Raw genomic sequence first — 42,347 nt, 5'->3', positions numbered from 1 at the left:
TCTCCGCAAGGACGGCGGCGTCGATGATCTTCGGTCGGTCCAGTTTACGGCCGCCATGCACGACGCGGTGGCCCGCGCCGACCAGCCGGTCGCCGCCCAGATGCTCCTGCACCCATTGCAACAGATGGGCGAAAACTTGGTCGTGGGAGGCCTTGATTCCGTCGCCCCATTCATGTCCGCCGACCTTCTTCCCGTCGGCGTCCTTCGCCTCGAACTTCACGGCGCCGCCGATACCGTCGATCTTGCCGTGCAGCACTTGCACCGGGTCGGCCCGGCGCTCGAACACCGCGAACTTCACGCTGGAGGACCCGGCGTTCACCGTCAGCATTGCGTCGGTCATGCGCGTGGGGTCCACTTCCAATCCGCCACATCCGGCAAATCGCGACCATGCGTCGTGACGTAGGCGGTGTGTTCCAACAACCGGTCGCGCAAATGCTGAACCGTATGCCCGGCGCTGTCGCGAATCCGCGGCACACGGTCTATCGCGTCGATCGCCAAATGAAACCGGTCCAGATGGTTCAGCACCGTCATGTCGAACGGTGTCGTGGTGGTGCCTTCCTCCTGGTAGCCGTGGACGTGGAAATTATCATGGTTACGGCGCTTGTAGGTCAGCCGGTGGATCGCCCAGGGATAGCCGTGGAAGGCAAAGATCACCGGCTTGTCGGTCGTGAAGATCGCGTCGAACGCCGGGTCGGTCAGGCCGTGCGGGTGAGCGGTGCGCGATTCTAGCGCCATCAAGTCCACCACGTTTACGACGCGGATTTTTAGGTCTGGCACCAGCTCGGACAGGATGTCCACCGCGGCGAGCGTTTCCAGCGTTGGGACGTCGCCGGCGCACGCCATCACTACATCCGGCGCCACGCCCGCGTCGTTGCTAGCCCAGCGCCAGATACCCAGGCCTTGCGTGCAGTGACGAATGGCCGAGTCCATGTCCAGCCATTGATGGTCGGGCTGCTTGCCCGCGACGATGACGTTCACGTAGTCCCGGCTTTGCAGGCAATGGTCCATGACCGATAGCAGCGTGTTGGCATCCGGCGGCAAATACACGCGAACCACCTCCGCCTTTTTGCTCATCACGTGGTCGATGAAGCCAGGGTCCTGGTGGCTGAAGCCGTTATGGTCCTGTCGCCAAACATGGCTGGTCAGCAGATAATTCAGCGAGGCGATCGGTCGCCGCCATGGGATCTTGCGCGTCACCTTCAGCCATTTGGCGTGCTGGTTGAACATCGAATCGATGATGTGAATGAACGCTTCGTAGCACGAGAACACGCCGTGCCGTCCAGTCAGCAAATAGCCCTCCAACCAGCCCTGACACAGATGCTCGCTCAACACCTCCATTACCCGGCCGTTGGGGGACACGTGATCGTCCTCCGGCCATATCTCGGCCACGCTGGTGCGGTCAGTCGCTTCGAACAGCGCGGTCAGCCGGTTGGAATCGGTTTCGTCCGGGCCCATGACGCGGAAATTCGCCGCCTCCGCATTCAGCCGGATCACGTCGCGCAGATACTCGCCAACGATTTTGGTGGCGCTGGCCGTGACGCCGCCATGTTGCGGCAGGTCGACGGCGTATTGGCGGAAATCCGGCAGGGTCAGGCCCTGCAGCAAACTGCCCCCATTGGCATGCGGGTTGGCGCTCATTCGCCGCTCACCCGCAGGCGCTAGGGCCGCGATGGCGGGCAGCAGGCTGCCATCGGGCTGGAACAGCTCCGCCGGACGGTAGCTGCGCATCCAACCCTCCAGCATTTGGATGTGCTCGGGCTTTTCGCCGAACCCGGTCATCGGCACCTGATGGGCGCGGAACGTGCCTTCCACCTTCACGCCATCGACCAGCTTCGGGCCGGTCCAGCCCTTGGGCGAGCGCAACACGATCATCGGCCAGCGCGGCCGGCGGGTAAAACCGTGGGACCGGGCGCCGGCCTGGATGGCGCCGATCTGATCCAGCACATGGTCCAGCGTAGCGGCCATGGTTTGGTGCATCACCGCCGGGTCGTCGCCGGACACGAAATGCGGCTCCCAGCCATATCCCTGCAGCAGTTGTGTCAGCTCGGCCTCGTCGATGCGCGCCAGCACCGTGGGGCCAGCGATCTTGTAGCCGTTCAGGTGCAGGATCGGCAGCACCGCGCCATCACGGGCCGGATTCAGAAACTTGTTGGAATGCCAGCTGGCCGCCAAGGCGCCGGTCTCCGCCTCGCCATCACCGATAACGCAGCAGGTGAGCAGCCCGGGATTGTCGAACACCGCGCCATGCGCGTGCAGCAGCGAGTAACCGAGTTCCCCGCCCTCGTGGATCGAGCCCGGAGTTTCCGGTGCCACGTGGCTAGGGATGCCGCCGGGGAATGAGAACTGGGTGAACAATCGCTTCAGCCCTGCCTCGTCACGCCCGATATGCGGATAGACCTCCGAATAGGTGCCCTCCAAGTAGGTATTCGCCACCACGCCGGGGCCGCCATGGCCGGGGCCGGCGATGAAGATCGCGTCCAACTCGCGTGCGACAATGGCGCGGTTCATATGCGCATAAATGAAATTGAGGCCCGGCGTGGTGCCCCAATGCCCCAACAAGCGCGGCTTGATGTCGGCCAGTTCCAAGGGACGGCGCAGCAGCGGGTTGTCCATCAGGTAGATCTGCCCGACTGACAGGTAGTTCGCCGCCCGCCACCATGCGTCCACCAGGGTTAGATCGAGTTGGTCGGGCATCGGCAGGTCTCCCTCCGGGGGCGGCTCGCATGCAGCGTCCCGCACCACAACGCATTGCCGGGCAGATTGATCACCGCCGCGTGGGGAGAAAGTTCCATGACAGGGTCGCAGCTTGGCGGATCGGGCCATGCTTCTGGATCCCGAAGATAGTGCGCTATGACGAACTGAGAGGAGCCGCCAATGCCAAAAATCCTGCTGACCCACACGCCCGAGATGCGTGAGAAATACTATGGCGACCGCGCGCTGCAGGCTCTGCGCAGCATGGCGGAACTGCTGTTGCACGACGGGGTAGAGCCGCTGTCGGCCGATGCGCTGATCGCTGCGGCGAAGGGCGCGGATTTGGTCATCGCCGATCGGCTGACGGAAGCGCCGGCTAAAATCTTTGCCAGCGTTCCGACGTTGCACGCTTTCCTGCGATGTGCGGTCGATATCCGCAACATCGATGTGGCGGCTGCCTCCTCCGCCGGGGTGTTGGTGACGCGTGCCCGGCCAGGTTTCGTGGCCTCTACTGTGGAGCTTGCGCTGGGTCTGATGATCGATCTGGCGCGTGGCATTTCACGCAGCGCCGGGGCATATCATGCGGGTCTGGCGCCAGGCGTGCAGATGGGCCGGCAATTGGCGGGCAGCGCGATCGGCATCATCGGCTATGGCAGCATTGGCCGCGCGCTGGCGCCGGTCGCCGCCGCGTTGGGCATGACGGTGCTGGTGGCCGACCCGTTCGTCACGGTGGACAATCCGAACATCATCCAAATGCCAATGGCTGCTTTGCTGACGCAATCCGATTTCGTCGTCTGCCTCGCAATCGCAACGGCGGAGACGGAGAACCTGATGAACGCGACCGCATTCGGCAAGATGAAACGCACGGCTTACTTCATCAACATTTCCCGCGGGAACTTGGTGGACGAGACGGCCCTGGCGGACGCGTTGGCGGTCCAGCGGATCGCCGGCGCCGCCCTCGATGTCGGGCGTGCGCCAGACCAGATGCCAAGCCTGGCGCTGGCCGGGATGCCCAACGTAATCGCGACTCCGCATATCGGCGGTCTGACTCCGCCCGCAATCGAAAGCCAGGCGATGGATACGGTGGGCCAGGTAGCCGCCCTGCTGCGTGGTGAAATCCCAGAGGGGGCGGTAAATGCCGACCGCTGGACGCGCCGGTTTTGACGCCTAAGACGCATCTTCCTCGATTGCGGCCTGGGTCACCCGCTGGGCGCCGCCATTGAGGTGGCTGGCGACGCCGTGCCCCAACGCCACTGCCCCCAGGCACAGCAGGACTGAAACCGCCACGTTGGCCAAGGCGCGGCCGGGCGCGCCGGCCCGCAGCAAATCCAAGGTTTGCAGGCTAAACGAGGAAAAGGTGGTGAAGCCGCCGCAAACCCCGACCATGAAGAACAGTCGCCCGGGATCCGAGACCGGATAGCGGCCACTTCCCAAGGTTAGTGTTCCAAATAGCCCGATTGCAAAAGACCCAGCGACATTGATGAGGATAGTGCCCCACGGAAACCCCCGGCCGAGCGGCAGGGTCCAGACTCCGACCCAGTAACGACCGACGCTGCCAAGCGCGCCGCCGAAGGCGATCAGGAGCGTTTCAACCATCGATCGGCCCCCCGCGCGTCAGACCAACCCCGTCTACGGCTCGTCACGAAACCATTTGTCGTTTCGGCCGACCCACAGATCGCGAATGTTGTGCTGCAGGAGCCGGCGGATGTCTTGCCAGAAATATGCGGTGAACGCGCCGATCCATACCACGGCCGTCACGCACGCCAGCAATACATGCGTCTTTGTCACACCCTTCTAGCCACGGAACCGCTTCATGAACGCCGACCAGCGATGCCGGCGCAACTCGCTGCGGGCGCGGCCATCATTGGCCATGTAGTTCAATTGGATAGCGTGGCGCTTACCCACGAACGTCCGATGACCATGCCAGGTCGTGGGACCGTTCGGGAACACCAGGAGGGTGCCGTTTACCGGAGGAACCTCAATAGCATAGTCCTCCAGATCGGTTGGGCTGCGAAGCAGGCGCAAGCATCCTTCCCGCTTGGCCCAGGCCTCGGTCTCCGGGTTCAGGTATAGGAGCACCGTGACCCGCTTGGCGGTTGAGTCGGTGTGAATGCGGCCGTCTTTGTCGCGGGTGCGACCACGCATGGTCAGCATCACAGGGGCATCGTGTAGATCCAGGTCGAACTTGGCTGCGATCGCGTTGCGGAACTCTGGCCCCTCCATTTGCTGGATGAGCGAGGCGGCTGCCGCGCCGAGTTGCAGCGACCTTGGCGGATACGATCCACCACTAGCCATCTCGGGCAGCCCGGATTGAATATTCGCCAAAAAAGCCGGCGGCACGAAGTGCGGCACGACCACATGCCGGAACGGCTCGGTCGCCACTGACGTCGCCATCAGCGCACCGTAGTCGAGCGTATTGTCGTTAATCGGCATGGCGTCCATGCGCCTGTCTAGATCGGCAGACCATGTCAATTCAAGCGTCGTCCGCGTCGGATGAGCAGTTGCGCCTCAGGTCCGCTGGTCGTGGGCAGGGCGAACCACGGTCGTGGTAGACAGGTATTGCGCGCATTGCATCCGCCCCGTGCAGCAATCCGCGGGATTGGCCAACTTTGCTGCCACCCGAGCCATGCCCGGCCCCATGGCGATGCATGTCTGCCCCGTTGCCGGCTCGGCCTTGGCATGAGCGGACAGAGCGACCAGGACGAATGTGGCGGCGACGATCGTGAAACGCATAGTTACTACCTCAGGCTGGGAGACTACACGAACAACAACGACTAACGCCCTAAAAAGGTTAACACCCTCGCGATTCATTGAACTTAGATCAGCGTCGGGCTATTCGCGGCGCACAATGAATGCCTTAACCCAATCGACCGGCCCCCTCTCCGCCTACCGAGCCAAACTGGCGACTGGGGAGTTGTCGACCGACCCGGCCCAAGCCTCCGCGGCCGAGCGGCTACAGGATTTGTGGGCGAAGTTACGGGGCTATGATCCGCCGTCGCAGCCTGAACGCGCCGGCTTCATGAACCGGCTGCTGCGCCGCCGGGCCGTTGATGAGGCACCAACCGGGCCGAGCGGTCTCTACCTTGTCGGCGAGGTCGGGCGCGGGAAATCCATGTTGATGGATTTGTTTTTCGCCGAAGCCGAGGTTGCACGGAAGCAGCGCATCCATTTCCACGCCTTCATGCAGGACGTGCATGCCAGGGTGTTCGCTTGGAAGCAGGCCAACCCTGGCGGGACCGACCCGGTCCCCCCACTGGCAGACGACATAGCTGGACGCGCCGCGCTGCTGTGTTTCGACGAGTTCCAGGTCAACGATATCGCCGATGCAATGATCCTTGGCCGGCTGTTCAGCGCTCTGTTCGAACGCGCCGTCGTGGTGGTCGCGACCTCCAACACCACGCCGGACGATTTGTTTCGGGGTAAGCCTGGGCGAGACGCCTTCCTGCCGTTTATCGCGTTAATCAAGCGCCACCTGGATGTGCTGGTGTTGGACGGCGGGCGCGATTTCCGGCGGGCCCGGATGCGGGGAATGACGACCTGGCATGTGCCGGCAAATGGGCGGGCGGACGCCGCCTTGGATGCCGCATTCGCCACCCTCTCCGGCGGCGCCACACCAAGGGCACAACGGCTAACGGTGAACGGCCGAACCCTGCGCGTGCCCCTGTCGGCAGACGGTGTCGCGCGGTTCGACTTCGCGGCACTATGCGGGCAACCGCTGGGCCCAGGCGACTACCTGGCGATAGCAACGCATTTCCCGACACTGGTCCTGGATGGAATTCCCCGACTTGGCCCGGAGAATTACGACCACGCACGCCGATTCATCACCCTGGTGGACGCCCTTTACGATCATCGCGTCAAATTGATCGCTTCGGCGGACGCCTATCCCGATCAATTATATGAGCGCGGTGAAGGGGCAAAGGCGTTCGAGCGGACGGCCTCCCGCCTGGAGGAGATGCAATCCGAGGATTGGACCGCCCTTCAGCATTTGACCTGATTGCCGCAGCGCAGCATTTTGCCGTCGCTGCGGCTTGCCCCACTCAGGTGATTGGAGTAGGCACGGCTGCCTTCCGGACGGCCGGCCGCCCTGGCGGGTAATCCCACGCGTCTCCGGAAGGGTTTCCATGGCTCGTAACAAGATCGCGCTTATCGGCGCTGGCAATATCGGTGGCACGCTCGCCCATCTGATAGGCCTCAAAGAACTCGGCGACGTCGCCATGTTCGACGTTTTCGGCGGTGTCGCCGCGGGCAAGGCCCTCGACATCATGCAATCCGCTCCAGTCGATGGCTTTGACAGCCACATGACGGGCAGCAGCGACTACAGCTCGATCGCTGGATCGGACGTGGTCATCGTGACCGCGGGCTTCCCCCGCCAGCCCGGCATGTCCCGCGACGATCTGGTCGCGAAGAATGCCGGCGTGATCGCCCAGGTCGCAGAGGGCATCAAGACCCACTGCCCCGGCGCTTTCGTCATCGTCATCACCAACCCGCTCGACGCGATGGTGTATGTGATGCAGCAGAAGTCCGGGTTGCCCGCCAACATGGTGGTCGGCATGGCCGGCGTGCTGGATAGCTCCCGCTTCCGCCTGTTTCTGGCGCATGAGTTCAATGTCTCGGTCGAGGACGTGACCGCCTTCGTGCTCGGCGGCCATGGCGACACCATGGTGCCGCTCACCCGCTACTCCACCGTCGCCGGCATCCCGGTGCCCGACCTGGTCAAGATGGGTTGGACCACGCAGGACAAGATCGACGCGATCGTCGCCCGCACTGCCAATGGCGGCGGCGAGATCGTCAAACTGCTGGAAAAAGGCAGCGCCTTCTACGCCCCGGCCGCCTCAGCCATCGCAATGGCCGAGAGCTTCCTTCGCGACAAGAAGCGCGTAATGCCAGCCGCAGCGATGCTGAACGGCGAATATGGCGTTAGCGGCTTGTATGTCGGTGTCCCCGTGGTGATCGGCGCCGGCGGCGTTGAGCGGATCGTCGAGATCGAGCTGAATCCGTCCGAAAAGGCAGCGTTCGAAAAGAGCTGCGCTTCCGTGCAGGAACTGATCGACGCCTCCAAGAAACTGGTGGGCTGATCACATGAACATCCACGAATACCAGGGTAAAGAACTGCTGAAGGGGTACGGCGTGGCTGTGCTCGAAGGGCACGTCGCCTGGACTCCGGAAGAGGCCGAGGCCGCAGCCGCCAAGCTGCCCGGTCCGATCTACGTCGTGAAAAGCCAGATCCATGCTGGTGGCCGCGGCGCCGGACGGTTTGAAGGCGCACCGGAGGGCAAGGGTGGCGTTCGCCTGGCCAAGTCCCCCGCGGAGGCGAAGGAAGCCGCGGCTGCCATGCTGGGCCACACGCTGATCACCAAGCAAACCGGCCCCGCCGGCCGCAAGGTGCGCCGCGTGTATGTCGAGGCCGGCTGCGACATCAAGCGGGAGCTATATCTCTCCCTACTGGTGGACCGCGCGACCTCCCGCATCACCATTATGGCGTCCACCGAGGGCGGCATGGAGATCGAGGAGGTGGCCGAACACCACCCCGAAAAGATCCTGCGCGTCGCCATCGACCCGGCGTCCGGCATCTCCGGCTTCCACACCCGCCGGCTGGCCTTCAGCCTTGGGCTGGAAGGCAAGCAGATCGGCACGTTCGGCAAGTTCGTGATGGCCATGTACAAGGCATTCACCGCCCTGGACTGCGAAACGGTGGAGATCAACCCGCTGGTGGTAACCGGCGCGGGCGACATCGTGGCGCTGGATGCCAAAGTAAGCTTCGACGACAACGCCCTGTTCCGCCACCCGGAACTCGAGAAGCTGCGGGACGAGGCGGAAGAGGACCCGAAGGAGTTGGAGGCCGCCAAGCACAGCCTCAACTACGTGGCGCTCGATGGCGTCATCGGCTGCATGGTGAACGGCGCCGGCCTGGCGATGGCCACAATGGACATCATCAAGCTGTATGGTTCCTCCCCGGCAAACTTCCTGGACGTCGGCGGTGGCGCCACGAAGGAGCGGGTGACTGCGGCCTTCAAGATCATCCTGTCGGACCCGAACGTCGAAGGCATTCTGGTCAACATTTTCGGTGGCATCATGCGCTGCGACGTGATCGCCGAGGGCGTGGTGGCGGCGGCGCGCGAGGTTTCGCTTGGCGTGCCATTGGTCGTCCGGCTGGAGGGCACGAACGTGGCGTTGGGCAAGGAGATCATGGCCAAGTCCGGTCTGCCGATCATCCCCGCCGATAACCTGGCCGATGCCGCCGCGAAAGTGGTGCAGGCCGTGAAGGAAGCCGCATAATGGCCGTCCTCGTCGACCACAACACGAAGGTCATGACCCAGGGCTTCACCGGCGCCCAGGGCACCTTCCACTCCGAGCAGGCAATCGCTTACGGCACGAAGGTCGTGGGCGGTGTTACGCCGGGCAAGGGGGGCACGCTGCACCTGGACCTGCCGGTGTTCGACACCGTCTACGAGTGCGTGACCAAGACCGGCGCCAACGCCACCGCGATCTACGTCCCCCCGCCCTTCGCGGCCGACGCGATTCTGGAGGCGATCGATGCCGAAATCCCCCTGATCGTGTGCATCACCGAGGGTATTCCGGTGCAGGACATGATCAAGGTGAAGCGCGCGCTCTCCGCGTCCAAAAGCCGGCTGATCGGGCCGAACTGCCCAGGCGTGATCACGCCCGACGCCTGCAAGATCGGCATCATGCCGGGCCACATCCATCGGCGCGGCAAGGTTGGCATCGTCAGCCGCTCCGGCACGTTGACGTATGAGGCGGTGGCGCAGACCACGGCGGCGGGTCTCGGTCAGAGCAGCTGCGTCGGCATCGGCGGTGACCCGGTCAAGGGCACCGACTTCATCGAGGTGCTGGAGATGTTCCTCGCCGACGGTGAGACCGAGAGCATCATCATGATCGGTGAAATCGGCGGCGCCAGCGAGATCGACGCGGCCGAGTTCCTAGCGCGCGAAAAGAGCAAGAAGCCGGTCGTCGGTTTCATCGCCGGGTCCACGGCGCCTCCGGGCCGCCGTATGGGCCATGCTGGCGCTGTCATCAGCGGGGGTCGCGATACGGCCGCTGCGAAATTCGAGGCCATGCGTATCGCCGGCATCCATGTCGCGGACAGCCCGTCCGCACTGGGCAGCACGATGGTTAAGGCTTTGCAGGGCTGAGTAAGCTATGCGGCAGCGGCAATCCTGATGATTGTCGCTGCCGCACGGTGACCACGGGGCCCATATTGGTCTATGGGCACTGCCGAAAAGGGAAATTGATATTATGGCTGGGGTCGACATCCTCGCGACGGCGTTTAGTGGCTCGAATGCAGCCTTCATCGCCGACCTATACGCACGTTGGGTCGAACGGCCCGACAGCGTCGACAGCAGCTTCGCCGAACTCTTCGCTGCCCTGAATGACGAGGCCCGTTCGGTGCTCACCGACGCCTCCGGCGCCTCCTGGGCGCCCCGCAAATTTGACGTCGGCGAGCCTGAGCCCGTCGCCAAGCCCGCCGGCAAGTCCGGCAAGGGCGATGCCAAGGCCCCGGCAGCAGCAGCGCCGGGCATGTCGCCCGAGCAGGTTCGCACTGCCACGCTGGACAGCCTGCGCGCCCTGATGATGGTGCGCGTCTACCGCGTCCGCGGCCATCTGGAAGCGCAGCTCGATCCGTTGGGTCTGACAGTGCCGAAGTCGCATCCGGAACTGGACCCGGCGACCTACGGCTTCACCGAGGCGGACATGGACCGCCCGATTTTCATCGACAACGTGCTGGGGCGCGAAACCGCGACCGCGCGTGAGATCCTGGCCGTATTGCGCGCCACGTATTGCGGCCCGATTGGCGTCGAATACATGCATATCCAGGACCCTGAGCAGAAGGCCTGGCTGCAGAAGCGGATCGAAGGGGCGCCCTGGGCATCCGGCTTCGACACTGCCGCCAAGAAGACCATCCTGCGCCAACTGACCGAGGCCGAAGGCTTCGAGGCGTTCTGCCAAAAACGCTATGTCGGCACCAAGCGGTTCGGCCTGGAGGGTGGCGAGGTCACGATCCCCGCCCTTCATGCGATGATCGAACAAGGCGCCAAGGACGGCGTCACCGAAGTCGCCATCGGCATGCCGCATCGCGGCCGGTTGAACACGCTGGTGAACGTGGTGAAGAAGCCTTTCACCGCCCTGTTCAGCGAATTCGGCGGCGCTAGCCCAAAGCCGGACGACGTTCAGGGCTCGGGCGACGTTAAGTATCATCTCGGCACGAGCACCGACATCGAGGCCGCCGGGCACTCCGTTCATATCTCGCTGCAGCCGAACCCCTCGCACCTCGAGGCAGTTGACCCCGTCGTGGTTGGCAAAGTTCGTGCCCGGCAGGACGCGGCTGGCGATACCAAGACCCGCCGCACTGTCATGGGCATCCTGATGCATGGCGATGCTGCCTTCGCCGGCCAGGGCCTGGTCTACGAAACGCTGGCGATGAGCCAACTAATTGGCTACCGCACCGGTGGCACCATCCACCTGGTGGTGAACAATCAGATCGGTTTCACCACCGTCCCATTGCACGCCTATTCCGGCCTGTATTGCACCGACGTGGCCAAGTCGGTGCAGGCGCCGATCCTGCACGTGAATGGCGACAACCCCGAAGCGGTGATCTTCTGCTCCAAGCTGGCCGCCGAATTCCGCCATGAGTTCGCGGTGGACGTGGTGCTGGACGTCGTGTGCTACCGCCGCCACGGCCATAACGAGACAGACGAACCGGCCTTCACGCAGCCGATCATGTATCGCGCCATCCGCGACATGAAGACGACCCGCACCCTGTATGCCGCCAAGCTCGCCGCCGAGGGCTCCGTCCCCGAGGGCGAGGCGAAGGCGATGTGGGATGAATTCACCGCGACGCTGGAAGAGAGCTACAACGCCGCCAAGAGCTACAAGCCCAACAAGGCCGACTGGCTGGAAGGGCACTGGGCCGGGCTGAAGCAGGCTGACCAGGAAGACGAGCGGTCCGAGGATGCCACGGCGCTGACCGACGAGGCGGCCAAGCAGATCGGCGCCGCCATCAGCAGCGTGCCGTCTGATTTCGACGCAAACCCGAAGATCGTCCGGCAGCTCGAGGCCAAGCGGCAGGCGTTCGAGAAGGGCGAGGGTATCGACTGGGCTACTGGCGAGGCGATGGCGTTTGGCGGCTTGCTGCTGGATGGCAACCGGGTGCGGCTGTCCGGCGAGGACTGCCAGCGCGGCACGTTCAGCCAGCGCCATGCGGTCCTGATCGACCAAACCAATGCCAACGAATACACCCCGCTCAACAATATCAAGGACGGCCAGGCGAAGATCGAGATCTTCAACTCCCTACTGTCCGAGCAGGGCGTGCTAGGCTTCGAGTATGGCTATACCCTGGCCGACCCGACCACGCTTGTGCTGTGGGAGGCACAGTTCGGTGACTTCGCCAACGGCGCCCAGGTCATCATCGACCAGTTCCTGGCAAGTGGTGAGACGAAGTGGCTGCGCATGTCGGGGCTGACCCTGCTGCTGCCGCATGGCTATGAGGGCCAGGGGCCGGAGCACTCCTCCGCCCGGCTGGAGCGCTATTTACAGCTCTGCGCCGAGCGAAATATGACGGTGGCGAACCTCACCACCCCGGCCAACTACTTCCACGCGCTGCGCCGCCAGCTGAAGCGGAATTTCCGCAAGCCGCTGGTGATCATGACGCCAAAGAGCCTGCTGCGGCACAAGCTGGCGGTTTCACCCCTGGCGGATTTCACCGGCAACAGCCACTTCCAGCACATGATCCCCGAAATCGACGCGATCGGGCCTGTGGATAAGGTCAAGCGCGTCGTGATCTGCACCGGCAAGGTCTATTACGACCTGCTGCAGGAGCGTCGGGACAAGAATCTGCAGGACGTGGCCATCGTGCGGATGGAGCAGATCTATCCGTTCCCGATGAAGTCTCTGGCAGCGACGCTAAGGACCTATCCGAACGCGGAAATCATCTGGTGTCAGGAGGAGCCCGAGAACATGGGCGCCTGGAACTTCGTGGACCGCAAGATCGAACGGACGCTGGGGACTGTCGGGCATAGCTGCGCCCGTCCCGGCTATGTCGGCCGTGATGCCGCGGCCAGCCCGGCGACCGGGTTGGCGAAGGTGCATGCAGCGCAGCAGGCGGCCTTGGTCGCCCGCGCCCTCGCGCTGGATTAAGACGAGACAAGCAAGGAATAGTTATGGCCGCCGACATCAAGGTGCCCACATTGGGCGAGAGCGTCACCACTGCGACGGTGGCGCGCTGGCTCAAGAAGGCCGGCGAACGAGTTGCCGCCGACGAAGCGTTGGTCGAGTTGGAGACCGACAAGGTTACGGTGGAGGTGAATGCCCCCACCGCTGGCACGCTCGGCGCGCTAGTCGCCGAAGAGGGGGCCGAGGTTGAAGTCGGCGCCCTGCTGGGCACGATCGAGGAAGGTGCGGGCGCTGCGGCCCCCGCTCCGGCGCCGAGCACACCGGCCTCCTCCTCCTCGCCGGCCAAGCCGCCGCCGCCGGCGCCTGGCCCGGTATCTCGCCCGGCGACGCCGCCGGCTGATGTCGCCGCCCATGCACCGATGCCGTCCGCGGCCAAGCGGATGGAAGAGAACAACGTCACCGCCGCACACGTGGGTGCCGGGTCTGGTAAAGATGGCCGGATCACCAAGGGCGACGTGCTGGCGTTCATGAGCCGCCCCGCCGCTGCCCCGGCAGCCGCCCCCGCCGCCGCGCGCGGTCCGGGTGCTGAGGCTGGCCGCGAGGAACGGGTGAAGATGACGCGGCTGCGCCGCACCATTGCCTCCCGCCTGAAGGAAGCCCAGAACACCGCCGCAATGCTGACCACCTTTAACGAGGTGGACATGTCCGCAGCGATGGCCCTGCGCACAGAGTATCGCGATGCCTTCGAGAAGAAGCATAACGGTACCCGCCTGGGCTTCATGGGCTTCTTCGTGAAGGCCTGCGTCGCGGCGCTGAAGGAGTTTCCGGCCGTTAACGCCGAGATCGACGGCGATGAGATCGTCTACAAGAAGTATGTCCACATGGGCATCGCCGTGGGCGGCGCGAACGGTCTGGTCGTTCCCGTCATTCGCGACGCGGACGAGATGAGCGTTGCTCAAATCGAGCGCGCGATCGGCGATTTCGGCCGCCGCGCTCGCGACGGCGCGCTGAAGCTGGACGAGTTGTCCGGCGGCAGCTTCTCGATCACCAATGGTGGCGTCTACGGCTCGCTGATGAGCACGCCGATCCTGAACCCGCCGCAATCGGCCATCCTGGGAATGCACAAGATCCAGGAGCGTCCGATGGCGATCGGCGGCAAGGTCGAGATTCGGCCAATGATGTATCTGGCGATGAGCTACGACCACCGGATTGTGGACGGCAAGGAAGCGGTGAGCTTCCTGGTTCGCGTGAAGGAAGGCGTCGAGGATCCGCGCCGCCTGTTGCTCGGCCTCTAAGACAAAACCGGCCTTCGCCCCCAAGATCGGGGGTTGAGGCCGGTTTCGGCCTACACCATCTAGCATTCCCATTTCGCACTGCGCGACCCTCACCCAGCCCCTCTTCTTGCGAGGGCGTCGTCTCTTTCGAGGGTTCGCGAAGGAGACATCATGAGCGAGTCGTTCGACGTCATCATCATCGGGTCTGGCCCCGGCGGCTATGTTTGCGCCATCCGCGCGGCCCAGCTCGGGCTGAAGACTGCCTGCGTGGAAAAGCGCGCGACGTTGGGGGGCACCTGCCTGAACGTCGGCTGTATTCCGTCCAAGGCGATGCTGCAATCCTCCGAAAATTTCGAGGAAGTCAGCCATCATTTCGCCGACCACGGCATCGTCGTGGACAGCATCAAGCTCGACCTGGCCCGTATGCAGGCGCGCAAGGGCGAAGTGGTCAACGCCAACACCAAGGGCGTCGAGTTCCTGTTCAAGAAGAATAAGGTGACCTGGCTAAAAGGCGAGGGCCGCATCCTAGGGGCCGGCAAGGTCGCCGTGGACGGGACGGAATACGAGGCCAAGTCCATCATCATCGCCACTGGCAGCGAGAGCGTGCCCCTGCCCGGCGTCGAAGTTGATGAGAAGGTCATCGTCACCTCCACCGGCGGGCTTGAGCTGCAGAGCGTGCCGAAGCACATGGTCGTCATCGGCGGCGGCGTAATCGGCCTAGAACTGGGCAGCGTATGGCATCGCTTGGGCGCTGACGTGACCGTCGTGGAATACCTCGATCACCTGGTCCCCGGCACCGACAAAGAAGTCGGCAAGGCGTTCGAGCGTGTGCTGACCAAGCAGGGCTTCAAGTTCAAGCTCAAGACCAAGGTCACCGGTGCCACCAAGACGGAGACCGGCGTGAAACTGACGCTGGAACCTGCAGCCGGTGGCGAGACGGAGACGCTGGACGCCGATATCGTGCTGGTCGCGATCGGCCGCCGTGCGTTCTACGAAGGCCTGGGCCTGCAGGAAGCCGGGATTGAGTTGGACGACCGCAAGCGGATCAAGGTCGACGGCCACTATGCCACCAACGTGCCCGGCATCTACGCCATCGGCGACGTGATCGCCGGGCCAATGCTGGCGCACAAGGCGGAGGACGAGGGCGTTGCGATTGCCGAGATGCTGGCTGGCCAGGCTGGCCACGTGAACTACAACGTCATCCCCGGCGTGGTGTACACCTGGCCGGAGGTCGCGTCGGTGGGCGCCACCGAGGAGACGTTGAAGGCCGAGGGCCGTGAGTATTCCGTTGGCAAGTTCCCCTTCACCGCCAATGGCCGCGCCCGCGCGATGGCAGCGACCGATGGCTTCGTGAAGATCCTGGCCGACAAGAAGACGGACGAGGTGCTCGGCGCCCACATCATCGGCCCAGATGCCGGCACGCTGATCGCCGAAATTGCCACCGCGATGGAGTTCGGCGCCAGCAGCGAGGACATCGCCCGCACCTGCCACGCCCACCCCACGCTGAGTGAGGCGGTGAAGGAAGCCGCTCTCGCCGTTGAGGGTCGCGCGCTCCACATCTAACGCCGGCTGGATGGCCTGCCAACGGTGGCGGGCCGTCCACCGCCTCACGACCCCAGCGACCGCGCCAGCGTCCAGGCGCCATACAGCGTGAGCCCCGCCGCAGCGAACCTGTTCACCGCCGTCAACATGGCCGGCGTCAACCGCGTCCGCAGCAGCGCCACGAAGAAGCTGAGGCAGATCCACCAAATCGCCGCCGCCGCAAACATCCCAGCCAGCAGAGTCGCAACACCGCTCCAAGCGGGGGCCGCGCCCGCGACGATGGGCGACAGCAGCGCCACCATCCGCAGGGGTGAGATCGGGTTGGTCGCATTGAACGCGACGGCCGAAGCATAGGCCGCCAACGGTGTCAGCGCCGCCTCACATGCTACCGCCTGGCGTTGCTGCCGCATCATCCGCAGCGCGGACCACAGCAGGAACAGCCCGCCCGCGACGCCAAGCGCCCGGCCGAACTCCGCCAACACGGGCGCCACGGTGCCGAGCCCCAGCAGGATCAGCGCGCCATATGCGACATTCACCGTAACCGCGCCGAGCCCGGTGCTCACGCCCACCCGCATTCCGGCGACGAGGGTCCGTTGAATGCACAGCAAGCCCATTGGCCCGATTGGAACCGCGATAGAGAACCCGACCACGAGGCCTGCAGCCAGGGAGACATGATCCGTCGTCATGGTAAAACGCCGTCCTTCGATGTGACCTCACGAATAGGACTACTAACCTAATATGAGAACAAATCAAGAACTCGTTTACGATGGTATCACACCACGTCGAACAGCCGGTCGGCCACGGCCTCGCGCACCTCGGCGTCGTGGAAGATACCCAGGATGGCCGTGCCGTTCGCCTTGGCTTCCCGGATCACCTCGATCACCACGTCCCGGTTGGCAGCGTCCAAAGAGGCGGTCGGCTCGTCCAGCAACAGGATCGGATGTTGTCCGGCGAAACCGCGCGCCAAGTTCACCCGCTGCTGCTCGCCGCCGGAGAACGTGGCGGGCGGCAGGTTGTGCAGCCGCGCCGGCAGGTTGAACCGGGCGAGCAGCGCCCGAGCCTCCTCCACGTCGCCGCCGCGGGCGATAACCGCCTCCGCCACGATGCCGAGCGCGGGGACCCGCGGAACGACGCGCAGGAATTGGCTCACATAGCCCAGCGTACGTCGCCGCACTTCCAGAATGGTGCGAGGATCGGCGGCGGCCATGTCGACCATCTCGCCATCATGCCGCACCAGGATGCGCCCGGCGCTCGCGCGATAATTCGCGTAGATGCTGCGCATCAGCGTGGACTTCCCAGCGCCCGACGGCCCATGCAGCGCCACGCATTCGCCGGCATGCAGGCTCAGCCCCACACCGCTCAGAACCGGCAGTTCTACGCCGCCCTGGAGATGCAGGGTGAAGCGTTTGCTCAGACCTTCGGTCTGCAACACGCACGCGCTCATGCTTGCAATACCGAGCTGACGAGCAACTGCGTGTAGGGGTGTTGCGGGTCGTCAAGCACCTGGTCGGTCAAGCCTGCCTCCACCACCTGGCCGCGCTGCATCACCATGATCCGCCCGGCCAGTAGCCGCGCCACCGCAATATCATGGGTCACCAGCACCACGGCGATGCCCAGCCTGGCGACCAGCCCGCGTATCAGGTCCAGCAGCCGCGCCTGCACCGACACATCCAGGCCACCGGTCGGCTCGTCCATGAACACCAGCCGTGGGTGCGTCACCAATGTGCGGGCGATCTGCAAGCGTTGCAGCATGCCGCCGGAGAAGGTGCGCGGCAGGTCGTCGATACGTGCCGGGTCGATCTCCACCTGCTGCAGCCAATCCAGGGCCGTGGCGCGGATATCGCCGTAGTGGCGAATGCCGGACGCCATCAGCCGCTCCCCAACATTGCCGCCGGCGGTGACACCCATGCGCAACGCAGTGCGCGGGTCCTGCCGAACGAACCCCCAGTCCGACCGGTGCAGCGCGCGCAATTGTGGGGCGGGCATGGCGTGCAGATCGTGGTCGACACCCGCCGGGTCGGTGTAGGTGACGATGCCGCGATCGGGCTGCATCGCACCGGATAGCACGTTCAGCAACGTCGTCTTGCCGGAGCCGGATTCGCCGACGATCGCCAGCACTTCGCCGGGCCAGAGATCACCATCCACGCCGTCCAACGCCGCGATGGCGCCGAAGCGGAGGCCGAGGCCGCGGGCGGCCAACAACCTGCCGGTCATTCCGCGGCCTCCTGTCGGCGATCCCGGCTTTGCTCGCACCAATCCGTGTCGGAACAGACGAACATCCGGCCGCCGCGGTCGTCGGTCACCACTTCATCGAGGTAGGTGTTGTCCGACCCACATAACGCGCACACATGCGGCGCCCGGGTCAGGCGGAACGGGTGGTCGTCGAAATCCAGCGAGCGGACGGCGGTATACGGCGGAATGGCGTAGATCCGTTTCTCCCGCCCGGCGCCGAACAATTGCAACGCCGGCATCATGTTCAGCTTCGGATTGTCGAAGGCCGGGATCGGACTTGGCGACATCAGGTAGCGCGCGTTCACCATCACCGGGTAGCTATAGGCGATGGAGACGTGGCCGAAGCGGGCAATGTCCTCATACAACTTCACGTGCATCAGCCCGTATTCGGCCAGCCCGTGCATCCGCCGGGTCTCGGCACGGCTGGATTCCAACGTGTAGAGCGGCTCCGGCTGCGGCACTTGATAGACCAGGATCTGCCCTTCACTCAGCGTCTGCTCAGGCACGCGATGCCTTGTCTGGATGATCGTCGCCTCGCCGGTATGGGTTGTGGTCTGCACCCCGGCGGTACGGGCGAAGAAGGCCCGGATCGATACCGCGTTGGTGGTGTCGTCGGCGCCCTGGTCGATCACCTTCAACACGTCCGAGGCGCCCAAGACGGAAGCGGTCACCTGGATGCCCCCCGTGCCCCAGCCATAGGGTAGCGGCATTTCGCGGCTGCCGAACGGAACCTGATGGCCGGGGATCGCCACGCCTTTCAGAATGGCCCGGCGGATCATCCGTTTCGTTTGTTCGTCCAGATAGGCGAAATTATAGCCGTTCATTCTGCAGCCTCCGCCCGGGCGGCATCCGCACGCATGCGGCGCACCGTCTCCAATTCGCTTTGGAAGTCGACGTAGTGTGGCAGCTTCAGGTGCTCGACGAAGCCGTTCGCCTCGACGTTGTCGCAATGGTACATCACGAATTCCACGTCCTGCGCAGGGGCGGTGCAATCCTCGCCCAACTCCTCCGCCCGCATGGCCCGGTCCACCAGGGACATCGCCATCGCCTTGCGCTCACAATGGCCGAAGCCCAGACCGTAGCCCCGGGTGAATTGCGGCGGCTCGGATTTCGATCCGGCGAATTGCGTCACCATCTGGCATTCGGTGACGGTGATGTCGCCGATATCGATGGCGAAGCCCAGTTCCGGCGGCTCGATCTCCACCGCCACTGTGCCAACGCGGATTTCGCCGACGAAGGGGTGTGTGCTGCCATAGCCGCGCTGGGTGGAGTAGCCGAGCGCCAACAAGAATCCCTCATCGCCCCGGGCTAGCGCCTGCAACCGAGTGGACCGCGCGGCAGGAAACGCCAGCGGCTCCCGCGTCAGGTCGGCGGCGCGGCTGGGGGCGCCATCACCCTCGATCAGCCCCTCGGCCTGCAGGATGGCGCTGACCGGGGCCAGTCGCTCGGCCGGGAAATCCATCGCCGGGGCGGCTTGGGTCGCGCCACCATTGGCAGCCAGCGCAAAATCCAACAGGCGGTGCGTGTAGTCGTAGGTCGGGCCCAGCACCTGGCCGCCGGGCAGATCCTTGTAGATGGCGGAGATACGCCGGGCGACTTCCATTCGTGCCGTTTCCACGGGCAGGCTGCTGGCGAAGCGCGGCAGGGTGGTGCGATAGGCGCGCAGCAGGAACGCGGCCTCCACCAAATCCCCCTGCGCCTGCTTGATCGCGAGCGAGGCTAGGCTGCGGTCGTAGATCGAGCCCTCCGCCATCACCCGGTCCACCGCGCGGCCCAATTGCTGTTCGATCTGGTCCGTGCCCAGTTCCGGCACCGCCTGGTCGCCCCGGCGCTGTTCGGCCAGCCAGGCGTGGGCGTGGGCGATGGCCTGCTCGCCACCTTTGACGGCTACATATGCCATATCAGGCTGCCTCGATCGTGATGCTGCGGGGAAGTGCGGCAAGTTGCGATCCGGCGCACAGCACCAGATCTATCCCGCGCGGATAGGCAGCGTGGTTGGCTCGCCATTGATCCACAAAGTCCGCCGGCAGCGCGCCCAACCGCACCGTCTCCGGCACGCGCAGCCCGGGCCCACTCAGCCGCAGTCGCGGCCCGGCGTCGAAGCTGGGGATCTGCACGATCAACGTCGCGCTGGCTTCCGGCCCCTCATGCGTGCCCCAGTTGAAGGGTGCGAGCGAGGACAGGCCCAGGCAGACGGCGAACTGCGCCTCCCCCGGCTCTACCAGCATGGCGCCGCAGTGAAAGCGCAGCCAATCGGCGGCATCGGCGGCGGCGGGTTCGAGCCAGATCGGGGTCTCCGCATCCGCCAGCGTCAGCAATACGGCGGCAGTGGCAGGCGCCAGCGGGCTCGGCGCGGCCAGGTCGACGCCTGCGAACAGCACGCGACCGGGGTGGGACATCGCATCTAACACGGCGCGGAAGCAAGATTGCGCATCCGCGACAGGCTGGGCGAAGCCAGGAAGATCGACGCTCATCCGCGCATCGTCGCCATGGTGAAGAACTGCACGCGGGTCGCGCCTGCCTTGGCCGCAACCTCCGCTCGGCGTGACTCTTGACGGGCAGCCAGGGGGGCAACCACGGCGTCGCGCACATCCTGGCGCGCCGGGTCCTGCAACACACCATCCAGCAAGGCTGCCAGTTCCGCCTGGCGCAGGTCGCGGCCGGCAACGTAGGCGTGCCCGGTGTGGCCAGTCTGGGTGCGGACGCTGCAGCGGGCGACCGTCATCTCGCCGACGTGGAACGGGGCACCGCCGCCCCCAGTGCGGCCGCGGGTCATGACCAACCCGGCCTCCGGTCCGCGCAGCACGGTGTAATCCGGCATCGGCGCGCATTGCGGCAGCAGCCCGTCAATCTCCGCCGCACTCGCCCGGGCCAGCACGGCCATCCAACGCTGGCGCTCCGTGCGGTCGTCCTGTTCATCCGCCATCTGCCTCATCCTCGCTGTGGCAGCACCGGCTCTAACAGACAGACGTCTAGACCTCTAGCCATTTGTCCTGGAATCCGCCAAACTGTCACACAGGCGCGGAGAGGGAGTTGGATGCAGATCAACCGGGACAGCCCGGTGCCCATGTGGCACCAGATCGAGCTTGCCCTGGCGCAAGATATCCGCACCGGCGCCCTGTCCGCCGGTGCCCGCGTGCCGGCGGAGGCGGAAGTCGCGGCGCGGTTCGGCGTCCACCGCCACACTGCCCGGCGTGCCCTGGCGACCTTGGCCGAGAAGGGCGCTGTCAAAATCCGCCGCGGCCTTGGCACCTTTGTTGAGGATACAGTGATCGACTACCCGATCTCGGCCCGCACCCGGTTTACTGCGAATTTGCAGCAGCAAAACCGCCTCGCCAGCCACGAATTGCTGGATGCGGCGGACCAGCCGGCTCCGGGTTTTGTCGCCGATGCGCTGGAACTGCCTGCGGATGCCGTGGTGACGGCACTAAACACGCTTGGCCGGGCGGATGGCGTGCCCATCAGCGTGGGCACGAACTACTTCCCCGCCGCACGGTTTCCGGGGCTGGCCGACACCTATCGGGAATTACGCTCCATCACCGCGGTGCTGGAGCGGTTCGGCCTCGCCGACTACCTGCGCAAATCCACCCGCATCGTCGCCGCGCTCCCGACCGAGCGGGAGGCAAGCCTGCTGCGCCAGCCAAAGCGCGATCCGATCCTGTCGGTGGATAGCGTGGACGTGGACCCGGCCGGCTTGCCCATCTCGTTCAGCCGCGTGCGCTTCGCCGGAGAGCGGGTGCAGTTGCTGGTCGGCTAAGCTGGCGAACCCGGCCAATCCGTGATCCCCTACCTCCCGCCCTGCAGGAGATCACGATGCCGCTCAACTGGACCACCGTCAGCGAAGTCATCACGCGCGCGGAAGTGGGCGGTGTCACAATCGGAGTGGCGGCTCTTGCGCCGGCTGGCGAGCCGTTCGCCTATCATGGCAGTCGCCGCTTCGTTGCCGCCAGTACGGTGAAGATCGCCATCATGGTCGAGCTGTTTCGCCGGATCGATGCCGGCCGCATCACGTTGGAGCAGCGTCACATATTGCGCGAGGACGAGAAGGCCGGCGGCAGCGGGGTCGTCAGCAACCTCCACACCGGCATTGAGATGACAATTCGCGATCTGGTGTATTTGATGATGAGCGTCAGCGACAATTCGTCGACCAACATCCTGATCGACGCACTCGGCATCGAGGCTATCAACGCAACCATGTGCGATATCGGCATGCAGCATTCCACGCTGGGCCGGAAGATGCGCGGCCGACATCTGGTGGCAAGCGAGGCGGAGAATTGGGCGGTCCCCGAGGATTACGTAACGGTGATCAAGTCGATCCTGGATGGACATGCCGCGTCCTCCGAATCCTGCGCTCAGATGGTCGCCCTGCTGGAGAAGCAGCAGAACGATCGCCGGATTGCCCGCCATCTGCCGCAGACGAACCGGCCGCGCTGGGGCACGAAGACCGGCAGCCTGCCCGGCGTGGTCAACGACGTGGGCTTCATCATGACGGGTCGCGGCCCCCTGATCCTCGCGGTGTTCTGCGAAGGACTGACGGATGGTCCGACGGGTGAGCAGATCGTCGGCGACATCGCGAAGGCGGCGCTGGATCTCGTGTCCTAGGCGTCCCGCCCATTGAATTTGGGCGGTCGCTTCTCCATGAAAGCAGCCACACCTTCTGCAAAATCCGGTCCGCGTCCGGCTTGGCGCTGCATGTCCCGCTCCAGATCGAGTTGCTGATCCAACGTGTTGGTGCCGGAGGTGGCGAACATCCGCTTCATGGTCGCCAAGGCCGCAGTCGGCTGAGTGGCCAACTGGGCCGCGAGGGCCTGGGCCTGCGCCACCAGGGTTTCGTCCTCCGTCACCTGCCAGATCATGCCCCAGGCCAGCGCCTGCTCCGCCGTCACCGGGCCGCCCAGCATCGCCATGCCGCGGGCGCGGGCGTCGCCGGCCAGGCGTGGCAGCAGCCAGGTGCCCCCGGCATCCGGCACCAGGCCGATCTTGATGAACGCTTGAATAAAGCGCGCCGTGCGCCCCGCCAACACGATGTCGCAGGCCAGCGCCACATTGGCCCCGGCCCCGGCGGCGACGCCATTCACCGCACAGACGACGGGCATTCGCAGACCGCGGATCTTGCGGATAAGTGGGTTGAACGTCGTCTCCAACACCGTGCCCAGATCTTGTCCCTGCGTAGACGCTAGGTCCGCTCCAGCGCTGAAGCCGCGGCCGGCGCCCGTCAGCACCAGCGCGCGACACGCCGGGTCGGCGTCGGCGTCTAGCAAGGCGGCGGTAAGGGCGGCGTGCAGCGCGTCGTCAAACGCATTCAGCTTGTCCGGCCGGTTCAGCGATAATGTGCGAAAGCCAGCCCCATGTTCCACCAGAACCAAGTCGGACATCGGATTTCCCCCGTTCTATCGGGCAGGATCACGCCGCCTTTCCGGGTTCGTCAATCGCGTCGCCCAGCCGGCGGCTGAGAAAGGCGGTCACCGCCACCTCCTCTGCCGTAAGCCCAGATGTGCCCTCGTCCAGAACGGCGTCGGCGCGCTGCTTCAATCCCTCCAGCAGGCTGCCATCCAGGTAGCCGCCAAAGATCGCCGGGTGGATGTAGCATTTCCGGCAAACGGTGGGCGTATTGCCCAATAGGCCGGCCACCGCCTCCACCGCCTGCACTACGTTCTTCTTGTTCTTCGCCTCGCTGTCGAATCGCTCCAGCTCCCGCAGTGCCATGGCGGCAAGATTGGTCGCAGCCCAGGTGCGGAAATCCTTGGCGGTCACGTCTTCACCGCTGATTTCGTGCAGATAGGCGTTCACGTCGTCGGAGCCGATGGCGTGACGCTCGCCATCCTCGCCAATGAACTGGAACAGCATCTGCCCCGGCAGGTCGCGACAGCGCTTCACGATGGTTGCCAAGCGACGGTCCTGCAGGTCCAGATGGTGCTCGATCCCGTGCTTGCCGCGGAAGTCGAACTTGATCCGGCTGCCCTCCACCCGGCTGTGCCGGGTGCGCAAAGTGGTGAGGCCGAAGCTTTTATTGTCCCGCGCATATTCCTCGTTACCGACGCGAGCGAGCGTCTTTTCCAACAGCCGTACCACGGCGGCCAATACCCGGCGGCGGCTGAGGCCCTGCGAGGCGAGGTCCTGGTCCACCCGGGCCCGGATCTTCGGGAGCACCCGGCCGAATTTCAGCATCCGATCGTATTTGGCCTCGTCCCGCACCGCCCGCCATTGCGGGTGATACCGGTATTGCTTGCGCCCGCGGGCATCGCGACCGGTGGCCTGCAAATGCCCCTTCGGGTCCTGGCAGATCCAAACGTCCTGATAGGCCGGCGGCACAGCCAATTTTCGAATTCGGGCGATCTCCGCCTCATCCGTGATCCGCGCGCCGCTGGGCAGGTGGTATTCGACCCCATCCTTCCCGTCGACCCGCCGGATGCCCGGTTTGCGGTCAGTGACGTAGTGCAGCTTGGCATCCTTGGCGGCCTGCTTGGCCTCGTCGATATCGGGTTGGGTCGTGGCGGCCTCCGCGGAAAAAGCGTAGGCAACGAACCGCGCTGATGCGACCGAGTTTCCCAGGAGATCCGATGCACGCCAAGCTTCGTGATACCGAGTTGTTCTTCGACATTGAGGGAACCGGTTTGGTGCCCGATGGCGACGTCATGCGGCAGCGCCCGGTGGCGATGGTGATTCATGGCGGACCGGGTGGCGATCACACTGGGTTCAAGCCGGGCATGTCGCCGCTGACCGACACGTTGCAGCTAGTGTATTTCGACCATCGCGGCCAGGGGGGCTCCGCCGCCAGCGATCCGGCTCGCTACACGCTGGACGAGAATGTCGAGGATATGGAGGCGCTGCGCCAGCACCTGGGCCTCGGCCCCATCGTCAGCATCGGCACCAGCTATGGCGGCATGGTCGCAATGGCGCATGCGGCGCGCTACCCGGCGGCCGTGGCCAGGCTGATCCTGATCGTTACGGCGGCGCATGGCGGCTTCGTGCCCCTGGCCGAGCAATTCGTGCGCGAGCATGGCAATGCCGAGCAACAGCGCGTCTGCCAAATACTGTGGGACGGGACGTTCCAAACCCCCGCGCAGATGATGGAATACTACACCGCCATGGGGCCGCTGTACAGCCATCACTACAATCCGGCAGCCGGCCAAGCATCGCGCAGCCGGGCGACCTACTCCCCAGAGCCGCTGAATCGCGCCTTCGGGCCGGGCGGCGTGCTGCGCGAGTTCGATCTGCGCCCCGAATTGCCACGCATCACCGCCCCGACGCTGATCCTGGCCGGGAAATATGACTGGATCTGCCCACCAAGTTTCTCCGAGGAGATCCACCGGCTGATCCACGGCTCGCACTACCGGCTGTTCCTGGACAGCAGCCACTCCATCCGCGGTGACGAGCCGGAGGCGCTGAACGCCGCGATCCGCGACTTCGCTAGGGCATAGACACCCGGGTCCGCAGGGCCGCCACACGCAGTAACCCGGGCCAACGGCGCGTTGCAGACACCACCAGGGTGCGGATGGCAGGCGAGCGCGTCAGCCGATACGCCCGCTGCGCCAACCGCACCGGCGGTCCGGCGTCGCGCCGCATGGCACGATGATACGTAGCCGGGTCGTCACCTTGCAGAACCGCAGTGGCGGCAAGCCGGGCGCTGTGCAGCGCGATCGCCATGCCGTCGCCGCAGAAAGATGGGATGACTGCCGCCTGATCCCCCAGCCGATATACGCCGGGCTGGTCCGGACCCTGATGCACGAAGCCATACGGCACGCGAAAGATCGTCAGTGGCCGCACCCAGGCGGCGCAAGCACCGTCCAGGCGGCGGGCAAGGTGAGAATCCTCCCGCTGCAAGGCGGCCAGCAGGGTCGGCCAGTCCACATCGTAGCGGCCACGGTCGACGAGCAGGCACAGATTGGCCGTGTCGCCTTCCACCATCTGCAGCCCGGCATAACCCCCATCAAACAGGATCACCTCCACAAACCCAGTCAGCGCGGCGCGCTGAGCCCGCGTCAGGCGCAAATGCAGTTTGAACCCGATCAACTCCTCCGGTGCGCGGCCGGGGATGCGGGCCAAGCCGCGCACGTCGTGCTTGCCGGTGGCCAGCAACAGGATTGGCGCAGACAGTGAGGCATGGTCGGTTTGAACCATGCCCGGCGCCGCGTTGCGCACGCGAACACCGCGCCGCACGTCTGCCCCTAACGCGACCGCCCGGGCCAACAACGCCTCGTCTAGCCTGAAGCGGGACAAGCCGGCCGCCTGGAACGGCAGACGGCTCTCCGCCACCCGGCCGCGATGCACCAGCCGCATTGCCCCGATCGGAGCACCGCCCAGCGAACCGACGTCGACGCCGAGCGTCGCCAGATCGGCCACCGCCTCGCCGCTGATGAATTCGCCACAGATCTTGTGCGCCGGGCCGGTCTCCCGCTCCAGCAGCGTCACAGCACGCCCCGCTTGCGCCAACCGGCAGGCAGCAGAGGCGCCCGCGACGCCGCCCCCAGCGATGACGATCGGTGTCAGCGCAGCCGGCCGACGCACAGGCGAAAGGGGAACACCCAGCGCACCTCGCCCGGCACGCCGGCCTCGGCCAACAGACGCTGCCACTCCGCCCGGCGGAACGCACGGGCGATGGAGACTGGACCGTCATGCTGCACAAATCGGTGCCAGCGCATCACCCAGGAGAGCAGGCGAAACCCGTGATAAGGCACGGCGTGGCGGTGTAGATCGTTAATGAACCAGCCGTATCGCGCGTGCCGCTCCATCCATTGCAAAAACGCCACGACCTGTGCGTCGGTCAGATGATGCGTGAACAGCGAACTGACGATGTAATCGGGCGCTGGGTTCGGCACCGTGGCCAGCACATCCCCACTCGCCAGATCCAACACCAAGCCTGGTGAGGCAGCCCGCGCGGTGGATGCCGCATCCGGGTTCATATCTACCCCGTGCAGTTGCACTACTCGCCCCCGCCGCTGCGCCCATCGGGCAATGGTGCGCAGCATGTCACCATGCCCGTGCGCCACATCGTAAACCGACACCACATCGTTTGCGGGTCGCTGCCGCATCGCACGGTCCAGCCAGGCCAAGGTTGGCCGGCGGGCCAACGTAACGGTGTTCACCGCCGCCAGGTCGTGCAGGCAGGCAGCGTAATCGGCCGTATCCCGGCAATCCGTGTCCATCAGTTCGGCCGCGTCGCTGCGGACCGCGAAGTTCATGCCCGGCGAAACCGGAACGTCTCGGCCGCGAGCCCGGGGCCGAACGCCATCGCCATTCCCGTCTGCGGCCCGGTCGTGGCGCGCATCATCCGGTCCAGCACAAAGATGATGGTGGCGGAGGACATGTTGCCGAAATCGCGCAACACCCCGCGCGACCAATCCAGCGCGCCACGGCCCAGCCGCAGTCCCTGTTCCACACCATCCAGCACGGTTCGGCCGCCGGCATGAATGGCCCAGAGGTCGATGTCCTGCACCGATTGGCCACGCAGCAAGCCGTCTGCGTCATTCCGCTCCAACTCGCCGCGCAGGGCGGTCGCAATGCGGCCCGGCACCTTGCCGGACAACGCCATGTCGAAACCCTGGTCGCCGATGCGCCACGTAATGAGGTCCGCCGAATCCGGCAGCGCGACCGAGCGGAAGTCGACCATCCCGATCCCTTCCGGCTCCGCCGTCACCAGCGCGGCACTGGCGCCGTCACCGAACAGCATGAAGGACAGCACCGTCTCCAGATCGTCGATTTCCTGCAGATGCAACGTGCATAGTTCCAGATTGACCACCAGCACCCGGGCCGAGGGCTCCGACCGGACGATGTGGAAGGCCTGGCGCAGCGCCGTCACGCCGGCATAACAGCCCATGAACCCGACCAGCGTCCGCTCGATCCCGGGCGACATACCCAGCCGCTGCGCCAGCACTTGGTCCAGCCCGGGCGCAGTGAAGCCGGTGCAGGACGCCACCACGATATGGGTGAAGCTGCGAGGATCCTCACCCAGCGCCGTCACCGCGTCTGCCGCCAAGTCCGTGGCATGCCGCTCGTAGCGCGCCATCCGGGCGCCTGTGGTGGGAAAGCAGCCGCGATTGAAAAATCCCTCCACGTCCAACCGATCCGCACCGGGGATGCCGGGTTGCAGGACCGAAAAACGGTTGGTGATGCCAGACCGCTCCGCCATGCGATCGAACAAAGTCACCGTCTTTTCGTCGCGTAGCAGGCTGCGGGCGAAGGTGGCGAAGGCGCCATGCACCTCGTGCGGCGGCACCGCAGTGCCGATGCGGTTGATGTGCGGAACGACGGTCATGCTTCACCCCAGCGCCGCGCGATCAGCACGGCGTTCAATCCACCGAAGGCGAACGCGTTGGACATGGCGTATTCCACGTCCGCTCGCCGCGCCTCGTTCGGCACGCAATCCAGGTCGCAGTCCGGGTCCGCGGTCGTGAACCCGGCCGTGGGCGGAAGCCACCCGTCCCGCAACGCCATGGCGGTGGCGATCAGTTCCAGCGCGCCACCCGCAGTCATGCAATGGCCGATCATCGATTTGGTGGACGATACCGGCACCGCATCCAATCCGGCCCCGAACACGAGACGGAGCGCCGCTGTCTCCGTCCGGTCGTTCAGCCGAGTGCCGGTCCCATGGGCGTTGACGTAGCCAATTTGCGCCGCGCTACATCCGGCGTCATTCAGCGCCGCCTTCATCGTCGATGCAGCACCTTCTGCATCAGGCGCAGTAACATCGACGCCATCCGCGCCCATGCCGAACCCGGCAAGTTCCATCAGCGGCGTGGCGCCGCGTGACAAGGCATGCTCCAGCGCCTCCAGCACCAGAACCCCCGCACCCTCCCCAATCACCAGACCAGTTCGGTCAAGGGAAAACGGGCGACAGGCATCGGGGCTCAGCACGCGCAGCGCCTCCCATCCTTTCATGAAGCCCGGCACGATGGAGGCGTCGCAGCCGCCGCTGACGGCAACATCCACCATGCCCCAGCGAATCATCTGCATCGCCTGGCCGATGGCGTGATTGGCGGAGGCACAGGCGCTGGACACGGCGAACACCGGGCCACGAATGCCGAACTCCATCGAAATGTGGCTCGCCGGTCCGTTCGGCATGATACGCGGCACGCTGAAAGGATGCACCCGCGGCGCGCCCTGCCCGTAGAACCGGAGATAAGCGTCGTCCAACGTATGCTGCCCACTGCCGCTGCCCAGCACGACCGCCGCCAATGGGCATCCGCCGGGCGCCAACCCAGCCTGCGCCATCGCCTCCCGCGCGGCGATCATCCCCAGTTGAGCGACTCGATCCAGCAGCGGGAGGCGCTTGGCGGTAAAATGCGCCGCCGGGTCCAAGCCGCGAACTTCAGCGGCGATCCGGGTGGACAGCCGGTCGGTCGGGATGTTGACGATCGGCCCTATGCCAACCTCGCCGGCCAGGAGTGCCGCGGTAAAATGTGGAACATCAAGGCCGGTGGCGCATACCGCCCCCATGCCGGTAACCACGACCCGGCGCAGCTGTCGCGTCAAACGGCGGGTCCGTGATCAATCGTGTGCAGCACATGCGTCACCAACTCGCCGACCGTAGCGAACTCCTGCCCACTCTTCTCCGCGATGACCGGGATCTCCACGTCGAACCGGCTCTCGAGAGCAAAAATCGCCTGCACCATGTCCAGTGAGGCGATGTCCAACCCAGCGATTGTCGCCCCTGGCACCAGGCGAGCCCGCTCGACCCCGGTTTCCTTGGCAACCATGTTCAGAATTTCGGGCACACGTGGATCGTCGATGGCCCAACTCGCCATGTCGCCTGTCGTCACGCATCGCCTCCCAAGGTGGTTCTAAGATGGGCCGCCACCCCATAGAGACAAGCGCAGTGTATTTCCATGCTGGGGGAACCCAGCCGTCGCCAATTGGTTGATTGCGGTGCACGGTATGTGGAGCATCAAACCATGGACGAGAACGAGATCGAAGGTGCAGCCAAGGACATTGGCGGCAACATCAAGAGCGCGGTTGGCGACCTGACCGGCGACACCAAGACGCAGGCCTCTGGCGCGATCGACCAGATGGTTGGCACGGCCCAGCGCACCTACGGCAAGATCAAGGACCAGGCCGGCGGCGCTGGCAGCGCGATGGTCGATCAGTTGGACGAAGCCAGCGCATTCCTTGGCGACACCGTTGCCGAGCGCCCGTTGACCTCCCTTCTGGTAGCCGGCGCTATTGGCTACGCACTGGCGATGCTCATCCGCCGCTGACGCATGCGCGGCCGGCTTGTCTGAGGTCGGGCCGGTCGCACTTGCAACTCTCCTGGGGCAATGGCTCACTGCGCCCGCCTTTCCCCAGGAGCCGTGATTGATGTCTATGAACGACGACGAAGCCGACTCGCCCGTCGCGGACGATACCAGCGCCCGGCCAGGTCCTCGTACCCTTGCTATCGATATCGGCGGCACTCGGCTCAAGGCCGGCATCCTCGATTCCGATGGGACGATGATCGCGGGCCCGCAGCGCACCGACACTCCCAACCCCCGCGGTCCGGCAGACGTCTTGGCGTGCCTGATAGACCTGGCCCGCCCGCTGGGCGCGTTTCAGCGTATTTCGGTCGGCTTTCCCGGCGTCGTGCGCAATGGCCGGATCATCACCGCCCCCAACCTCGGCACCGAGGCCTGGCACGGCTTCCCGCTCGCTGCGGATCTGACCCAACGGCTGAATGCGCCCACGCGCGTCCTAAACGATGCGAGCGTGCAGGGCCTTGGGACTATTGCCGGTGTCGGCCTGGAATGCGTTATCACGCTCGGCACCGGCTTCGGATTTGCCCTGTTCGACGAGGGCATGCTGTGTCCGCATTTGGAAGTCGGCCAGCACCCGGTCGCCAAGGACAAGACCTACGATCAGTATTTGGGCAACGCCGCACTCCGCAAAGCCGGGCGCAAAAAATGGAATAAGCGGCTGCACAAGGCGATTGGCATCCTGGACACATTGGTTACCTACGACACGCTGCTGATCGGCGGCGGCAATGCTCAGGTAATCGATTTCGATCTACCGCCAAACGCCCGCATCGTGCCGAACGCCGCTGGCATCACCGGCGGCGTGAGGCTATGGGCGCCGAAGATGGATGCCGCTTTCGCCGAGCGTCAGGTCGCCACCCGCCCTGCGCCAGAGGGCATCATACCGGCGCAGGAACTGCCTTAGCGATGCCTAGATACGTCTCGACCACGCGGGGGTCGGCTGCCAATTCGGCGCTGGCCCCCTGCAGAGTGACACGGCCCGTCTCCAGCACGTAGCCGTAGTTGGCGATCTGCAGCGCGGCCCGCGCGTTCTGCTCCACCAGCAGGATCGCCACGGATCGAGCCCGCAGATCGGCGATAATCGTGAAGATCTCGCGAACAATCAGTGGCGCCAAGCCCAGACTCGGCTCATCGAGCATAAGCAGGTCGGGGCGGCTCATCAAGGCGCGGCCCATGGCCAGCATCTGTCGCTCTCCTCCCGAGAGCGTACCGGCAAGCTGCTTCCGGCGTTCGCGCAGGCGGGGGAACAGGGCATAAACCTCATCCAGTTGCCGCCGCCGGGCAAGCGCCGGTTCATGGCGGAACCGGAAGCCACCGAGGCGCAAATTATCTTCCACCGGCAGCGACCCAAATAATTCACGCTTTTCCGGCACCAGCGACATGCCCGCTCGCACGCGTGCCTCCACGGGCAGGCGGCCAATGTCTTTCCCAGCGAGTTGCAGGCTGCCGCGCCCCTCATGCACGCCCATGATGGCGTTTAACAGCGTGGTCTTGCCGGCGCCGTTTGGGCCGATGACGGTGATGATCTGGCCGCGCCCGACCTGGATCGACACGTCGTGCAGCACGGCCGCGCCGCCGTAGCCGACATGCAGCCCGGTTGCCGCCAGGATCATGCGACGCTGCCCAGATAGGCCTCGATAACCGCCGGGTTATGGCCGATCACAGCCGGCAGCCCCTCCGCCAGCTTGGCGCCAAAATTCATCACCACCAATCGGTCGGTCAGGTTCATCACGAAGTCCATGTCGTGCTCCACTAGCAGCACGGTGACGCCCTGGTCGCGCAGCGTGCGCAGCAGGGCTGCCAGTTCGACCTTCTCGGCATGGCGGAGGCCAGCGGCGGGCTCGTCCAACAGCAGCAATACAGGGTCTAGACACAGGGCGCGGGCGATCTCCACAACGCGCTGCTGGCCTAGCGCCAGGCTGCGGGCTGGCAATGCCTCCAGCCCGGCCAATCCCACGCGGGCCAGTTGCCGATGCGCCTCGGCGAAGAGCCGCGCCTCCTCCACACGGTCCAGCCGCAGCATCGCGCGGATCGGCCCGGCGCGACCGCGCAGATGTGCGCCTAGAGCGACGTTCTCCAACACGGACATGCCGCCGACCAGCTTCACATGCTGGAACGACCGCGCGATGCCCAGCCGGGCGACCGCCGGGCCAGCCCGGTGCGACAACGATGCGCCGAGGAAATGCACCGCCCCGCTGGTAGGCGTGGCGACGCTGGTCAGCAGGTCAAACGTCGTGCTCTTGCCGGCGCCATTTGGGCCAATCAGCCCCACGATCTCCCCGGCGTGCAGTTCGAGCGACAGATCCGACACTGCGACCAGGCCGCCAAACACCTTGCGCAGCCCTTCCGCCTGCAACACCAGCGCGCCGGGTTGCGGCAAGGTGCGGTTGGGCAACGGCTCACCGCCACCGGGATGGGCTGCGGCGTGGCGGCTGAACCGGTCGACGATCAGCGGCCATAGGCCGGCAGGCGCGGTTTGCAGCACCAACACCAGCAGGAAGCCGAACACGATCGTCTCGTAATTGCCTTGGCTGCCAAATAGCAGCGGCAGAAGATCCTGCAGCCGGTCATTTACCACTGTCAGCACCAGCGCCCCCAGCACGGCGCCCGGCAACCTCTCTAGGCCGCCAACCACCGCCAGCAGCAGATACTCGATCCCCTGATTCAACCCGAACGGCGTGGGGCTCACCGAGCGCTGCATATGCGCGTAAAGCCAACCCGCCAGCCCAGCCAGCACGGCCGCGTAGGCAAAGGCCAGCATCCGCATCCCCGCAAGCCCTACTCCAAAGGACGAAGCCGCCGCCGCGCCGCCATGCAGGGCACGGATGGCGCGGCCAATCCGGCTGTCCAGCAGATTGCGCGTCAGCAGGAACACGATACCGACCGCGATCCACACCACCGGGTAGTAAGACCGGCTGTCCAGCAGCGCCGTGCTGCCGATGCGCAGCGGCGGAATGCCGGAGATTCCGTCGTTGCGCCCCAGCACATCCAGATTGCCGAACACGTAGAAGAACGCCACGCTCCACGCGATCGTGCCCAGTGCCAGGTAATGCCCGGACAGCCGCAGCGTGACTGCGCCGATCACCAGCGACGCAAGCCCGGCCGCCGCCATCGCGACCGGCAGCGTTAGCCAGGGCGACCACCCGGCTTGGGTTGTCAGCAACGCGGTGGCGTAGGCGCCGAAGCCCATGAACGTCGCCTGCCCGAACGAGGTAATGCCGCCCATGCCCGTCAGCACCACGATGCCGATCGCGATAATGGCGGAAATTCCCGCGTAATCCGCCAGCGTCAGCCAGAAGGACGGCACAGCCTGCACCAGCGGCACGCAAAGCCATAGCAACAGCAATATCGGGCCGATGCCGCGCCTCACTCCTCATCCTCCGCCACCGGACTGCGCAAAGAGCGCACCAGCAGCACGGGCAGGATGACGGTGAACACGATGACTTCCTTGAACGCGCTGGCCCAGAAGGTCGAAAAACTCTCGACCACGCCGACCAGCACGGCGGCCAACGCAGCGAGCGGGTAGCTGACCATGCCGCCGACGATGGCGGCGACGAAACCCTTCAGCCCGATCAGAAAGCCGCTATCGTAGTAAACGGTGGTCAGCGGCGCGACCAGGATGCCTCCCATCGCCCCGATCACCCCCGCCAGCCCGAAGGCGATGCGGCCGGAGAGCGCGGTGGAGATCCCCACCAGTCGCGCGCCAAGTCGGTTTACCGCCGTGGCATGCAGCGCCTTGCCGAACAGCGTGAAGCCGAAGAACAGATACAGCGCCAGCATCGTCGTCGCCGTGCTGGCAACCACCCAGATCGATTGGCCCTGGATCGTTTGACTACCGATGGATAGCACCGCATCGGAAAACGCCGTTGCGCGAAACCCCTCCGGCCCGAACAGCACCAGCCCAACGCCCATGAGCGCCAGATGTGTGCCCACCGCTGCGATCAGCAACGTCAGGACGGAGGCCTCGGCCAGCGGTTTGAAGGCGATGTCGTATAGATACGGCGCCATCGGGGCCACGATCAGAACCGTCAGCACCGCCTCCCCCGCCACGCCGATCGCTCGGCCAGCGAGCAACAGCGTCACGCCGATGACCACGGCAGGCAGCAGCAGCGTTCCCGCCAGCAACCGCAGCACCGCGCCTCGGCTCGCGTGATGCCGCATCGACCACAGCCCAGCCAGGCAGGCGGCGACCCCCAACAGGCCCAGCATCCAGATGCTGCCGGGCACTTTGCCCGCATCGAGCGCCGCATATGTCAGCGCGCCATACGCCACGAACTCGCCCTGCGGGATCAGGATCACCCGGGTGACCGAGAACACCAGCACCAGCGACAGCGCCAATAATGCATAGACGGCGCCGTTGACGACGCCGTCCTGCAACAGAATGAGAGCGATGTCCGCGTCCATGATCGCGGACGGCTAAGCTATCAGGGCAATAATTTCCAGCCGCCGTCCTTGATCTCCACCATCACTCGGGCACGAGTGTCGAAGCCGTTATGGTTGGTGGGGCTCATATCCATTACGCCCTGGGTCACCACCAGCTCATGCGCACCCTCGATCGCGTCGCGCAGAGCGCTGCGAAATTCGGGCGTACCGGGCTTGGCGGATTTCAGCGCGATTGGCAGGGCGTATTGCAGGATCAGCCCGGCGTCGTAGGCATGCGCGCCGAAGGTTGACACGCTGCCGGCGCCATTCGCGGCCTCGTAATCGTGGATGAAAGCCAGCCCGACCTTCTTGCTGGGCGCGCTGTCCGGCAGTTGGCTGGCAACCAGCACCGGTCCGGCAGGCAGGATCGTACCCTCCACATCCTTGCCGCCGACACGAATGAAATCGAGGTTGGCAACGCCGTGCGTCTGGTAGATCGCGCCCTTATAGCCACGCTCGTGCAGGGTCTTCTGCGGCAGCGCGGCCGGGGTGCCGGCGCCGGCGATCAGCACGGCATCGGGCTTGGACGACATCACCTTCAGCACCTGCCCGGTGACGCTGGTGTCGGTGCGGGCAAACCGCTCGACGTTGGTAACCTTGATCGACTTGGCCGCCATCGCCCGCTGGGTTTCTTCCAACCACCCATCGCCATACGCATCGTTGAAACCGATAAACGCAATCGACTTCACCCCATGCGCCGTCATGTAATCGGCCACCGCATCCGCCATCAGGCTATCATTCTGCGGCGTCTTGAACGCCCAGTGCCGGGCCGCATCCATCGGCTCGATCAATCGCGCGGAGGCCGCCAGCGAGATCACCGGGATTTTCTGCTCCCCGGCCACATTCACCATTGCCAGCGACCCCGGCGTCACGGTGGAGCCGACGATCACATCCGCCCCACCCTCGATCAGCTTGCGCATGTTGGCGACGGCACGCGTTGTATCGGTGGCGTCGTCCAGCACCGTGTATTCGACGTTGGCGCCGCCGATCTGCTTCGGCAGCAATGCCACCGCGTTCCGCTCGGGAATACCGAGCGAGGCGCCGGGCCCGGTCATCGACAGGCTGACGCCGACATGGATGGTGTCTGCCGCCCAGGCCGCCGATGCGAAGAGGACAGCGCTCGCCATCAAGGCGGCTCGAAAATATTGGACCACTTTGCCCCCCAAGGGCGCAGCAGCCCCGGCCGGATTCATTTCGCGCAGTGCTAGGGCGCGCCCGGAATCGTGTCAACGCGATGACGGGCCGACGCCTCCACAACGCCGTGCTCCCGCCACGTTTCAACCCCATCTGGCAAGCCACTGTCGTCGCTAATGTTCAAACATACGAGAAATGGATCAACCGCCAACCTGGACCCGGTGACGCGGACGGACTATCCCGCCCCGATTGCGCCGCCGCTGTCCCAAGCGGATTGGCGGCCCCGGGGGTAGAGCCGACAGTGTCCGTTCAGAATTTTCTTGCCCGCGTGGTGGAACGCTGCGCGCGTCGTGCTGTCCTTGTCGTTTTGGCCGGCCTGATACTGGCAGCTGGGGCGGCCGGGATCGCCAGCCATCGCCTCGGTATTTCCACCGACACGGATGCGCTGTTCGCCAGCTCCCTGCCGTGGCGGCAGCGCAAGATCGCGTTCGACCGCGACTTCCCGCAATTCCACGACCTGATCGTCGCCGTGATCGACGCCAAGGTGCCGGAGGAGGCGGAGGCCACCGCCGCCAGCCTCGCCGCCGCCATGAGCGCAGACACCGCACACGTCCGCACCGTGAGCCGGCCCGAAGCCTCGCCCTATTTCCGCACCAATGGCTTGCTGTTCCTGTCAAAGGAAGAACTGGGCCCGCTCCTCGACCGCACCATCGATGCGCAGCCCTTCCTGGGCCAATTGGTCGCCGACCCCAGCGCCCGCGGCTTGTTCGCGGCGCTGTCGTTGATCGGGATGGGGGTTGAGCGCGGAGCCGCCGACCCGGCGAGCTTCGGCGCGCCGCTACAAGCCTTCCACGCTACGCTCGCCTCCGTGCTGGACGGATCGCCGCGTCCACTCTCCTGGCAATCCCTGCTCGGCGGGTCGCTGGCGGAGAAGGCCGGTCCCTACCGTTTCGTGCTGATCCAGCCGAAGCTGGATTATAGCTCGCTGGAACCCGGCGGGGCCGCCACCGAGGCTCTGAAGGCCGCCGCCCTAAAGCTGGAGTTCGTTGCATCCGGTGATGCGCATGTCCGCATCACCGGCAATGTGCCCCTGGCGGATGAAGAATTTGCCACGGTCGCTCAGGGCGCAGTCGCGGGCCTGGTCGGCAGCCTGGTGCTGATCACCCTGTGGCTGTTCCTCGCGGTGCGGTCATGGCGGCTGATCATCCCTATCCTGCTGACGCTGGTGCTTGGCCTAGTGCTGACGACGGGCTTCGCCGCGATCGCCGTCGGCACGCTGAACCTGATCTCGATCGCGTTCGCCGTGCTGTTCGTCGGCATCGCGGTGGACTTCGCCATTCAGTTCAGCGTGCGGTTTCGCGAAATGCGGCTGCATCTGCCGACCACCGATCTGGCCCTGGCGGCCACAGCGCGCCGGGCCGGGATTCAGGTGCTGATCGCCGCCGTCACCACCGCCGCCGGGTTTCTCGCCTTCGTTCCCACCTCGTTCAGCGGCGTGGCGCAGCTTGGCCTTATTGCCGGCGTGGGCATGGTGTTCGCGTTCATCTGCACGCTGACTTTCCTGCCGGCCGCACTCTCCCTGCTGCAACCGCGGGCCGAACACGGTGAAGTCGGGCTCACCAGCCTGCGCCCTGTCGATGGTGTCATCCACCGCTTCCGCCTGGTTATCCTGGCCGGGTCAGGATTGCTGGCGGTGGCCGGCGCGGTTGGCGTGCCGTTCCTGACCTTCGACGCCGACCCACTGCATACGAAGGACCCCACCACGCAGGCCATGGTCACCCTGCGCGACCTGATGGCGAACCCACTGACCAACCCGTACACGATCGACGTCGTCGCGCCGAACCTGACGGATGCCGACGCGATCGCCCAACGCGCCGCCACACTCCCGCTGGTAGCCCAGGCGCTGACCCTGCAAAGCCTGGTGCCGACCGACCAGCAGGCCAAGCTCGCACTGATCGCGGACGCCGCCAGCATCCTGGCGCCGACGCTGACCAGCCGTACAGCGCCAGCCACCGTCACCCCGGCCGATCTGCGGCTGGCTACCCGAACCGCCGCCACCGGCCTGGTTCGCGCCACCGCCAAACTGCCGGCAGACAGCCCTCTAGCGCAGATCGCAGCGGACCTGGCGAAGCTGCAGGTCGCGCCCGATCCGGTGTTGGTCGCCGCCAACCAAGCGTTGACGCGATTCCTGCCCGCCCAGCTGGACCAGCTTCGCGCTGCACTCAGCGCCCAGCCGGTGTCGCTGGAGTCGATCCCCGCCGACATCACACAGCAGTGGATGCTGCAGGATGGTCGCGCCCGCGTGCAGATAACGCCCAAACCCGGTGCCAGTGGTGGCCCCGGTCTTATCACCTTCGTCGACCAGGTGAGCGCCGCCGTGCCCGACTCCGGCGGATCCGCCGTCACGATCATCGCCACCGCACGCACCATTATCGGCGCCTTTCGCAATGCCGCGATCGGGGCGATCGTAATGATCGCGCTGATCCTGTTCGCGGCACTGCGCCGGATAACGGACGTGGCGCTGGTACTGGCGCCGCTGCTGCTCTCCGCACTGCTGACGGTCGTGGTCTGCCTCGCTCTGCCCCTGCCGCTGAACTTCGCCAATGTCATCGCGCTGCCACTGCTGCTGGGCGTCGGCGTGTCGTTCAACATCTACTTCGTGATGAATTGGCGGGCGGGCGAGCCGTCCAACCTCGCCTCCCCAACCGCCCGGGCGGTGATCTTCTCCGCGCTCACCACCGGCACCGCCTTCGGCTCCCTTGCGTTGTCGCAACACCCAGGCACGGCCAGCATGGGCAAATTGCTGCTGATCAGCCTCGGCTGCACCCTGCTCTCGACGCTGATCTTCGTCCCGGCGCTGTTGGCTACGTTGCGCCGCCAGCCCGCCGACCGTCATCAAACCGTAAAATAGACGGCCGGAAGTCCTGATAGAAACCTCCTCATTCGAGGAGGAATTGAGATGCGACGGACGGCCCTACTGATGACCACGGCGTTGGTCGTTGCATTTGCGACAACCAGCCGCGCCGCGCCGATGCTGACGGCGCAGCCCGACCCAACGCCAGACGTTGCCCCGTTCGTGCAGGCGATCCCTGCCGCCATGCCGGACCGCGACGCGCTGATCCAGGCGCTGCGGCAGAAGGTCAAGTACGTCTTCGTCATCTTCAACGAGAACCACTCGTTCGATAACGAATTCGGCACGTTCCCGGGCGCCAACGGCCTGTATTCGGACGGCACCTCCCCACGTGACGCGGCCCACACGCCGGGTTTCATCCAGCACTACACCGCGGCCGATGGCTCCGACGTGACGGTAAAGCCGATCCGCCTGGGGCCGGAGCAGAACAGCTCGGTCATCGACAGCGTGGATCACAGCCACACCGGCCTGGCTGCCAAGCTGCATGTCACAGGCACGGCCAGCGCGATGGACCAGTTCGCGCAGGGCGAATACGCGCGATACGCCGGCCGCGGCGGTGCAGCCAACATCGCCATGGGCAAGCAATTCGCCCAGGTCGTGATGAGCCACATCGATTGCGACACCGTCCCGTTCTATTGGAAATGGGCCAGCCGCTTCACCCTATTCGACAACATCTTCGCAACCGAGGATACGCCCTCATCCCCGAACGCGATCGCAATGATCGCCGGGCAGTCGGGCGAGACCCAGTGGGTCAAACACGGCACCACCGCCCCGACTGTGACGATCGCAGGCAAGACCGGCACGCTGCAGATGCCGCCAATCGTCAACGACCCGCAGCCGTTCTGGAGTTCCCAGTTCGACACCACAGGCGACGGTAAGCAGCCGATGGGCTCCAAGACGGGGGAGAGCTACGCCAACGGCAACATCGCCACAAACCTGACGTTTGCCACAGTCCCAATGACCCTGGGCGGCAAGCAGACGGCGGAGAACATGGCGCAGGACCGCCATCCGGAGCAGAACCAAGCCGACATCAAGCAGGATTTGGCCACCATCGCCTCCCGCGCCGGCAAGCCGGTGGCCTGGCGTTGGTACCAGGAGGGTTACGATCACGAGCCAACAGATTCCAGCGCCACCGCCACCCACGACAGCTATGTCAGCCATCATAATGGCGCGCAATATTTCGGCTACCTGGCCGACAACCCGGCCTACCGCGACAATTTGAAGGGCCTGGGCGACTTCTACGCCGACATGGCCCGCGGCGACCTGCCAGTTGGCGGCGGCGTATTTTACATCCGCGGCGGCTTCACCAATCTGCTCGGCGAAACGCCGCCGATCACCAATCCGGACTACCCGGCAGCGCTGACCGACGCCGACAAGGCTGCCATCGCCAAGGCCAAGTCCGGCGATGACGACCATCCCGGCTACAGCGACCGTCAACTGAGCGAGACGATGATGGCCCGTGTCATCAACGCCGTCGCCAGCAAGCCTGATATCTGGTCGCAGAGCGTCATCCTGATCGCCTATGATGAATCGGATGGCTTCTACGACCACGTCCCGCCGCGGATCCTGTCCTTCGGGCCCGACGGCCTGCCGCTCGCCCGCGGCATCCGCGTGCCGACGCTGATGATCTCGCCCTACGCCCGGGCCCACGAAGTGGCCCACCCGGAAGGCGACCACAATGCAGTCATCGAGACGATCAACGCTATCTTCGACCTGCCGGCCTTGGCCTCCCTCCCCGACGAGGCGCAGGCGCTGAAGGCCGGCGAGGATCCGCGCTTCAACGGACCGGGCGGGTTCGTGCAGCATTATCTCGGCCCACGTGACATCAACGCGCCAGAGACCGACGATTTGCTGGCCGGGTTCGAGCCAGACCGGCTGAGCGGCAAGTTGCCGCCACTTCCGGGCTCACTCGCCATCATCGCCGACGCCGATATGCGCAGTTTGCCGCACTACGCTGGCCAAGGCTGCCGCGCCATCGGTGTGACGCCAGAGGACGCGCGGCAGTCCGTGCGCCCGGCCGTTCCGGCCGGGTTCAACTCGCTGCCCGCAACCCTGCCGGCCTATAACGGCCAGTGAGCATCGGCGCACGGGCCTGGCTGGCCGCTGGGATCCTGCTGGCGGCCGGGTCTGCGCAGGCCGCGACGCTCGACCGGGTGCGGCAGGATAACACCGTTCGGTGCGGCGCCGCCCAACGAGCAGGCGTCGCTGACCCGGCCGAAGATGGACGGGTTACCGGGCTCGCCGTGGATCTCTGCCGGGCATTGACCATCGCCGTGCTGGGACCCAGCGGTCATACCGAGTTCCACATCGACGACTCGGACAAGGACTACGAGCAGGCCCAACACGATGAAGTCTCATTCCTCACGGCGGACGAGATCGCTGGGCACAGGCTCGCCGCTGCGCTCATCCCCGGACCACCCGTGTTCGTGGCCGAACTCACCGCGCTAGCGTTGCCCGGCGTCGACACGCTCACCGGCCGCATGGTCTGCTTCATGAACGGCAGTCCGGCGCATCAGGCACTCGAGGCCTGGGCCGCACGAACTGGCACCGCCATCGTGCGCGGCGGCTATCAGGAAGACGGCGAGATGCATGATGCATTCGACGCCAGACGCTGCGATGCGATGACAGGCGAGGCAACCGATCTGGCTGCGTTGCGGGCGGAAGCGCCGAGCCGAGCTGGCGACCACATCCTGCCGCCGTTCGCCGTGGTGCCGGTTCTGGCGACTACCCCGGTGCAAGACGGAAGCTGGGCGAGCCTGGTGAATTGGTCACTAGCCGCCATCGTGCAGTCCGAAACCAAACCCAGCCCGTGGCGGAGCGATCTGGTCGGCGCGGATGTTCCCGGCTTGCGGCCGAAATGGCAGGCGGAGGTCGCGTCGGTACTCGGCAGTTACGCCGACATGCTGGGGCGTAACATGCCCAGCGGGCTCACCGCGCAGGGGAATGCGCCTTGGCCAGCCGGGTTGCTGCTGCCGCCGGGTCCACGATAGGAACCGGCGGCAGATCGTCAGGTATTCATAGCGTCGAAGAAATCCTGGTTGGTCTTGCTGTATTTCAGCTTGTCCAACAGGAAATCCATCGCGTCGGTGGTGCCCATTGGGTTCAGGATGCGGCGCAGCACCCACATCTTCGACAGCATTCCACGCTCCACCAGCAACTCTTCCTTGCGGGTTCCGCTCTTGGTGATGTCGATGGCGGGGAAGGTGCGCTTATCCGACAGCTTACGATCGAGGATGATCTCGCTGTTGCCGGTGCCTTTAAACTCTTCGAAGATTACCTCGTCCATCCGGCTGCCGGTATCGATGAGCGCGGTTGCGATGATGGTCAGCGAACCGCCTTCCTCGATATTGCGCGCCGCGCCGAAGAACCGCTTCGGCCGCTGCAGAGCGTTGGCGTCCACGCCGCCGGTCAGCACCTTGCCGCTGGACGGAACCACCGTGTTGTAGGCGCGTGCCAGCCGAGTGATGCTGTCGAGCAGGATCACCACGTCACGCTTGTGCTCGACCAGGCGTTTGGCCTTTTCCAGCACCATCTCGGTCACTTGAACGTGCCGCGTCGCCGGCTCGTCGAAGGTGGAGGCGACCACCTCACCCTTCACCGAGCGGGACATGTCCGTCACTTCTTCCGGCCGCTCATCGATCAGCAGCACGATCAGGAAGACTTCGGGATGGTTCTCCGCAATGGCGGTGGCCATGTTCTGCAGCATCACCGTTTTGCCGGTGCGCGGCGGCGCCACGATCAGGGCGCGCTGGCCCATGCCGATCGGGGAGATAAGGTCGATCACCCGCG

Annotated in this window: 40 protein-coding genes and 1 pseudogene; 16 read left to right on the top strand and 25 right to left on the bottom strand. The window is 65.3% G+C overall.

Going from position 1 to position 42,347, the window contains the following annotated elements; genetic code table 11:
* Nucleotides 1-340 (bottom strand): annotated as a pseudogene (locus GSQ76_RS31940) (acetate kinase); the annotation flags it as partial.
* On the bottom strand, nt 337-2,694 hold the full coding sequence (locus tag GSQ76_RS17455; protein WP_158745414.1) for a phosphoketolase: 2,358 nt from the start codon (nt 2,692-2,694) through the stop codon (nt 337-339). The pseudogene GSQ76_RS31940 and the gene GSQ76_RS17455, both read right to left, overlap by 4 nt.
* Before the next feature lie 180 nt (nt 2,695-2,874).
* Between GSQ76_RS17455 and GSQ76_RS17450 the strand changes: the two genes are divergently transcribed.
* Entirely contained in the window at nt 2,875-3,855 is a 981-nt protein-coding gene (locus GSQ76_RS17450; protein ID WP_158745413.1) for an NAD(P)-dependent oxidoreductase, read from the top strand.
* 3 nt (nt 3,856-3,858) lie between these two features.
* On the opposite strand, the gene crcB is transcribed toward GSQ76_RS17450, so the two are convergent.
* The 4 genes from crcB to GSQ76_RS17430 all read right to left on the bottom strand — a co-directional run bounded on the left by crcB (nt 3,859) and on the right by GSQ76_RS17430 (nt 5,424).
* Nucleotides 3,859-4,287, bottom strand: a complete 429-nt coding sequence (crcB, locus tag GSQ76_RS17445; RefSeq protein ID WP_158745412.1) for a fluoride efflux transporter CrcB — start codon at nt 4,285-4,287, stop codon at nt 3,859-3,861.
* A gap of 33 nt (nt 4,288-4,320) precedes the next feature.
* On the bottom strand, nt 4,321-4,479 hold the full coding sequence (locus GSQ76_RS17440; RefSeq protein ID WP_158745411.1) for a hypothetical protein: 159 nt from the start codon (nt 4,477-4,479) through the stop codon (nt 4,321-4,323).
* A 6-nt stretch (nt 4,480-4,485) separates the two neighbouring features.
* On the bottom strand, nt 4,486-5,124 hold the full coding sequence (locus GSQ76_RS17435; protein ID WP_158745410.1) for a 2OG-Fe(II) oxygenase: 639 nt from the start codon (nt 5,122-5,124) through the stop codon (nt 4,486-4,488).
* 75 nt (nt 5,125-5,199) lie between these two features.
* Complete coding sequence (locus GSQ76_RS17430) at nt 5,200-5,424, bottom strand: hypothetical protein (protein WP_158745409.1); 225 nt, start codon at nt 5,422-5,424, stop codon at nt 5,200-5,202.
* 115 nt (nt 5,425-5,539) lie between these two features.
* Between GSQ76_RS17430 and zapE the strand changes: the two genes are divergently transcribed.
* The 7 genes from zapE to lpdA all read left to right on the top strand — a co-directional run bounded on the left by zapE (nt 5,540) and on the right by lpdA (nt 15,656).
* Nucleotides 5,540-6,685: a cell division protein ZapE gene (zapE, locus tag GSQ76_RS17425; RefSeq protein ID WP_158745408.1), complete on the top strand. Its 1,146-nt coding sequence runs from the start codon at nt 5,540-5,542 to the stop codon at nt 6,683-6,685.
* A 127-nt stretch (nt 6,686-6,812) separates the two neighbouring features.
* Nucleotides 6,813-7,766 (top strand): malate dehydrogenase, encoded by a 954-nt coding sequence (gene mdh, locus GSQ76_RS17420; RefSeq protein WP_158745407.1) that lies wholly within the window; start codon nt 6,813-6,815, stop codon nt 7,764-7,766.
* A gap of 4 nt (nt 7,767-7,770) precedes the next feature.
* Nucleotides 7,771-8,967, top strand: a complete 1,197-nt coding sequence (sucC, locus tag GSQ76_RS17415; RefSeq protein WP_158745406.1) for an ADP-forming succinate--CoA ligase subunit beta — start codon at nt 7,771-7,773, stop codon at nt 8,965-8,967.
* The gene (gene sucD / locus GSQ76_RS17410; RefSeq protein WP_158745405.1) at nt 8,967-9,842 is read left to right on the top strand and encodes a succinate--CoA ligase subunit alpha; all 876 of its coding nucleotides are present in this window, start codon (nt 8,967-8,969) and stop codon (nt 9,840-9,842) included. The genes sucC and sucD overlap by 1 nt, the downstream gene beginning before the upstream one ends.
* 103 nt (nt 9,843-9,945) lie before the next feature.
* Nucleotides 9,946-12,843, top strand: coding sequence for a 2-oxoglutarate dehydrogenase E1 component (locus GSQ76_RS17405; RefSeq protein WP_158745404.1), 2,898 nt, complete (start codon nt 9,946-9,948; stop codon nt 12,841-12,843).
* 23 nt (nt 12,844-12,866) lie between these two features.
* Nucleotides 12,867-14,114, top strand: a complete 1,248-nt coding sequence (gene odhB / locus GSQ76_RS17400; protein ID WP_158745403.1) for a 2-oxoglutarate dehydrogenase complex dihydrolipoyllysine-residue succinyltransferase — start codon at nt 12,867-12,869, stop codon at nt 14,112-14,114.
* Between the two features lie 150 nt (nt 14,115-14,264).
* Entirely contained in the window at nt 14,265-15,656 is a 1,392-nt protein-coding gene (lpdA, locus tag GSQ76_RS17395; RefSeq protein ID WP_158745402.1) for a dihydrolipoyl dehydrogenase, read from the top strand.
* A gap of 44 nt (nt 15,657-15,700) precedes the next feature.
* Here lpdA and GSQ76_RS17390 read toward each other — a convergent pair whose 3' ends face one another.
* The 7 genes from GSQ76_RS17390 to phnG form a co-directional block, all read right to left on the bottom strand.
* Nucleotides 15,701-16,321, bottom strand: coding sequence for a LysE family translocator (locus GSQ76_RS17390; protein WP_158745401.1), 621 nt, complete (start codon nt 16,319-16,321; stop codon nt 15,701-15,703).
* An 86-nt stretch (nt 16,322-16,407) separates the two neighbouring features.
* On the bottom strand, nt 16,408-17,079 hold the full coding sequence (phnL, locus tag GSQ76_RS17385) for a phosphonate C-P lyase system protein PhnL (RefSeq protein WP_158745400.1): 672 nt from the start codon (nt 17,077-17,079) through the stop codon (nt 16,408-16,410).
* A complete protein-coding gene (phnK, locus tag GSQ76_RS17380; protein ID WP_158745399.1) occupies nt 17,076-17,849 on the bottom strand; it encodes a phosphonate C-P lyase system protein PhnK in 774 nt (257 codons plus the stop codon). The genes phnL and phnK overlap by 4 nt, the downstream gene beginning before the upstream one ends.
* The gene (locus GSQ76_RS17375) at nt 17,846-18,691 is read right to left on the bottom strand and encodes an alpha-D-ribose 1-methylphosphonate 5-phosphate C-P-lyase PhnJ (protein WP_158745398.1); all 846 of its coding nucleotides are present in this window, start codon (nt 18,689-18,691) and stop codon (nt 17,846-17,848) included. Before GSQ76_RS17375 ends, phnK begins: the two co-directional genes overlap by 4 nt.
* Nucleotides 18,688-19,767, bottom strand: a complete 1,080-nt coding sequence (locus tag GSQ76_RS17370) for a carbon-phosphorus lyase complex subunit PhnI (RefSeq protein ID WP_158745397.1) — start codon at nt 19,765-19,767, stop codon at nt 18,688-18,690. Before GSQ76_RS17370 ends, GSQ76_RS17375 begins: the two co-directional genes overlap by 4 nt.
* Nucleotide 19,768: 1 nt before the next feature.
* On the bottom strand, nt 19,769-20,341 hold the full coding sequence (phnH, locus tag GSQ76_RS17365; protein WP_158745396.1) for a phosphonate C-P lyase system protein PhnH: 573 nt from the start codon (nt 20,339-20,341) through the stop codon (nt 19,769-19,771).
* Nucleotides 20,338-20,793 (bottom strand): phosphonate C-P lyase system protein PhnG, encoded by a 456-nt coding sequence (gene phnG, locus GSQ76_RS17360; protein ID WP_158745395.1) that lies wholly within the window; start codon nt 20,791-20,793, stop codon nt 20,338-20,340. The genes phnH and phnG overlap by 4 nt, the downstream gene beginning before the upstream one ends.
* A 111-nt stretch (nt 20,794-20,904) precedes the next feature.
* Here phnG and phnF point away from each other — a divergent pair, with 111 nt between their 5' ends.
* Nucleotides 20,905-21,624 (top strand): phosphonate metabolism transcriptional regulator PhnF, encoded by a 720-nt coding sequence (gene phnF / locus GSQ76_RS17355; RefSeq protein ID WP_158745394.1) that lies wholly within the window; start codon nt 20,905-20,907, stop codon nt 21,622-21,624.
* A 56-nt stretch (nt 21,625-21,680) separates the two neighbouring features.
* The gene (locus tag GSQ76_RS17350) at nt 21,681-22,469 is read left to right on the top strand and encodes a serine hydrolase (protein WP_158745393.1); all 789 of its coding nucleotides are present in this window, start codon (nt 21,681-21,683) and stop codon (nt 22,467-22,469) included.
* On the opposite strand, the gene paaG is transcribed toward GSQ76_RS17350, so the two are convergent.
* Nucleotides 22,466-23,242, bottom strand: coding sequence for a 2-(1,2-epoxy-1,2-dihydrophenyl)acetyl-CoA isomerase PaaG (paaG, locus tag GSQ76_RS17345; RefSeq protein ID WP_158745392.1), 777 nt, complete (start codon nt 23,240-23,242; stop codon nt 22,466-22,468). The genes GSQ76_RS17350 and paaG overlap by 4 nt on opposite strands.
* A 28-nt stretch (nt 23,243-23,270) precedes the next feature.
* The gene (locus GSQ76_RS17340; protein ID WP_408836828.1) at nt 23,271-24,239 is read right to left on the bottom strand and encodes a DNA topoisomerase IB; all 969 of its coding nucleotides are present in this window, start codon (nt 24,237-24,239) and stop codon (nt 23,271-23,273) included.
* 188 nt (nt 24,240-24,427) lie between these two features.
* Here GSQ76_RS17340 and GSQ76_RS17335 point away from each other — a divergent pair, with 188 nt between their 5' ends.
* Nucleotides 24,428-25,288 (top strand): alpha/beta fold hydrolase, encoded by an 861-nt coding sequence (locus tag GSQ76_RS17335; RefSeq protein WP_158745391.1) that lies wholly within the window; start codon nt 24,428-24,430, stop codon nt 25,286-25,288.
* Here the strand turns inward: GSQ76_RS17335 and GSQ76_RS17330 are convergent.
* From GSQ76_RS17330 to GSQ76_RS17310, 5 genes are read right to left on the bottom strand one after another with little or no spacing between them, the layout of a single operon-like run.
* A complete protein-coding gene (locus tag GSQ76_RS17330; protein ID WP_158745390.1) occupies nt 25,278-26,375 on the bottom strand; it encodes an NAD(P)/FAD-dependent oxidoreductase in 1,098 nt (365 codons plus the stop codon). The two genes, GSQ76_RS17335 and GSQ76_RS17330, sit on opposite strands and share 11 nt — an antisense overlap.
* Nucleotides 26,354-27,049, bottom strand: a complete 696-nt coding sequence (locus GSQ76_RS17325) for a methyltransferase domain-containing protein (protein ID WP_158745389.1) — start codon at nt 27,047-27,049, stop codon at nt 26,354-26,356. The genes GSQ76_RS17330 and GSQ76_RS17325 overlap by 22 nt, the downstream gene beginning before the upstream one ends.
* Nucleotides 27,046-28,122, bottom strand: a complete 1,077-nt coding sequence (locus GSQ76_RS17320; RefSeq protein ID WP_158745388.1) for a type III polyketide synthase — start codon at nt 28,120-28,122, stop codon at nt 27,046-27,048. The genes GSQ76_RS17325 and GSQ76_RS17320 overlap by 4 nt, the downstream gene beginning before the upstream one ends.
* Nucleotides 28,119-29,339 (bottom strand): beta-ketoacyl synthase, encoded by a 1,221-nt coding sequence (locus tag GSQ76_RS17315; protein ID WP_254070469.1) that lies wholly within the window; start codon nt 29,337-29,339, stop codon nt 28,119-28,121. Before GSQ76_RS17315 ends, GSQ76_RS17320 begins: the two co-directional genes overlap by 4 nt.
* Complete coding sequence (locus GSQ76_RS17310; RefSeq protein WP_216851113.1) at nt 29,336-29,626, bottom strand: phosphopantetheine-binding protein; 291 nt, start codon at nt 29,624-29,626, stop codon at nt 29,336-29,338. The genes GSQ76_RS17315 and GSQ76_RS17310 overlap by 4 nt, the downstream gene beginning before the upstream one ends.
* Nucleotides 29,627-29,758: 132 nt before the next feature.
* Between GSQ76_RS17310 and GSQ76_RS17305 the strand changes: the two genes are divergently transcribed.
* Both GSQ76_RS17305 and GSQ76_RS17300 read left to right on the top strand, forming a co-directional pair.
* On the top strand, nt 29,759-30,061 hold the full coding sequence (locus tag GSQ76_RS17305) for a CsbD family protein (protein WP_158745387.1): 303 nt from the start codon (nt 29,759-29,761) through the stop codon (nt 30,059-30,061).
* A 100-nt stretch (nt 30,062-30,161) separates the two neighbouring features.
* The gene (locus tag GSQ76_RS17300) at nt 30,162-30,995 is read left to right on the top strand and encodes an ROK family protein (RefSeq protein WP_216851112.1); all 834 of its coding nucleotides are present in this window, start codon (nt 30,162-30,164) and stop codon (nt 30,993-30,995) included.
* Here the strand turns inward: GSQ76_RS17300 and GSQ76_RS17295 are convergent.
* From GSQ76_RS17295 to GSQ76_RS17280, 4 genes are read right to left on the bottom strand one after another with little or no spacing between them, the layout of a single operon-like run.
* Nucleotides 30,970-31,704 (bottom strand): ABC transporter ATP-binding protein, encoded by a 735-nt coding sequence (locus GSQ76_RS17295; protein WP_158745386.1) that lies wholly within the window; start codon nt 31,702-31,704, stop codon nt 30,970-30,972. The two genes, GSQ76_RS17300 and GSQ76_RS17295, sit on opposite strands and share 26 nt — an antisense overlap.
* A complete protein-coding gene (locus GSQ76_RS17290; protein WP_158745385.1) occupies nt 31,701-33,461 on the bottom strand; it encodes an ABC transporter permease subunit in 1,761 nt (586 codons plus the stop codon). The genes GSQ76_RS17295 and GSQ76_RS17290 overlap by 4 nt, the downstream gene beginning before the upstream one ends.
* Nucleotides 33,458-34,495, bottom strand: a complete 1,038-nt coding sequence (locus GSQ76_RS17285; RefSeq protein WP_158745384.1) for a branched-chain amino acid ABC transporter permease — start codon at nt 34,493-34,495, stop codon at nt 33,458-33,460. Before GSQ76_RS17285 ends, GSQ76_RS17290 begins: the two co-directional genes overlap by 4 nt.
* Nucleotides 34,496-34,515: 20 nt before the next feature.
* Nucleotides 34,516-35,640, bottom strand: a complete 1,125-nt coding sequence (locus GSQ76_RS17280) for an ABC transporter substrate-binding protein (protein WP_254070468.1) — start codon at nt 35,638-35,640, stop codon at nt 34,516-34,518.
* 308 nt (nt 35,641-35,948) lie between these two features.
* On the opposite strand from GSQ76_RS17280, the gene GSQ76_RS17275 reads away from it, so the two are divergent.
* Genes GSQ76_RS17275 through GSQ76_RS17265 form a run of 3 tightly spaced genes read left to right on the top strand, consistent with a single transcriptional unit; the run spans nt 35,949 to nt 41,548 of the window.
* Nucleotides 35,949-38,558 (top strand): MMPL family transporter, encoded by a 2,610-nt coding sequence (locus GSQ76_RS17275; protein ID WP_254070467.1) that lies wholly within the window; start codon nt 35,949-35,951, stop codon nt 38,556-38,558.
* A 48-nt stretch (nt 38,559-38,606) separates the two neighbouring features.
* Nucleotides 38,607-40,634 (top strand): alkaline phosphatase family protein, encoded by a 2,028-nt coding sequence (locus GSQ76_RS17270; RefSeq protein ID WP_158745381.1) that lies wholly within the window; start codon nt 38,607-38,609, stop codon nt 40,632-40,634.
* Nucleotides 40,631-41,548: a hypothetical protein gene (locus GSQ76_RS17265; protein WP_158745380.1), complete on the top strand. Its 918-nt coding sequence runs from the start codon at nt 40,631-40,633 to the stop codon at nt 41,546-41,548. The genes GSQ76_RS17270 and GSQ76_RS17265 overlap by 4 nt, the downstream gene beginning before the upstream one ends.
* Nucleotides 41,549-41,565: 17 nt before the next feature.
* Here the strand turns inward: GSQ76_RS17265 and rho are convergent.
* On the bottom strand, nt 41,566-42,347 hold a 782-nt coding region (gene rho, locus GSQ76_RS31935; protein ID WP_254070466.1), incomplete at its 5' end, for a transcription termination factor Rho.

The organism is Acidisphaera sp. L21, assembly GCF_009765685.1.
Lineage (GTDB): Bacteria > Pseudomonadota > Alphaproteobacteria > Acetobacterales > Acetobacteraceae > LMUY01.
This window is presented reverse-complemented; position numbering and strand designations above follow the sequence as displayed.

Excerpts from the sequence above, each read along its gene's own strand:
- crcB (WP_158745412.1), bottom strand. The coding sequence starts at position 4,287 with ATGGTTGAAACGCTCCTGATCGCCTTCGGCGGCGCGCTTGGCAGCGTC.
- GSQ76_RS17325 (WP_158745389.1), bottom strand. The coding sequence starts at position 27,049 with ATGAACTTCGCGGTCCGCAGCGACGCGGCCGAACTGATGGACACGGAT.
- zapE (WP_158745408.1), top strand. The coding sequence starts at position 5,540 with ATGAATGCCTTAACCCAATCGACCGGCCCCCTCTCCGCCTACCGAGCC.
- GSQ76_RS17375 (WP_158745398.1), bottom strand. The coding sequence starts at position 18,691 with ATGAACGGCTATAATTTCGCCTATCTGGACGAACAAACGAAACGGATG.
- GSQ76_RS17455 (WP_158745414.1), bottom strand. The coding sequence starts at position 2,694 with ATGCCCGACCAACTCGATCTAACCCTGGTGGACGCATGGTGGCGGGCG.
- GSQ76_RS17280 (WP_254070468.1), bottom strand. The coding sequence starts at position 35,640 with ATGGCGAGCGCTGTCCTCTTCGCATCGGCGGCCTGGGCGGCAGACACC.
- GSQ76_RS17295 (WP_158745386.1), bottom strand. The coding sequence starts at position 31,704 with ATGATCCTGGCGGCAACCGGGCTGCATGTCGGCTACGGCGGCGCGGCC.
- odhB (WP_158745403.1), top strand. The coding sequence starts at position 12,867 with ATGGCCGCCGACATCAAGGTGCCCACATTGGGCGAGAGCGTCACCACT.
- GSQ76_RS17435 (WP_158745410.1), bottom strand. The coding sequence starts at position 5,124 with ATGCCGATTAACGACAATACGCTCGACTACGGTGCGCTGATGGCGACG.
- sucC (WP_158745406.1), top strand. The coding sequence starts at position 7,771 with ATGAACATCCACGAATACCAGGGTAAAGAACTGCTGAAGGGGTACGGC.
- GSQ76_RS17300 (WP_216851112.1), top strand. The coding sequence starts at position 30,162 with ATGTCTATGAACGACGACGAAGCCGACTCGCCCGTCGCGGACGATACC.
- GSQ76_RS17285 (WP_158745384.1), bottom strand. The coding sequence starts at position 34,495 with ATGGACGCGGACATCGCTCTCATTCTGTTGCAGGACGGCGTCGTCAAC.
- paaG (WP_158745392.1), bottom strand. The coding sequence starts at position 23,242 with ATGTCCGACTTGGTTCTGGTGGAACATGGGGCTGGCTTTCGCACATTA.
- phnF (WP_158745394.1), top strand. The coding sequence starts at position 20,905 with ATGCAGATCAACCGGGACAGCCCGGTGCCCATGTGGCACCAGATCGAG.
- phnK (WP_158745399.1), bottom strand. The coding sequence starts at position 17,849 with ATGACCGGCAGGTTGTTGGCCGCCCGCGGCCTCGGCCTCCGCTTCGGC.
- GSQ76_RS17370 (WP_158745397.1), bottom strand. The coding sequence starts at position 19,767 with ATGGCATATGTAGCCGTCAAAGGTGGCGAGCAGGCCATCGCCCACGCC.
- GSQ76_RS17270 (WP_158745381.1), top strand. The coding sequence starts at position 38,607 with ATGCGACGGACGGCCCTACTGATGACCACGGCGTTGGTCGTTGCATTT.
- GSQ76_RS17430 (WP_158745409.1), bottom strand. The coding sequence starts at position 5,424 with ATGCGTTTCACGATCGTCGCCGCCACATTCGTCCTGGTCGCTCTGTCC.
- GSQ76_RS17350 (WP_158745393.1), top strand. The coding sequence starts at position 21,681 with ATGCCGCTCAACTGGACCACCGTCAGCGAAGTCATCACGCGCGCGGAA.
- GSQ76_RS17320 (WP_158745388.1), bottom strand. The coding sequence starts at position 28,122 with ATGACCGTCGTTCCGCACATCAACCGCATCGGCACTGCGGTGCCGCCG.
- phnL (WP_158745400.1), bottom strand. The coding sequence starts at position 17,079 with ATGAGCGCGTGCGTGTTGCAGACCGAAGGTCTGAGCAAACGCTTCACC.
- phnG (WP_158745395.1), bottom strand. The coding sequence starts at position 20,793 with ATGGCGGATGAACAGGACGACCGCACGGAGCGCCAGCGTTGGATGGCC.
- GSQ76_RS17450 (WP_158745413.1), top strand. The coding sequence starts at position 2,875 with ATGCCAAAAATCCTGCTGACCCACACGCCCGAGATGCGTGAGAAATAC.
- GSQ76_RS17335 (WP_158745391.1), top strand. The coding sequence starts at position 24,428 with ATGCACGCCAAGCTTCGTGATACCGAGTTGTTCTTCGACATTGAGGGA.
- phnH (WP_158745396.1), bottom strand. The coding sequence starts at position 20,341 with ATGAGCGTCGATCTTCCTGGCTTCGCCCAGCCTGTCGCGGATGCGCAA.
- lpdA (WP_158745402.1), top strand. The coding sequence starts at position 14,265 with ATGAGCGAGTCGTTCGACGTCATCATCATCGGGTCTGGCCCCGGCGGC.
- mdh (WP_158745407.1), top strand. The coding sequence starts at position 6,813 with ATGGCTCGTAACAAGATCGCGCTTATCGGCGCTGGCAATATCGGTGGC.
- GSQ76_RS17405 (WP_158745404.1), top strand. The coding sequence starts at position 9,946 with ATGGCTGGGGTCGACATCCTCGCGACGGCGTTTAGTGGCTCGAATGCA.
- sucD (WP_158745405.1), top strand. The coding sequence starts at position 8,967 with ATGGCCGTCCTCGTCGACCACAACACGAAGGTCATGACCCAGGGCTTC.
- GSQ76_RS17305 (WP_158745387.1), top strand. The coding sequence starts at position 29,759 with ATGGACGAGAACGAGATCGAAGGTGCAGCCAAGGACATTGGCGGCAAC.
- GSQ76_RS17390 (WP_158745401.1), bottom strand. The coding sequence starts at position 16,321 with ATGACGACGGATCATGTCTCCCTGGCTGCAGGCCTCGTGGTCGGGTTC.